The organism is Candidatus Pelagibacter sp. PS_06 (assembly GCF_059418045.1).
In genome coordinates, this window is record NZ_CM182078.1 from 745,957 (window position 1) to 803,080 (window position 57,124).

At 30.7% G+C, this 57,124-nt stretch carries 62 protein-coding genes and 1 tRNA gene (2 of these 63 running past the window's edge); 24 read left to right on the forward strand and 39 right to left on the reverse strand.

Annotation, left to right across the window (positions count from 1 at the left end):
• The 3 genes in view from AC5SLZ_RS03765 to AC5SLZ_RS03775 are tightly spaced (each overlapping or abutting the next) and all read left to right on the forward strand, a layout consistent with a single transcriptional unit that may run on beyond the window.
• On the forward strand, positions 1 to 974 hold the 3' portion of the coding sequence (locus tag AC5SLZ_RS03765; protein WP_494615002.1) for an MmgE/PrpD family protein. 529 nt of this gene lie to the left of the window's left edge; 974 of the gene's 1,503 nt are visible here — the last part of the coding sequence; its start codon lies off the left edge, out of view; its stop codon occupies positions 972 to 974.
• Positions 974 to 1,870, forward strand: coding sequence for a methylisocitrate lyase (gene prpB / locus AC5SLZ_RS03770; RefSeq protein WP_494615003.1), 897 nt, complete (start codon positions 974 to 976; stop codon positions 1,868 to 1,870). Before AC5SLZ_RS03765 ends, prpB begins: the two co-directional genes overlap by 1 nt.
• Positions 1,870 to 2,994 carry a bifunctional 2-methylcitrate synthase/citrate synthase gene (locus AC5SLZ_RS03775; RefSeq protein ID WP_494615004.1) on the forward strand — a complete coding sequence of 375 codons (1,125 nt, stop codon included), beginning with the start codon at positions 1,870 to 1,872 and terminating at the stop codon, positions 2,992 to 2,994. The genes prpB and AC5SLZ_RS03775 overlap by 1 nt, the downstream gene beginning before the upstream one ends.
• A gap of 2 nt (positions 2,995 to 2,996) precedes the next feature.
• On the opposite strand, the gene AC5SLZ_RS03780 is transcribed toward AC5SLZ_RS03775, so the two are convergent.
• Genes AC5SLZ_RS03780 through AC5SLZ_RS03790 form a run of 3 tightly spaced genes read right to left on the reverse strand, consistent with a single transcriptional unit; the run spans position 2,997 to position 6,576 of the window.
• On the reverse strand, positions 2,997 to 3,629 hold the full coding sequence (locus AC5SLZ_RS03780; RefSeq protein WP_494615005.1) for a class I SAM-dependent methyltransferase: 633 nt from the start codon (positions 3,627 to 3,629) through the stop codon (positions 2,997 to 2,999).
• 2 nt (positions 3,630 to 3,631) lie between these two features.
• Positions 3,632 to 4,648: a ribonucleotide-diphosphate reductase subunit beta gene (locus tag AC5SLZ_RS03785; RefSeq protein WP_271483897.1), complete on the reverse strand. Its 1,017-nt coding sequence runs from the start codon at positions 4,646 to 4,648 to the stop codon at positions 3,632 to 3,634.
• Positions 4,639 to 6,576 (reverse strand): ribonucleoside-diphosphate reductase subunit alpha, encoded by a 1,938-nt coding sequence (locus AC5SLZ_RS03790; RefSeq protein ID WP_494615007.1) that lies wholly within the window; start codon positions 6,574 to 6,576, stop codon positions 4,639 to 4,641. Before AC5SLZ_RS03790 ends, AC5SLZ_RS03785 begins: the two co-directional genes overlap by 10 nt.
• 157 nt (positions 6,577 to 6,733) lie before the next feature.
• Between AC5SLZ_RS03790 and AC5SLZ_RS03795 the strand changes: the two genes are divergently transcribed.
• Together AC5SLZ_RS03795 and AC5SLZ_RS03800 are read left to right on the forward strand one after the other, a co-directional pair.
• On the forward strand, positions 6,734 to 8,188 hold the full coding sequence (locus AC5SLZ_RS03795; RefSeq protein WP_494615008.1) for a phosphomannomutase/phosphoglucomutase: 1,455 nt from the start codon (positions 6,734 to 6,736) through the stop codon (positions 8,186 to 8,188).
• Complete coding sequence (locus AC5SLZ_RS03800; protein WP_494615010.1) at positions 8,172 to 8,459, forward strand: hypothetical protein; 288 nt, start codon at positions 8,172 to 8,174, stop codon at positions 8,457 to 8,459. The genes AC5SLZ_RS03795 and AC5SLZ_RS03800 overlap by 17 nt, the downstream gene beginning before the upstream one ends.
• Positions 8,460 to 8,565: 106 nt before the next feature.
• Here AC5SLZ_RS03800 and AC5SLZ_RS03805 read toward each other — a convergent pair whose 3' ends face one another.
• The 5 genes from AC5SLZ_RS03805 to AC5SLZ_RS03825 are packed head-to-tail and all read right to left on the reverse strand — an operon-like array spanning position 8,566 to position 12,596.
• The gene (locus tag AC5SLZ_RS03805; RefSeq protein WP_034412330.1) at positions 8,566 to 8,967 is read right to left on the reverse strand and encodes an HIT domain-containing protein; all 402 of its coding nucleotides are present in this window, start codon (positions 8,965 to 8,967) and stop codon (positions 8,566 to 8,568) included.
• A 2-nt stretch (positions 8,968 to 8,969) separates the two neighbouring features.
• Positions 8,970 to 9,755 carry a sulfite exporter TauE/SafE family protein gene (locus AC5SLZ_RS03810; RefSeq protein ID WP_028036849.1) on the reverse strand — a complete coding sequence of 262 codons (786 nt, stop codon included), beginning with the start codon at positions 9,753 to 9,755 and terminating at the stop codon, positions 8,970 to 8,972.
• A gap of 40 nt (positions 9,756 to 9,795) precedes the next feature.
• The gene (dusA, locus tag AC5SLZ_RS03815) at positions 9,796 to 10,788 is read right to left on the reverse strand and encodes a tRNA dihydrouridine(20/20a) synthase DusA (RefSeq protein WP_028036848.1); all 993 of its coding nucleotides are present in this window, start codon (positions 10,786 to 10,788) and stop codon (positions 9,796 to 9,798) included.
• Between the two features lie 22 nt (positions 10,789 to 10,810).
• Positions 10,811 to 11,347, reverse strand: a complete 537-nt coding sequence (rpoZ, locus tag AC5SLZ_RS03820) for a DNA-directed RNA polymerase subunit omega (RefSeq protein ID WP_028036847.1) — start codon at positions 11,345 to 11,347, stop codon at positions 10,811 to 10,813.
• Between the two features lie 43 nt (positions 11,348 to 11,390).
• Positions 11,391 to 12,596, reverse strand: coding sequence for an MFS transporter (locus AC5SLZ_RS03825; protein ID WP_494615011.1), 1,206 nt, complete (start codon positions 12,594 to 12,596; stop codon positions 11,391 to 11,393).
• A 14-nt stretch (positions 12,597 to 12,610) separates the two neighbouring features.
• Between AC5SLZ_RS03825 and AC5SLZ_RS03830 the strand changes: the two genes are divergently transcribed.
• Together AC5SLZ_RS03830 and AC5SLZ_RS03835 are read left to right on the forward strand one after the other, a co-directional pair.
• A complete protein-coding gene (locus AC5SLZ_RS03830; RefSeq protein WP_028036845.1) occupies positions 12,611 to 13,486 on the forward strand; it encodes an NAD(P)-dependent oxidoreductase in 876 nt (291 codons plus the stop codon).
• A 3-nt stretch (positions 13,487 to 13,489) separates the two neighbouring features.
• Positions 13,490 to 14,119, forward strand: a complete 630-nt coding sequence (locus tag AC5SLZ_RS03835; RefSeq protein ID WP_494615012.1) for a flavin-binding protein — start codon at positions 13,490 to 13,492, stop codon at positions 14,117 to 14,119.
• Here the strand turns inward: AC5SLZ_RS03835 and AC5SLZ_RS03840 are convergent.
• Positions 14,116 to 14,406: a DUF1330 domain-containing protein gene (locus tag AC5SLZ_RS03840; protein ID WP_028036843.1), complete on the reverse strand. Its 291-nt coding sequence runs from the start codon at positions 14,404 to 14,406 to the stop codon at positions 14,116 to 14,118. The two genes, AC5SLZ_RS03835 and AC5SLZ_RS03840, sit on opposite strands and share 4 nt — an antisense overlap.
• An 11-nt stretch (positions 14,407 to 14,417) precedes the next feature.
• On the reverse strand, positions 14,418 to 14,930 hold the full coding sequence (locus tag AC5SLZ_RS03845; protein WP_494615013.1) for a gamma carbonic anhydrase family protein: 513 nt from the start codon (positions 14,928 to 14,930) through the stop codon (positions 14,418 to 14,420).
• A 19-nt stretch (positions 14,931 to 14,949) separates the two neighbouring features.
• On the opposite strand from AC5SLZ_RS03845, the gene AC5SLZ_RS03850 reads away from it, so the two are divergent.
• From AC5SLZ_RS03850 to AC5SLZ_RS03865, 4 genes are read left to right on the forward strand one after another with little or no spacing between them, the layout of a single operon-like run.
• Entirely contained in the window at positions 14,950 to 15,504 is a 555-nt protein-coding gene (locus AC5SLZ_RS03850) for a thioredoxin family protein (protein WP_028036841.1), read from the forward strand.
• Entirely contained in the window at positions 15,504 to 16,586 is a 1,083-nt protein-coding gene (locus tag AC5SLZ_RS03855; protein WP_028036840.1) for a glycosyltransferase family 4 protein, read from the forward strand. Before AC5SLZ_RS03850 ends, AC5SLZ_RS03855 begins: the two co-directional genes overlap by 1 nt.
• Before the next feature lie 3 nt (positions 16,587 to 16,589).
• Positions 16,590 to 17,453, forward strand: coding sequence for a DMT family transporter (locus tag AC5SLZ_RS03860; RefSeq protein ID WP_028036839.1), 864 nt, complete (start codon positions 16,590 to 16,592; stop codon positions 17,451 to 17,453).
• Positions 17,454 to 17,502: 49 nt separating this feature from the next.
• Positions 17,503 to 18,390: a DMT family transporter gene (locus AC5SLZ_RS03865; RefSeq protein WP_028036838.1), complete on the forward strand. Its 888-nt coding sequence runs from the start codon at positions 17,503 to 17,505 to the stop codon at positions 18,388 to 18,390.
• Here AC5SLZ_RS03865 and AC5SLZ_RS03870 read toward each other — a convergent pair.
• Genes AC5SLZ_RS03870 through AC5SLZ_RS03880 form a run of 3 tightly spaced genes read right to left on the reverse strand, consistent with a single transcriptional unit; the run spans position 18,387 to position 21,361 of the window.
• Complete coding sequence (locus tag AC5SLZ_RS03870; protein ID WP_494615015.1) at positions 18,387 to 19,886, reverse strand: tripartite tricarboxylate transporter permease; 1,500 nt, start codon at positions 19,884 to 19,886, stop codon at positions 18,387 to 18,389. The two genes, AC5SLZ_RS03865 and AC5SLZ_RS03870, sit on opposite strands and share 4 nt — an antisense overlap.
• Positions 19,883 to 20,353 carry a tripartite tricarboxylate transporter TctB family protein gene (locus tag AC5SLZ_RS03875; protein WP_494615016.1) on the reverse strand — a complete coding sequence of 157 codons (471 nt, stop codon included), beginning with the start codon at positions 20,351 to 20,353 and terminating at the stop codon, positions 19,883 to 19,885. The genes AC5SLZ_RS03870 and AC5SLZ_RS03875 overlap by 4 nt, the downstream gene beginning before the upstream one ends.
• A 27-nt stretch (positions 20,354 to 20,380) precedes the next feature.
• Positions 20,381 to 21,361: a tripartite tricarboxylate transporter substrate binding protein gene (locus AC5SLZ_RS03880; protein ID WP_494615018.1), complete on the reverse strand. Its 981-nt coding sequence runs from the start codon at positions 21,359 to 21,361 to the stop codon at positions 20,381 to 20,383.
• 117 nt (positions 21,362 to 21,478) lie between these two features.
• Between AC5SLZ_RS03880 and AC5SLZ_RS03885 the strand changes: the two genes are divergently transcribed.
• Positions 21,479 to 22,177 carry an IclR family transcriptional regulator gene (locus AC5SLZ_RS03885; protein ID WP_494615019.1) on the forward strand — a complete coding sequence of 233 codons (699 nt, stop codon included), beginning with the start codon at positions 21,479 to 21,481 and terminating at the stop codon, positions 22,175 to 22,177.
• Positions 22,177 to 23,229 (forward strand): AbrB family transcriptional regulator, encoded by a 1,053-nt coding sequence (locus tag AC5SLZ_RS03890; protein ID WP_494615020.1) that lies wholly within the window; start codon positions 22,177 to 22,179, stop codon positions 23,227 to 23,229. Before AC5SLZ_RS03885 ends, AC5SLZ_RS03890 begins: the two co-directional genes overlap by 1 nt.
• Here AC5SLZ_RS03890 and AC5SLZ_RS03895 read toward each other — a convergent pair.
• Positions 23,219 to 24,160: a glycosyltransferase family 9 protein gene (locus tag AC5SLZ_RS03895; protein WP_494615021.1), complete on the reverse strand. Its 942-nt coding sequence runs from the start codon at positions 24,158 to 24,160 to the stop codon at positions 23,219 to 23,221. The two genes, AC5SLZ_RS03890 and AC5SLZ_RS03895, sit on opposite strands and share 11 nt — an antisense overlap.
• A 32-nt stretch (positions 24,161 to 24,192) precedes the next feature.
• Between AC5SLZ_RS03895 and AC5SLZ_RS03900 the strand changes: the two genes are divergently transcribed.
• Positions 24,193 to 24,582: a DUF6165 family protein gene (locus tag AC5SLZ_RS03900; RefSeq protein WP_494615023.1), complete on the forward strand. Its 390-nt coding sequence runs from the start codon at positions 24,193 to 24,195 to the stop codon at positions 24,580 to 24,582.
• On the opposite strand, the gene AC5SLZ_RS03905 is transcribed toward AC5SLZ_RS03900, so the two are convergent.
• The 6 genes from AC5SLZ_RS03905 to AC5SLZ_RS03930 form a co-directional block, all read right to left on the reverse strand.
• Positions 24,572 to 25,360, reverse strand: a complete 789-nt coding sequence (locus AC5SLZ_RS03905; protein ID WP_028036831.1) for a phytanoyl-CoA dioxygenase family protein — start codon at positions 25,358 to 25,360, stop codon at positions 24,572 to 24,574. The genes AC5SLZ_RS03900 and AC5SLZ_RS03905 overlap by 11 nt on opposite strands.
• Entirely contained in the window at positions 25,361 to 26,038 is a 678-nt protein-coding gene (locus tag AC5SLZ_RS03910; RefSeq protein ID WP_494615024.1) for an ABC transporter permease, read from the reverse strand. It abuts the gene before it with no gap.
• Positions 26,038 to 26,730 (reverse strand): ABC transporter permease, encoded by a 693-nt coding sequence (locus tag AC5SLZ_RS03915; RefSeq protein ID WP_494615025.1) that lies wholly within the window; start codon positions 26,728 to 26,730, stop codon positions 26,038 to 26,040. Before AC5SLZ_RS03915 ends, AC5SLZ_RS03910 begins: the two co-directional genes overlap by 1 nt.
• Positions 26,731 to 26,774: 44 nt before the next feature.
• The gene (locus AC5SLZ_RS03920; protein WP_494615026.1) at positions 26,775 to 27,626 is read right to left on the reverse strand and encodes a transporter substrate-binding domain-containing protein; all 852 of its coding nucleotides are present in this window, start codon (positions 27,624 to 27,626) and stop codon (positions 26,775 to 26,777) included.
• Between the two features lie 59 nt (positions 27,627 to 27,685).
• On the reverse strand, positions 27,686 to 28,726 hold the full coding sequence (speD, locus tag AC5SLZ_RS03925) for an adenosylmethionine decarboxylase (RefSeq protein ID WP_494615027.1): 1,041 nt from the start codon (positions 28,724 to 28,726) through the stop codon (positions 27,686 to 27,688).
• 72 nt (positions 28,727 to 28,798) lie between these two features.
• A complete protein-coding gene (locus tag AC5SLZ_RS03930) occupies positions 28,799 to 29,323 on the reverse strand; it encodes a 5'-methylthioadenosine nucleosidase (protein WP_028036826.1) in 525 nt (174 codons plus the stop codon).
• A gap of 6 nt (positions 29,324 to 29,329) precedes the next feature.
• On the opposite strand from AC5SLZ_RS03930, the gene AC5SLZ_RS03935 reads away from it, so the two are divergent.
• From AC5SLZ_RS03935 to AC5SLZ_RS03945, 3 genes are all read left to right on the forward strand, one after another.
• Complete coding sequence (locus AC5SLZ_RS03935) at positions 29,330 to 29,857, forward strand: adenine phosphoribosyltransferase (protein ID WP_494615029.1); 528 nt, start codon at positions 29,330 to 29,332, stop codon at positions 29,855 to 29,857.
• A gap of 318 nt (positions 29,858 to 30,175) precedes the next feature.
• Positions 30,176 to 30,535 (forward strand): group I truncated hemoglobin, encoded by a 360-nt coding sequence (locus AC5SLZ_RS03940; protein ID WP_028036824.1) that lies wholly within the window; start codon positions 30,176 to 30,178, stop codon positions 30,533 to 30,535.
• Positions 30,536 to 30,576: 41 nt separating this feature from the next.
• Positions 30,577 to 31,434: a PP2C family protein-serine/threonine phosphatase gene (locus AC5SLZ_RS03945; protein WP_494615030.1), complete on the forward strand. Its 858-nt coding sequence runs from the start codon at positions 30,577 to 30,579 to the stop codon at positions 31,432 to 31,434.
• Positions 31,435 to 31,612: 178 nt separating this feature from the next.
• Here the strand turns inward: AC5SLZ_RS03945 and AC5SLZ_RS03950 are convergent.
• The 5 genes from AC5SLZ_RS03950 to aptA form a co-directional block, all read right to left on the reverse strand.
• Positions 31,613 to 31,689, reverse strand: a tRNA-Met gene (locus tag AC5SLZ_RS03950).
• An 85-nt stretch (positions 31,690 to 31,774) separates the two neighbouring features.
• Positions 31,775 to 31,984, reverse strand: coding sequence for a hypothetical protein (locus AC5SLZ_RS03955; RefSeq protein ID WP_297682039.1), 210 nt, complete (start codon positions 31,982 to 31,984; stop codon positions 31,775 to 31,777).
• A gap of 46 nt (positions 31,985 to 32,030) precedes the next feature.
• On the reverse strand, positions 32,031 to 34,475 hold the full coding sequence (locus tag AC5SLZ_RS03960; RefSeq protein ID WP_494615031.1) for a GcvT family protein: 2,445 nt from the start codon (positions 34,473 to 34,475) through the stop codon (positions 32,031 to 32,033).
• Positions 34,476 to 34,479: 4 nt separating this feature from the next.
• Positions 34,480 to 35,598 (reverse strand): alanine dehydrogenase, encoded by a 1,119-nt coding sequence (gene ald, locus AC5SLZ_RS03965; protein WP_028036820.1) that lies wholly within the window; start codon positions 35,596 to 35,598, stop codon positions 34,480 to 34,482.
• Positions 35,599 to 35,632: 34 nt separating this feature from the next.
• Complete coding sequence (aptA, locus tag AC5SLZ_RS03970) at positions 35,633 to 36,979, reverse strand: omega-aminotransferase AptA (RefSeq protein ID WP_028036819.1); 1,347 nt, start codon at positions 36,977 to 36,979, stop codon at positions 35,633 to 35,635.
• 191 nt (positions 36,980 to 37,170) lie between these two features.
• On the opposite strand from aptA, the gene AC5SLZ_RS03975 reads away from it, so the two are divergent.
• The 4 genes from AC5SLZ_RS03975 (at position 37,171) to AC5SLZ_RS03990 (ending at position 41,917) form a co-directional block, all read left to right on the forward strand.
• A complete protein-coding gene (locus tag AC5SLZ_RS03975) occupies positions 37,171 to 38,112 on the forward strand; it encodes an ABC transporter substrate-binding protein (protein WP_028036818.1) in 942 nt (313 codons plus the stop codon).
• Positions 38,113 to 38,200: 88 nt separating this feature from the next.
• Positions 38,201 to 38,998 carry an ATP-binding cassette domain-containing protein gene (locus AC5SLZ_RS03980; RefSeq protein WP_494615033.1) on the forward strand — a complete coding sequence of 266 codons (798 nt, stop codon included), beginning with the start codon at positions 38,201 to 38,203 and terminating at the stop codon, positions 38,996 to 38,998.
• A 1-nt stretch (position 38,999) separates the two neighbouring features.
• Positions 39,000 to 40,910 carry an ABC transporter permease gene (locus tag AC5SLZ_RS03985; RefSeq protein WP_494615034.1) on the forward strand — a complete coding sequence of 637 codons (1,911 nt, stop codon included), beginning with the start codon at positions 39,000 to 39,002 and terminating at the stop codon, positions 40,908 to 40,910.
• A 2-nt stretch (positions 40,911 to 40,912) separates the two neighbouring features.
• The gene (locus AC5SLZ_RS03990) at positions 40,913 to 41,917 is read left to right on the forward strand and encodes an Ldh family oxidoreductase (protein ID WP_494615035.1); all 1,005 of its coding nucleotides are present in this window, start codon (positions 40,913 to 40,915) and stop codon (positions 41,915 to 41,917) included.
• On the opposite strand, the gene AC5SLZ_RS03995 is transcribed toward AC5SLZ_RS03990, so the two are convergent.
• Positions 41,914 to 42,237, reverse strand: a complete 324-nt coding sequence (locus AC5SLZ_RS03995; protein ID WP_494615037.1) for a hypothetical protein — start codon at positions 42,235 to 42,237, stop codon at positions 41,914 to 41,916. The genes AC5SLZ_RS03990 and AC5SLZ_RS03995 overlap by 4 nt on opposite strands.
• 102 nt (positions 42,238 to 42,339) lie before the next feature.
• On the opposite strand from AC5SLZ_RS03995, the gene AC5SLZ_RS04000 reads away from it, so the two are divergent.
• Complete coding sequence (locus AC5SLZ_RS04000; protein WP_494615038.1) at positions 42,340 to 43,305, forward strand: MarR family transcriptional regulator; 966 nt, start codon at positions 42,340 to 42,342, stop codon at positions 43,303 to 43,305.
• Between the two features lie 110 nt (positions 43,306 to 43,415).
• Here AC5SLZ_RS04000 and AC5SLZ_RS04005 read toward each other — a convergent pair whose 3' ends face one another.
• Positions 43,416 to 44,558 (reverse strand): epoxide hydrolase family protein, encoded by a 1,143-nt coding sequence (locus AC5SLZ_RS04005; protein WP_494615039.1) that lies wholly within the window; start codon positions 44,556 to 44,558, stop codon positions 43,416 to 43,418.
• A 73-nt stretch (positions 44,559 to 44,631) separates the two neighbouring features.
• On the opposite strand from AC5SLZ_RS04005, the gene AC5SLZ_RS04010 reads away from it, so the two are divergent.
• Together AC5SLZ_RS04010 and hisD are read left to right on the forward strand one after the other, a co-directional pair.
• On the forward strand, positions 44,632 to 45,543 hold the full coding sequence (locus AC5SLZ_RS04010) for a bifunctional enoyl-CoA hydratase/phosphate acetyltransferase (protein ID WP_494615041.1): 912 nt from the start codon (positions 44,632 to 44,634) through the stop codon (positions 45,541 to 45,543).
• A 165-nt stretch (positions 45,544 to 45,708) separates the two neighbouring features.
• The gene (hisD, locus tag AC5SLZ_RS04015; protein WP_028036810.1) at positions 45,709 to 46,995 is read left to right on the forward strand and encodes a histidinol dehydrogenase; all 1,287 of its coding nucleotides are present in this window, start codon (positions 45,709 to 45,711) and stop codon (positions 46,993 to 46,995) included.
• Here hisD and AC5SLZ_RS04020 read toward each other — a convergent pair.
• The 12 genes from AC5SLZ_RS04020 to AC5SLZ_RS04075 form a co-directional block, all read right to left on the reverse strand.
• Positions 46,992 to 47,759, reverse strand: coding sequence for an alpha/beta fold hydrolase (locus AC5SLZ_RS04020; RefSeq protein WP_494615042.1), 768 nt, complete (start codon positions 47,757 to 47,759; stop codon positions 46,992 to 46,994). The two genes, hisD and AC5SLZ_RS04020, sit on opposite strands and share 4 nt — an antisense overlap.
• 5 nt (positions 47,760 to 47,764) lie before the next feature.
• On the reverse strand, positions 47,765 to 48,373 hold the full coding sequence (locus AC5SLZ_RS04025) for a LysE/ArgO family amino acid transporter (protein ID WP_494615043.1): 609 nt from the start codon (positions 48,371 to 48,373) through the stop codon (positions 47,765 to 47,767).
• Between the two features lie 9 nt (positions 48,374 to 48,382).
• Positions 48,383 to 49,885, reverse strand: a complete 1,503-nt coding sequence (locus AC5SLZ_RS04030; protein WP_494615044.1) for an ABC transporter permease — start codon at positions 49,883 to 49,885, stop codon at positions 48,383 to 48,385.
• Positions 49,878 to 50,939: a quaternary amine ABC transporter ATP-binding protein gene (locus AC5SLZ_RS04035; RefSeq protein WP_494615045.1), complete on the reverse strand. Its 1,062-nt coding sequence runs from the start codon at positions 50,937 to 50,939 to the stop codon at positions 49,878 to 49,880. The genes AC5SLZ_RS04030 and AC5SLZ_RS04035 overlap by 8 nt, the downstream gene beginning before the upstream one ends.
• Positions 50,940 to 51,014: 75 nt before the next feature.
• Positions 51,015 to 51,977: an ABC transporter substrate-binding protein gene (locus AC5SLZ_RS04040; RefSeq protein WP_494615047.1), complete on the reverse strand. Its 963-nt coding sequence runs from the start codon at positions 51,975 to 51,977 to the stop codon at positions 51,015 to 51,017.
• 116 nt (positions 51,978 to 52,093) lie between these two features.
• Positions 52,094 to 53,575, reverse strand: coding sequence for an aldehyde dehydrogenase (locus AC5SLZ_RS04045; RefSeq protein ID WP_494615048.1), 1,482 nt, complete (start codon positions 53,573 to 53,575; stop codon positions 52,094 to 52,096).
• A 41-nt stretch (positions 53,576 to 53,616) separates the two neighbouring features.
• A complete protein-coding gene (locus AC5SLZ_RS04050) occupies positions 53,617 to 54,579 on the reverse strand; it encodes a hypothetical protein (protein ID WP_494615049.1) in 963 nt (320 codons plus the stop codon).
• A 7-nt stretch (positions 54,580 to 54,586) separates the two neighbouring features.
• Complete coding sequence (locus AC5SLZ_RS04055; protein ID WP_494615051.1) at positions 54,587 to 55,294, reverse strand: hypothetical protein; 708 nt, start codon at positions 55,292 to 55,294, stop codon at positions 54,587 to 54,589.
• The gene (locus tag AC5SLZ_RS04060; RefSeq protein ID WP_028036799.1) at positions 55,291 to 56,166 is read right to left on the reverse strand and encodes an inverse autotransporter beta domain-containing protein; all 876 of its coding nucleotides are present in this window, start codon (positions 56,164 to 56,166) and stop codon (positions 55,291 to 55,293) included. Before AC5SLZ_RS04060 ends, AC5SLZ_RS04055 begins: the two co-directional genes overlap by 4 nt.
• Positions 56,167 to 56,258: 92 nt before the next feature.
• Positions 56,259 to 56,387, reverse strand: coding sequence for a hypothetical protein (locus AC5SLZ_RS04065; RefSeq protein WP_494615052.1), 129 nt, complete (start codon positions 56,385 to 56,387; stop codon positions 56,259 to 56,261).
• A gap of 26 nt (positions 56,388 to 56,413) precedes the next feature.
• On the reverse strand, positions 56,414 to 56,734 hold the full coding sequence (locus AC5SLZ_RS04070; protein WP_494615053.1) for a hypothetical protein: 321 nt from the start codon (positions 56,732 to 56,734) through the stop codon (positions 56,414 to 56,416).
• A gap of 7 nt (positions 56,735 to 56,741) precedes the next feature.
• Positions 56,742 to 57,124: the 3' portion of a VOC family protein gene (locus AC5SLZ_RS04075; protein WP_028036797.1), read on the reverse strand. Its footprint extends 28 nt past the window's final position; 383 of the gene's 411 nt are visible here — the last part of the coding sequence; its start codon lies beyond the right edge, outside the window — the gene reads right to left on this strand; it ends in the stop codon at positions 56,742 to 56,744.

The following is a 57,124-nucleotide window of genomic DNA, read 5'->3' on the forward strand; positions in this document are numbered from 1 at the left end:
CTGCGGGTTTAGGTTCAATGCTTAAACTCAATACTGAAACAATTTATCAAGCAGTTCAACAAGCACTTCATACAACTGTATCAACAAGACAATCCAGAAAAGGTGAAATTTCAAGTTGGAAAGCTTACGCACCTGCTCATGCAGGTAAACTTGCAATTGAAGCTGTAGATAGAGTTATGCGTGGCGAAGGTGCACCTAGTCCAATATATGAGGGTGAAGATAGCGTTATAGCAAGAATATTAGATGGGAAAAAAGCTAATTATAAAGTGCCACTTCCTAAAAAAGGAGAAGTTAAAAGAGCTATCCTTGAGACTTATACAAAAGAGTATTCTGCTGAGTATCAATCACAAGCATTAATTGATTTAGCTAAAAAGCTTAAGACTAAAATTCCTAATCTTAACCAAATTAAAAAAATTGATATATTTACAAGTCACCATACTCATTACGTAATTGGAACTGGAGCAAATGATCCTCAAAAAATGGATCCAAATGCAAGCAGAGAAACACTTGATCACTCTATAATGTATATTTTTGCTGTTGCTCTAGAAGATGGAGACTGGCACCATGTAAGATCTTATACAAAAAATCGAGCTAATAAAAAAAGTACTATTAAAATTTGGAAATCGATTACAACTTATGAAGATAAGAAATGGACTAAAAAATATCATGATCCAAATCCTATGAAAAAGTCTTTTGGGGCCAAGGTAGTGGTCACTTTAAACAACGGTAAAAGAATTACCGAACAACTTGATAGAGCTGATGCTCATCCTTATGGTGCTAGACCGTTTAAAAGGCAAAATTATATTAATAAGTTCTTAACTTTAACAGATGGTATTCTTAACAAGAGAGAAAGTGATCGTTTCTTAAAAATAGTTCAAAATTTAAAAAATTTAAAATCAGGTCAATTAAATAAACTAAATTTAGAAATTAAGAAAAGTGATTTAAAAAGAAATTTAAAAAAAGGAATATTTTAGTGCATTTTGTTGACAAAGAGCCAAGCCAAAAAAGAATAGATTTTGTTGAAAAATTAAAATCAAATAAAATATTAAGAGTTCCAGGAGCCTATAATCCATTAACAGCAAAATTAATTGAAGAAATTGGGTATGACGCAGTTTATATATCGGGTGGTGTTATGGCTAATGACCTTGGCTTTCCCGATATTGGTTTAACAACATTGCAAGATGTTAGTACTAGATCTTATTTAATTTCAAGAGTTACTAATTTACCTACAATCGTAGATATAGATACAGGTTTTAAATCTTGTAAAGAAACTATTGAAACTTTTGAAGAATTTGGAATTACAGCTGTTCATTTAGAAGATCAAATCGAAAGAAAGAGATGTGGGCACCTTGATAATAAAGAATTGATCTCGACAGAAGCTATGGTTAATAAAATTAAAGAATGTGTGGCAGCTAAAAAAGATAGTAATTTTAAAATAATCGCAAGATCAGATGCTAAAGGTGTTGAGGGTATTGATAAAATGATTGATAGATGTAAGGCATATATTGATGCTGGTGCTGAAATCATATTTCCAGAAGCCTTACAGGATGAAAAAGACTTTGAAAAAGTAAGAAAGGAACTTTGTTGTTATTTATTAGCTAATATGACTGAATTTGGTAAATCAAAACTTTTTAATTACAAAGAACTAGAGAATTTTGGATATAATATTGTGATTTATCCAGTCACTACACAAAGGTTAGCAATGAAAAATGTGGAAGATGGATTAAGAGACATTTATGCGAATGGACATCAGAATAATATTATTGATAAAATGCAAACTAGAAAAAGACTATATGAGTTAGTTGAATATGAAAAATACAACTCTCTTGATGAAAAAATTTATAACTTTAGTACGGAAGGACATGAATAATGAGTGATGAAATAAAAAAAGGTTTATTGGGGATAGTGGTTGATGAAACGGAAGTTTCAAAAGTAATGCCTGAAATAAACTCTCTAACTTATAGAGGTTATGCTGCTCAAGATTTATGTGAATATTGTAGGTTTGAAGAAGTTGCTTATTTAATTTTAAATAAAGATCTTCCAAACTCAATTCAATTAAAACATTTTGAAAAAGATGAAAAAAATAACAGAGAGTTATCAAAAAACTTATATGAGATAATAAAGCATATGCCAAAAAAATCTCACCCTATGGATGTAGCAAGGACAGCTGTAAGTGTAATGGGTTTAGAGGATAAAGAAACTTCAGACTCTTCACCAGAAGCTAATATGAGAAAAGCTTTAAGAATTTTTGCAAAAACCCCAACTGCTTTAGCTGCATTTTATAGAATTAGAAGTGGAAAAAAAATTATTAAACCTAAAAAAGAGTTAACTTTTGCTGAAAACTTTTTCTACATGTGTTTTGGGAAAGTTCCTCAAAAAGAAATTGTAAAAGCTTTTGATGTATCTTTAATTTTATATGCTGAACATAGTTTTAATGTTTCAACTTTTACTGCAAGAACTATTACAAGTAGCTTATCAGATATTCATGGAGCAATAACAGGTGCTATCGCAAGTTTGAAAGGCCCATTACATGGTGGTGCCAATGAAGAAGTAATGCATATGATGAGAAAAATAAAAAAACCTGAAAATGCATTAAAATGGATCAATAATGCCCTTAAAAATAAAGATGTAGTAATGGGATTTGGTCACAGAGTTTATAAATCAGGAGATTCTAGAGTTCCAACTATGCGAGAATACTTTGGAAAAGTTGCTAAAATTAAAAAAGATAAAACTTTTGAAAAAATCTACGACATTGTTGAAAAAGTGATGATCAAGAAAAAGAATATTCATCCGAATGTGGACTACCCAACTGGTCCTACTTATCATTTGATGGGATTTGATACTGATTTCTTTACACCAATATTTGTAATTTCAAGAATTACAGGTTGGTCTGCCCATATAATGGAGCAGCATGCTGCTAACAAACTTATACGACCGCTTGCCAAGTATAAAGGTAGTAAGCATCGAAAAGTTATGGAATTAAATTATAGGTAATTTTAGCTTTTTTCTATTTTTGCAAATCTATCATCACATATAATAGAACAGTTAAAGTCATTTTTATTTACAAACTCATCAATTGCTTGTTTAACGCCGGGCGCTTGTTTTAAGTCATAATCATCACATAAAACTGTCCCATTATTAATTATTACTTCATAACAACAATTAAGATCATTGAGCACAGTGTTATATTCATGCCCACCATCTAAAAAGACATAATCAATTTTTGACATATCAATTTTTTTTAACACTTTATTTGAGTTACCTTTGATTAAATTAATATTATTTTTAAATTTAGCTAATAATTCCTCTACAGCTTCTAAACTATATGGGTTTTGTCTTTTTATATATTTGTAATAAAATTGTTTTACTGGATTTGATGAAAAGGTAGTATTAGGTATTACCTCATTTTTATTTTCATCACTCTCTTCAAATAAGTCCAAACCAATGTAATTAAAGTCATTTCTATGAATTTTAAATAAAAGTTCACAAACATTTCTAGCTGTTACTCCATGAAAAACACCAATTTCTAAAAAAGTTTTAGGTTTTTTTTCTAAGACTTCATCTAAAAAAAAAGAACCTACTCCTTTTTGCTTTAAACTAGTTTTTCGGTAGTATTTTTTATATTCCAAAATTAACTAAAAGCTTCCACCCAGGTACCTTGGGTTGATGCTTTAGAGTATTCTGTTGCACGACCTTCAAAGAAGTTCATGTGCTCAACAGCATTCAACATTGTATCTAGCCAAGTTAAAGGATTTTTTTGCACATCATAAATTGGCTCTAGACCTAATTGAGTAAGTCTTCTGTTAGCTATAAATCTAATGTAATCTTTAACTTCTTGAGCAGTTAAACCTTCCATTGGACCCATTTCAAAAGCAAGATCAATAAAAGCATCTTCATGTTCAATGATAGTTCTACACGCTTCATAAAGTTCTTTTTTTAGTTTTGGAGTCCATATTTCAGGGTTTTCATTTATGAATTCTTTGAAAACTCTAATCATAGAATTACAATGGAGAGTTTCATCTCTAACAGACCAAGTAACAATCTGACCCATTCCCTTCATCTTGTTGTGTCTTGGGAAATTTAAAAGGATTGCAAAGCTTGCAAACAATTGAAGACCTTCTGTAAATGCACTAAACACGGCAACTGTTTTTGCAATATCTTCTTTAGAATTTACATTAAAACCTTGCATGTAGTCATATTTATCTTTCATCTCTTTATATTTCATGAAAGCAGAATATTCTGACTCTGGCATTCCAATAGTGTCTAGTAAATGAGAGTATGCTGCTACATGGACAGTTTCCATTGAAGCAAAAGCTGTCATCATCATTAAAACTTCAGTTGGTTTAAATACCGTAGTATAATGTCTAAGATAACAATTACTAACCTCAACATCAGCTTGAGTAAAAAATCTAAATATTTGAGTTAATAAATTTTTTTCAGATTGAGTTAAATTTTTTTGCCAATCTCTAACATCATCCCCTAGTGGCACCTCTTCTGGTAACCAGTGAATTCTTTGTTGTGTTAACCACGCATCATAACACCATGGATATCTAAAAGGTTTGTAAACCGGATTCTCAACTAATAAACCCATTTTTTTTGGTTGGATTATTTCATTATTTGGTGTCTTAATTTTTTCTGCTACTGACATGATAGGCACTCCTCGTATTCTGGTTCTTCAGATTTAGTTTGTTTGCTTTTATAAACGTTGGCCAAAACATCTGTTGATTTTGCATCATTGATATTTTCTGCTCTTTGGATTGATTTTGATCTACAGTAATAAAGACTCTTTAAGCCTTTTTTCCAAGCATCAAAATGAATTTTGTGTAGCTCTTTTTTGTGAACATCGGCTGGTAAAAATAAGTTAACTGACTGAGCTTGAGATATAAATGGAGTTCTGTCTCCACTTAATTCAATAATCCATTGCTGATTTAGCTCAAATGCTGTTTTAAAAACATCCTTTTCTAAATCAGTTAAAAAACTTAAATGAGATACAGAGCCTTGATTAGTTGTAATTGTAGACCAAGTTTCATCATCATTTTTCCCATGACCTTCAAGGATTTCTTTCAAATACCTATTTCTAACATTGAAAGAGCCTGACAAAGTTTTATGAGTATAACTGTTAGCAGCAATCGGCTCTACCCCTGGTGATGCTCCACCACAAATAATTGAAATTGAAGCAGTTGGTGCAATAGCTGTTTTATTTGAAAATCTCTCTTGATATCCATACTCTGCAGCATCTGGACAGGCACCTCTTTCTTCTGCTAAATCTTTTGAAGCTTTATTAACTTGTTCATCAATTTGTTTAAATATTTTTTTATTCCAAGATTTTGCCATCACTGACTCAAGTGGAATTCTATTTTTTTGTAAAAAAGAATGAAAACCCATTACACCCAACCCAACACTTCTTTCTCTCTCTGCTGAGTATTTTGCATCCTTGAATTGGTCAGGAGCTTTTTTTATAAAATCAGTTAGAACATTATCCAAAAACCTCATAACATCGCTAATCATGTCTGGGTCATCTTTCCACTCTTCATACTTTTCTAAGTTTAATGAAGACAGACAACAAACTGCAGTTCTGTCTCTTCCATCTTTATCAATTCCTGTTGGCAATGTTATTTCACTACATAAGTTTGATGTTTTAACAGTTAGGTTAGCAAGTTTGTGATGCTGAGGAATTAATCTATTCACTGTATCAATGTAGATTATGTAAGGTTCACCTGTTTCAATTCTTGCAGTTAATAATCTTATCCATAAATTTCTAGCTGATATTGTTTGCTGAACAGTGCCATCTGCAGGACTTTTTAGTCCCCACTGCTCATCATTTTCAACGGCTCTCATAAATGCATCTGAAAGTAAAACACCGTGGTGTAAATTTAATGCTTTTCTATTTGGATCACCACCTGTAGGTCTTCTCATTTCAATAAATTCTTCAATTTCAGGATGATCGACTGGTAAATAACAAGCAGCAGATCCTCTTCTTAAAGAACCTTGGCTAATTGCCATCGTTAAAGAATCCATGACTTTAATAAAAGGAATTATTCCAGATGTTTTTCCAACTTTACCAATTTTTTCTCCAATAGATCTAAGGTTGCCCCAGTAACTTCCAATACCACCACCTTTTGCCGCTAACCAAACATTTTCACTCCAAAGATCAAGAATTCCTCCTAAGCTATCTGATGCTTCATTTAAAAAACATGAAATAGGCAAACCTCTTTTAGTTCCCCCATTTGATAAAACAGGTGTTGCAGGCATGAACCAAAGGTTGCTTATGTAATTATAAATTCTTTGTGCATGTAAATTGTCATCTGCATATGAGCTTGCAACACGCGCGAACAAATCTTGAAAAGATTCGTTATGACCAAGATATCTGTCTTTTAAAGTTGCTTTACCAAAATCAGTTAAGTTTGCATCTTTAGATCTATCGATCTTAATTATGATTCCTTTATCATTTTGAAAAAGTTCAGTTTCAGTACTTAAAGAAAATAGATCAGGTCTATTTCCTTTTGATACTTCTTTTACTTCTGGGCTGTATTCAGAGACAGCTTTCTTTAGGGCCTGTGATAGAATCTTATTCATAATTAATACTATATTTTGTTATTGTGACGAAAACAACTACATGTTGTATGCGTTTCTTGTTAATATACTATATAAACAACTATTCAATAGAACATTTATAGAACGCGACAAAAAATATTTCAATAAAAAAATATAAAAAAGGTTAAGTAATTAACAAATGAATAAAAATATAAAAATAGACCCCTATGGCTTTAGAGAATATGACGCTCGCTGGTTGTACGAAAAGGATATTAGTAAAGAGGGAATCACGAATCTTGGTAAGGGTTTGGGCTCTCAAATAAAAATTCATACTAAAAAAGATAATCCAAGGGTAATAGTTGGACACGATTATAGATCTTATAGTGAGGAAATTAAAAGTGCTCTTAAAAAAGGTTTGATCTCAACAGGCTGTCATATTGAGGATGTAGGTTTATCGTTGTCACCAATGGTTTACTTTGCTCAATTTAATTTAGATGCAGATGCAGTTGCCATGATTACAGCAAGTCATAATGAAAATGGTTGGACCGGTGTAAAAATGGGTATCAAAAAAGGTTTAACTCATGCACCAGAAGAGATGAAAGAATTAAAAGATATCACATTAAATGAAAAATTTTCAAACGGTGAGGGTAATGAGAAGCAAATAGAAAATTTTCAACAAGTTTATAAAGATGATTTAATAAATGGTAATAAGATCAAAAAAAAATTAAAGGCCGTTGTTGCTTGTGGAAATGGTACTGCAGGAGTTTTTGCTCCTGATATTTTAAGAGGAATTGGTTGTGAAGTTATCGAACTTGATTGTGAATTAGATTGGACTTTTCCCAAATACAATCCTAATCCAGAAGATTTAGAAATGCTTCATGCAATTGCAAAAGCTGTTAAAGATAATAAAGCAGACATAGGTTTTGGCTTTGATGGTGATGGAGATAGAGTTGGTGTTATAGATAACGAAGGAAATGAAATATTTTCAGATAAAATTGGTTTATTAATAGCAAGGAGCTTATCTACTAAACATAAAAATTCTAAGTTTGTGGTAGATGTAAAGTCAACAGGATTATACTCAAAAGATAAGGTTCTTTTAGAAAATAACTGCAAAACTATTTATTGGAAAACAGGTCACTCTCACATTAAAAGAAAAGTAAATACTGAAAAAGCTTTGGCTGGTTTTGAAAAAAGTGGCCATTTCTTTTTTAACCAACCTTTAGGTTATGGTTACGACGATGGAATTAATTCAGCTATACACGTATGTCATTTACTTGATGATCAAAATAAAAAAATGAGTGAAATAATAAATGAATTACCACCCACTTATCAAACTCCTACTATGGCTCCTTTCTGTAAAGATGAAGAAAAATACCAGGTTGTAGAAGATTTAGTTAAACAAGTTGAGGAAATTAAAAATAACAAAACTAAAATTGACGATCAAATAATAGCGGAAGTATTAACAGTTAATGGGATAAGATTTTCTTTTGACGATGGTTCTTGGGGACTGATTAGAGCATCTTCAAACAAACCATCACTAGTGATTGTAACGGAAAGTCCTACATCAAATATTAGAAAGAAAAAAATATTTGAATTTATTGATGATTTACTTCAAAAAACTGGAAAAGTTGGTGAATATGATCAAAAAATTTAGCCTAATTTTTCTACTATTCTTGCTAGTACCCTTAAAAAGTTATGCTTTTAGCGAGCAAAATGAGCAGCAAATGTATATTGGCTGCTATCAGAATTCAAAACAGTATTTAGGTGCAGACAAAGCAAAAGCTTATTGCGAATGCACTGTTAATAAATTAAGCGAAAAGTTTTCTGATGACGAATTAGATAGAGTATTCAAGCAAAAACCAGAGGATATTATTAAAGATACTGAATTTGCATCTAAATTTTGTGAAAATAAAATTCTTCAATAAAGTTATACAACAAATCAAAGATTCAATCAAAACGTGCTTAGTTATTTAGTGAGAATCAGATAATTATTTTAATGAGGTGATGGAGGGAGACTGAAGTCACCTCTTCTTATTTAAAAGCTTTATTAAACTTTTGCGTCATAATAGATAAGGCTGCTGTGGTATACTTTTTACCTTTTACAACCCATACAGATAGTGGCCATGAACTATCTTTTTTACTTCTTGCAATAATATGAATGTGTAACTGAGGAACCATATTACCAATTTTTTCGATATTTAGCTTTGAGGTTTTAAATAATTTTTTCATAATGTTGCTTACGTGAACAATTTCTTTCATAAGTAAAATTTGATCTTTAGAATTTAGATCACTCATATCAGTAATCTTATTTTTTTTGGGAATTAGAATAACCCATGGAAATTTAGAATTATCATGAAGCCTAATACTACATAATTCAAGTTCCGCTATATAATGTGAAGACTTTAAAAATTTCTTATCAATTTTAAAAGGCATATCTATAATTTTATGTACTCGTAGAAAAACTTAGCTGCAACTATTAATAAAAAAATACCAAGTAATTTACTAATCTTATTTTTATCTATTTTATGGGCTGTTCTTGCTCCTAGTCTTGCCATAAAAGTTGTAATAGGAATAAAGATTAAAAAAGCTGGAATATTTAAAAATCCAATACTAAAGGGTAAATTTGTTTTTAAATAACTTCCTGAAACAAAAAAACCTGTGGCACCAAATAATGCAATTAAAAAACCAATTGCTGCTGCGCTACCAATTGCTTTATTAATTGAATAACCAAAAAACTTGAGTATTGGTACATTCATGACAGCGCCACCAATACCCGTTATAGCTGAAATAAATCCAACAATAGAACCAAGTATAATTTTTAAATATAGCTTCATTTCAGATATTATATTTTTATCTTTCTCTTTGATTAAAAGTAAATAAATACCTAAAAACAATATTACGATTGAAAAGAAAAGCACTAGAGATTTTGTTTTAAAAGTTGCAGCAAATATTGTCCCAATAATTACTCCTATAACTACAAATATACCGTAATTTTTAACTACATTAAAATCTACTGCATTAAATTTATGATGAGTTAAAACTGAAACTATTGATGTTGGAATTATTATTGCAAAAGAAGTTCCTACTGCTAAGTGCATAATATATTGTTGATTAATTCCAAGTTGACCGAAAATATAATAAAGAAACGGAACTGTAATTAACCCACCACCTATACCAAATAAACCAGCAACAAAGCCAACAGGCACCGCTGTTAGTGCCATTAATAAAATAAAGTAACTATATTCGTTAGCTAGAATTGAATTAAGCAGATTGCCCTACACTTGTGTCGATATTATTGTATTTAATCTTATCCATGATGTGATCAATTTTTTTAACATCTGCATCTCTCACACACATATTTTCACTTAAATATCTTTTCCAATAACTGGCACCAGTTTGTCCATGAAATAAACCTATGGTGTGTCTCATTATTTGATTTAATCTTGTACCTTTCTTTATCTCATCTTTTACATATGGAATTAATTGTTCAATGACATCTTGTCTGCTTAAAACTTCTTCGGTACCAAAAATTTCTTTCTCAATATCTGCCAACATATAAGGCGTGTGGTACGCTGCCCTTCCAATCATGACACCATCTGTTTTTTGTAGAAGCGGCTTTATTTGATCAACAGATGTTATTCCACCATTTATAATTATTTCTTCATTTGGAAAGTCTTCCTTTAATTTGTAAACATAATCATACTTTAAAGGAGGAATATTTAAATTTTGTTTTGGAGTAAATTTTCCCAACATTGCTTTTCTAGCATGAATAATAAATGTTTTAACACCAGTTGATTTTAGAGTTGCAATAAAATTATTAAGATTTTCATAATCTTCAACATTATCGTATCCAATTCTAGTTTTTATGGTTACTGGTAAATTAGTTGATGCTTGCATTTTACTCAAGCAATCTGCAACTAAATTAGGTTCTTTCATCAAGCATGCACCAAATTTACTTTTTTCAACTTTTTTACTTGGGCAACCTAAATTTAAATTAATTTCATCATAACCAAAATCTTCCCCTATTTTAGAAGCTTCAGCTAATAGTTTTGGTGATGATCCTCCCAATTGAAGGGCGACAGGTTTTTCGTTGATATTAAATTGAAGTAATCTTTTTTTATCACCTCTATTGATCGCTTCATCAACGACCATCTCTGTATAGAGAAGTGTATTTTTTGAAATCAGCCTTAAAAAGTAACGCTCATGACGATCTGTGCAATCCATCATAGGAGCGACTGATACTTTCCTATTCATGTTTTGACTTTATATGATTTTATTATGAATTTGAAGCGTCTGAGTCTTCTGTAATTGCTTCTGCTTCTTGATTTTCTTGTTCTGAAACTTCGTCTAATGAAACTTCACCTTGTTCATTCATTGTCTCTTCACCAGCTGACACGTCTACATCTGGCTTAGCAGTTTCTGATAATTCAGCTAAATCTTCTTGAGAAACTTGAATTTTTTCTGGAGTTTTTCTCGCTCTTTTAGATGGCAAAATAGGTGTGCCACTTTTTGAAATTTCACCTTTGTACATGTTTTCAAAATCATCACCAACTTCTTCATCATCCTCGGAACCATCGTCAACTTGTTCAACATGTTTTCTAAGTTTATAAACTGCACTATCGGTTAAATCTGAAACTTTGATTTTTTCTTCTGCGATTTCTCTTAATGAAATAACTGTATTTTTGTCATTGTCTCTGTCTAAAGTTGGTTCAATTCCTGAATTTAATTGAGTGGCTCTTTCTTTAGCAACTAGTACTAGTTCGTAAGGGCTATCTACTTTATCTATACAATCTTCTACTGTAACTCTTGCCATGGGCGATTATTTATACCCCAGACTTTAAAAATGCAAGGATTTTTTAAATTATTACTGGATTAAGCTTTTTTCGAACAAAGAAAAGGAGAATTAAAGAAACAAATATATAAGAGCCTGACACAACAGCTATATCACCAACTGTAAAACCTGTATCTATCAAATGCCCGAATAAAGCAGTTCCAAAAGCTGTTGCAAATACCATTAAAGCAGTGGTTAAAGCTTTAATAGACCCAAGATACTTAACCCCATACAATTCAGCCCAAGTTGAAGATCCTAAAATATTAGCAAAACCATTGGATATTCCAACTAAACCTAAAAATATAAATGCTGCTATTGGAGTGTCAAAGAAAAATAAAACTACTACAGATAATAAAAGCGGAATATTCATATAAATCAGTAATTTTCTACTCGTAAACTTATCAATTAAAAAACCTGATAAAAATAAAGTAAGTACTGAAAAAATTGAATAAGACATAAATGATTGAGCAATTACATAAGGGCCCCATCCTTTTGAAGTTTGAACAAAAGATTGAAAAACTGCAAAGCCAGTAAATATCCAGGGCATTGCTAACATGTTAGAGCTAATGATGTAAAATCTATAATCTTTTATTACTTCTCTTCTCTTCCATTGTTTAATCTCAACTTCTTTTTTATTTTCATCATTAGTCTCTCTTGAGTCTAAATTTAAATTTTTTATTAATAAAAATGAAGTAACCGGTAGAACAATTAAAACAGTTAATGAAAAAATAAGCCAAAGATTTTTCCAATCAATAATCGTTAATAAATAAACCATTAAGACTGGCATGATAAATTCTGCAGACGAAAGGCCAAACCAACTTATACTTAAAGCTCTACCTCTGGTTCTGGTAAAGTATCTTGAAATAGTTGTTGAGGCTGTGTGAGACATCATTCCTTGTCCTGAAAATCTCATTAAAAAAATTGCCACAAATAATAAAAAAACTGATGATATTTTTGAAAAGAAGAAACATGCAAAAGATAAAAGAATAGTTACAAAAAAAGCAAATTTGAAAATATTTACATCGTCAATTTTTTTACCAACCCAAATTAATAGAAGACTACTGCATAAGGTTGCTGAGGCATAAATTGAGCCAAATTGTCCGTGGGTAATAGATAGTGCTTCTCTAATACTGGAATTAAATAACCCTAAAAAATAACTCTGTCCAAAGCTAGAAAAAAATGTAAAAATAAATCCAAATAAAATTACTTTAAACTTCAAACTATTAAACATAGGAAATAAAAATTATGTCTTTTAACGTTGCTTTCATAGGTCTTGGTGTCATGGGTTATCCGATGGCAGGTTATATATCAAAAGCTGGTCACAATGTAACTGTTTATAATAGAACGAGTGCTAAAGCTGATAAATGGATTGCAGAATATAAAGGCTCTAAAGCAGACACACCAGCAAAAGCAGCTGAGGGCGCTGACTTTATTTTTACCTGTGTTGGAAATGATAATGATTTAAGAGAAGTGTCTCTTGGGGAAAACGGACTGTTTAATACAGCTAAAGAAGGTTCAGTTTATGTCGACAACTCTACTGTATCTGCGGAGATATCAAGAGAACTATATCAAGCAGCTAAAGATAAAGGATTTGATTTTTTAGATGCGCCTATTTCAGGAGGTCAAGCTGGAGCTGAAGGTGGAATACTTACGGTAATGGTTGGTGGAGATGAAAATGTTTTTAAAAAAGCTGAACCAGTTATTGATTGCTATAGTAGAAAAGTAAAATTAATTGGTAAATCAGGAAGTGGTCAATTAACTAAAATGATGAACCAGATGTGTATTGCAGGTGCGGTTCAAGGTTTATCTGAAGCTATTAACTTTGGAATTAATGCGGGATTAGATATGGATATCGTTATGGAGACTATATCCAAAGGTGCTGCACAATCTTGGCAGATGGAAAATAGATATCGAACTATGACTGATGATAAGTTTGATTATGGTTTTGCAGTAGACTGGATGAGAAAAGATCTAGCAATTGTTATTGAGGAAGCAAAAAAAAATGGTTCGCCAGTTCCAATTACAGAACTTATTGATGGTTACTATGCAAAAGTTCAAGAGATGGGTGGAAACCGTTGGGATAGCTCAAGCTTGATTGCTCTATTAAAGAAGAAAAAATAATCTGTGACCGATACAGTTCTTTATTACGAGGACTTTACTGAGATCAAAAAGAAAATTTGGTCAATGTTAGCTAATGCAGTTAAAGATAGAGGCTCACCTTTTAGAATACCAGTATTCATTTGTGGAAACCAATCTGACTTTGATGGACGAATAGTAGTTCTTAGAAAAGCAGATGAAGCAAATAATCTTGTTCAATACCATAGTGATATAAGATCAGATAAAATAGCTAAATTAAAAGCCAACAAAAATGCTGCAATGTTATTTTATGATAAAGAAGAAAAGATACAGGTTAGACTTAAAGTTGAATGCACTGTTAATCATGAAAATGAAGTTACAAAAGAGTCTTGGTCTAAAACTCAACATATATCTAGAAAATGTTACTTAGTCGATAATGGACCAGGAACCGAAAGTGACATTCCAACTTCAGGATTAAAACCAGAACTTGATAACTTTGATTACACAAAAGAGCAAAGTGAAGAAGGTTATAAAAACTTTACTGTTATTCAGTGTAAAATTAAATCTATTGAGTGGCTTTATTTAGCTGCCAAAGGTCATCGAAGAGCAAGATTTGAATTTGCTGATAATCTTGGCTCTGAAAATACAATTAGCAGAGATTATTGGCTAATACCTTAAATTCCTTTTACAATTATATTACTTCCTTCAGAATTTTGTAAACGTATATCTTTAACAGGCTTATATTCGTCTGAATGATACCACTCTAAAGCTCTTTCATAACTTGGAAATCTAATAATTACTAATCTTGGAAAATTATCTTCTCCTTCTACAACTTGATACTCGCCATTTCTAACGAGATACTCTCCATCATATTTTTTAACAACCTCTGAAACTTTAGCTACATACTCTTTATAGTTTTCAGGATTTATTACTTTTAGTTGTGCAATTACATATCCAGCTGACATTTATTACTCCTTTAAAAAATTGATTTTGAATATTTTTTCCAATTATCTTGATAATGCTTATTATTCTCTAATACTGCTTTTTTTTCTTCCTCTGTTACTTCTCTAATAACCTTACCTGGAGAGCCAACTACTAATGAATTGTCTGGTATTTCTTTATTTTCAGTAATTAAAGCTTTTGCACCTATAATACAGTTTTTTCCAATTTTTGCGTTGTTAAGTATTACTGCTCCAATCCCGATTAAAGTATTATCCTCAATCATGCATCCATGTAACATTACTAAATGTCCAACAGTTACATTTTTTCCAACCTTTAACGGGAAACCAGGGTCTGTGTGCAAAACACTTCCATCTTGAATGTTTGACCCCTCACCTATATAGATATTTTCAATATCTCCTCGTAATACTGCATTAAACCATACGCTTGAGTTTTTTTCCAAAGTAACATCCCCAATAATAGTTGCATTTGGAGCAACCCAATTTTCGCCTGAGTTTTTTGGTTTTTTATCTTTTAAATCATAAAACATAATTTATATAGTTTACATTATGCCCATACAAACTCCAATATGTGATTTTGGTAAAAAAGCTATACCCTTTGAATTAAAGTCAACTGACAACAAAACTATTTCATTAAATGATATCAAAGGAGAAAACGGAACTTTGATAATGTTTATTTGTAATCATTGTCCATATGTTAAAGCTATTACAAAAGAACTTGTAGAAGACTGCAATGAATTAAAAAAGATTGGAATAAACTCAGTTGCTATATGTTCAAATGATTTTGTTAATTATCCAGAAGATTCTTTTGATAATATGATTAAATTTTCAAATGATAATCAATTTAATTTTCCTTATTTACATGATGATACACAAAAGATTGCAAAATCTTATGATGCTGTCTGTACACCAGATTTTTTTGGATATAACAAAGATTTAGAACTTCAATACAGAGGTCGATTAAGAGAGCTTAAAAATTTTGTGCCGGTAAAAGATGGGGAAAGTGATTTGTTTAAATCTATGAAGCAAATTGCTGAAACTGGCAAAGGACCTCAAAATCAAATCCCTAGTGCTGGCTGTGGTATCAAATGGAAGTATGATTAATGTATTTAATTGTTACTAGATCTTTCCCTCCTGAACTAGGCGGCATGCAAAGCTTAATGTGGGGGCTTGCAAAAGAACTATCAAAAAACTTTATGATTAAAGTTTTTGCTGATTACATTGAAAATCATAAGGAATTTGATGATCAAGCTTCCTTTTCTATTGAAAGAGTTGGGGGACCTAAGTTGCTCAGAAAATATCGAAAAGCATATCTCATTGATGAATTTGTTAAAAAAAGTAAAACAAATGGAATTATAGCTGATCATTGGAAAAGTTTGGAGCATTTAAAAACTAATAAAAAAAAATATTGTTTAATTCATGGTAAAGAAATTAACCATACTAAAGGATCAGGGATCAACAAACGTTTATTAAAAGTTTTAAATAATGTTGAAAAAGTAATTGCTAATTCAAAATATACTAAAAATTTAGCAATTGAAATTGGAGTAAAAGAAGAAAATATTATTGTTATTAATCCAGGGATAGATCCAATTAAAGATCTTGATAAAAAATCATTAGATAAAGTTGAAAGCTTACTTGCGGTTAAAACACCAAGATTAATTACAGTTTCAAGATTTGATAAAAGAAAAAATCATGAAAAAGTAATAATGGCTTTAAGAAATTTAAAGCAGATTTATCCAGATATTGTCTACGTTTGTATTGGTTATGGAGATGAAGAGGAAAATATTAAAAGTCTTGTAAAAGAATTGAACTTAGAGGGTCAGGTAATGTTTTTTAAAGATATAAGTGATGATTTAAAAAATGCCTTAGTGGCTAAATCAAATATATTTGTAATGCCATCTATTGTTCATAAATCTTCAGTTGAGGGTTTTGGAATAGCTTACACTGAGGCAGCACAATATAGTATACCCTCTATTGGTGGTGAAGTTGGAGGTGCATCTGATGCAATTGAACATGAAAAAACAGGTCTAATTTGTGATGGAACCAATTTAGACTCAATTTATTATTCAATAAACTCAATGCTAGAAAATAAAAAATATTTAGAGTATGGAAAAGGTGCCAAAGATAAAGTCTCAAAATTTTATTGGTCTAATATTATTGAAGAGTATAAAAAGATCCTAAGCTAATTTATGCTTATTTTTAAATCCAAAGAGTCTATTGGAATACTTTTTGGAATTTTTGCTTATTTATCTTTTTCTATTTTAGACACTATACAAAAAACTCTAATTATTCATCATTCAGTTTTTCAATTACTTCTCTTTAAATATTTTTTTGTTTTAATGTTAAGTTTATTCGAGTCAAAAAGGAAAAATAATTATTTATTTTATAAATCTAAAAATATTAAATCCCAAATATTTAGGAGCTTATTATCTGTAATGGAGTCTGGGTGTTTTGTTTTGTCATTTAAATATTTGTCTCTAGCTAATGCTCATAGTATTGGATCATTAGCGCCAGTAATAGTTGTTGCGTTATCTGCAATAATCTTGAAAGAAAAAGTGTCTGTTAAAACATGGATTGCAATTTTTATTGGCTTTGTTGGAGTTTTAATTATTCTAAGACCGACATCATCCATTTTTGATCCAAAAGCCCTATTACCATTGATTGGTGCATTTATATTGGGACTTTATCAAATCATTACTAAAAAAGTTTCCAAATATGACAAAAATGAAACATCCTTATTCTACACATCAATAGTTGGTATTATAGTTATGTCATTATTGGCTACTAATTTTTGGTCTCCAATTGATAAATCTTCATACTTAATGTTTTTGGGTATAGGTATATTTTTTTCTCTAGGTCTATATCTTCAAATAATTGCGTTGAGTAAAGCAAGAGCAAGTATTATCCAGCCATTTCATTACACATTGATTTTTTGGGCAATAATTTTTGGATATATATTTTATAATGATATTCCAGATATGTTCACAGTTATTGGAGCTATAATAATTACCTGTTCTGGTATCTTTGTTTTAAACCAATCTTCTAAAAATTAACCTAAACTAAGATTGTTTATAATTAGGTAATACTTATAGTCATTTATTAATGTCCAATAACAAATTAGCTATATCTTTAATAATCATTTCTGTTTTTTTTGGCACTGTAATGCTTTCTTTTTTAAAGATAGCTCAAGAAGATGTGAATGTTTACGTGGCTGGTTTTTTTAGATTTTTTCTAGGACTGGTAATTATTTTACCCTACATAATTAAAAAGAAAGGTGCCGTACTTAAAACAACTCATCTTAAACAACATTTCTTAAGAGCAATACTTGGCTTACCAGCAATGCTTTTATATTTTTCTGCTCTAGTACTGCTTCCTATTGAAAAACTTACAGCAATATCATTTGTAGTACCTTTAATTGTAACAATACTTGCAGTATTTTTTTTAGGAGAGAAAATTTATATTTACAGAACTTTAGCTCTATTACTAGGTTTTAGTGGAATGTTAGTTATTATTCGACCTGGTTTTGTGGATATATCAATTGGAGTATATATGGTTTTATTTTCAGCATTACTCTGGTCAATAAATATAATTATAACAAAGAAAATTTCTAAAGATGATAGTGCAATTACAATTTTAGCTTATCAATCTATTTTCATGAGCTTGTTAAGTTTCTTTATTGTTTTGTTTTTTTGGGAAATGCCAAACTTAAAAACATTTATCTATTTAATCTTAGCGGCTATGTGTGGGACAGTTTTACATTTAACATTAAACCATGCATTTAAACTAGTCGATGTAAGCATGACTCAGCCCTACTCATTTTTAAATTTAGTTTTTGCCTCAATTATTGGATATTTAGTATTTGATGAAATTCCGGATCTTTATACTTGGATTGGTGCTCTTATAATATTTACTGGTGTTCTTATAATTTCTTATAGAGAGATGAAATTAGATAAAGAAATAATTAGAAAAAGAATAGATATTAAATCTTAATTTTTTTTAGTAATTGTTTTGTAAATTTGCCATCCAACTATAAGAATTGTTGTAGCTAATATACAAGCTGTAAGCGTTCTATCCCATAAAAACGTCCAAGATCCATCACTTAATAACAATGATCTTCTTAAGTTTTCTTCCATTAATCCACCTAATACAAATGCTAAGATTAGTGGTGGCATTGGAAAATCATATAAGCGCATAAATGTTGCAACAACAGCTATTACAATCATTAAATAAATATCAAAATTGTTAAATGACATTACATAAATTCCTGTAATTGAAAAAAATAAAATAAGTGGAATTAAATAGTTTTTAGGTACCGCTAGAATTCTGGCAATATAAGGAATTAAGGGTAAGTTTAAAATAAGAAGTATTACCATTCCAATATACATCGACATTATAACAGACCAAAAAATTTCTGGATTAGTCATATAGAGTCTTGGACCTGGCTGAATACCAAAACCTAATAGAGCACCCAACATTACAGCAGTGGTACCACTACCGGGGATTCCTAAAGTTAATAGTGGAACAAATGCACCAGAACATGCTGCATTGTTTGCAGTTTCAGGCGCAGCTAATCCATGAACACTACCTTTACCAAATTTTTCTTTCTCTTCATCGCTTACTAAATTTCTTTCCATTCCATATGCTAAAAATGATGCAATCGTTGCACCAGCGCCAGGTAAAACTCCAATTATAAAGCCAATAATTGATGTTCGAGGAATGGTTTTAAACATCTTTTTTCTTTCCTCTTTATTAATTCTAATTGAACCAAGTTCTGTTAATGATACTTGTTTTGCTGCAGCTGTTGGATCATTTCGTTTTAAAATAATTGTAAGTGCCTCACTCATTGCAAAAGTTGCCATAACAACAAGTACGAAACTAATTCCATCTGTTAAATTCATATTGTTAAATGTAAATCTTGTAATATCAGACAAACTATCTTGACCAACTGATGCTAACATTAAACCAAGTACAACCATCATCATTGCTTTAATAAATTGACCTTTAGATGAAAATGCAGCGATAGCTGTTAACCCTAAAATCATTAGAGCAAAATAATCTGGTGATCTAAAAGATAAACTTACTTTTGATAAACTTGGGGCTAAAAATAATAAATAAATTGCAGCAAGTGTACCTCCTGCAAAAGAACTCCAAGCAGCAATTGCTAAAGCTTTTCCAGCTTTACCTTGTTGCGCCATTGGATAACCGTCAAATGAAGTTGCAACAGTTCCAGGAACACCTGGTGCGTTTAATAATATTGAAGAAGTAGAACCTCCAAATACTGCACCATAATAAACTCCAGCCATTAAGATTAAACCAGTTGCTGGATCAAATCCATAAGTTATGGGTATCATTAAAGCGATCGCTGTCATTGGTCCAAGGCCTGGCAACATTCCAATGATTGTTCCAAAAAAACAACCAATCATTACCATAAATATATTTTGAAAAGTCAGTGCGGTTGTTAAACCAATTAAAATTCCCTCTATCATCCCATCACTCCTATCATTTGAAGAAATGGATCTCTTAAATAAATATCAAGAACGCCGTGTAATAAGTACATAAATGCTGCAACAAATGGAAAAGATAACATAAACATTAACACCCATCTTCTCTCACCTAAAAAATAGTATGATCCCATTAAAAAGAGAGAAGTTGTTAAAAAATAACCAACTTTCAAAATAGTTGCTCCATATATAATCGCAATCAAGACTAAGATTGCAGTTTTTTTATATTCCAAAGTTTTGTGTTCAACTTTAATTGTATTTGGATCTGGTAAAATTAACTTTAATCCTGAAAAAAATAAGCCAGCATAGCCTAAATAAATTGGAAATGTTCTAGCATTGAATGGTGCATTTTCATCAAATGCAAAAACTTGAATTTGGTAAGCTGTATATAAATAAAATGCTGAAAAAATAAAAAAGAGCAGTGATATAATTTTTGTAGTATTTATATTCACTGCTCTAATTCTAAATAATCCTAAGGATTATATAACTCCTAGTTTTTTCATAAGAGCTGTCATTTCTTCTGTTTGTTTTTCTAAGAAAGAAACAAACTTGTCACCTGGATTGTAAATATTAACCCAAGCATTTCTTGCTCTTACATTTTCCCATTCAGAAGTTTTCTGTACATCGCCTAACATTTTAGCAATTGCATTTTTTTCTGCGCTGCTCATACCTGGAGGGCCAAAAAATCCTCTCCAGTTAACGAATTGTACATCGTACCCTTGTTCTTTTAGAGTTGGTGCGTCTGGAGCATCAGAAACTCTTGAAGGAGCAGTGATACCAATAATTCTTACTTGGTCTCTTGCACCCATCAATTCACCTAAACCTGTAGAGATAATTTGAGTCTCTCCAGATAAAAGTCCAGCTAACGCTTTTCCACCAGCATCATAAGGAATGTAAGCTACATCATTTGGATTAGCACCAGCAGCTTGGAAAGCTAAAGCACCAATTAAATGGTCCATACTTCCTCTTACTGATCCACCAGCCATTTTAATTGAGCTTGGATTCTTCTTATATGCATCAACTACATCTTTAAAGTTTTTATAAGGTGAGTTTTTTGCAACAGCGATCGCACCATAGTCACCAATTACACCCGCGATTGGCACAACATCTTTATAAGATAAAGTACCACTTCCACTCACGTAACCTTTGTGTCTAGTGATTGATCTTAAAACTAATGGTGTAGATTGAACTAAAACTGTATTTGCAGGTTTAGTATTAATCATGAAAGCTAACGCTTTACCACCACCACCACCTGACATATTTTCAAATGATGCACTTTTTAACATACCAGCTTTTGTTAAAGCTTCTCCAGTACCTCTAGCAGTTCCATCCCAACCACCACCAGCACCACCACCGATTACAAAGTGCAATTTTTCAATTGCTACTGAGCTAGTAGTTGTTGCTGAGAATAATAGGATTGCTGAAAATAATACTGAAAATAGTTTTTTTATATTGTTCATTATTTTCCCTCTCTATTTAATTAAATTAGATTTAATTTATTTTATTACCTAATGTCTAAATATATAATTACTATTGTTCTATAGAATAGAACATAGTATTCTAATAAGTAGAATTATATGAAATATATTAAAAATACGGTTGGTGTTGAAGCTGTAAACAAAGCTTTAGAAATATTAAATTGTTTTACAGAAAAAAATGAAGCTCTTACTGTAACAAAGATAGCTCAAATAACCGGCGATCATAAAAGTAGAATTTCAAGAATATCAAAATCACTTGAAAATTTTGGGTACATTAGAAAAATAAAAAGTGGAGAATTTAAAATAGGACACTCTATTCCTAGATTGTATGAAATTTACGATAATAGTTTTAATTTAAAAAATTCTATTAAATCAGAATTAGATTTCATCTCATCAAAAACTAAAGAAACAGCAAGTTTCTTTGTAAGACAAAATGATGTACGAGTTTGTATTCAAACTAGTACGCCAAATAAATCAATTATACACCTAGAAGAAATAGGAGGTAAAAAACCTTTAAATAAAGGATCAAGTGGTCACATTTTATCGGCTTATAATAATTTAGAAATTAATGATAAAGATAAAGTTTTAAAAAATGGATATGCTATGACTTTTGGAGAAAGAGATTCTGAAATGGCATCTGTATCAGTTCCAATATTTAGAAAAAAAAATCAAATTCTTGGAGCATTGACTATTGCGGGACATATTTCTAACTTTAACAAAAAAAACTGTCTCAATTTCTTAAATGTACTTAGGTCTTCTAAAGTAAAAATTGAAAAGAATTTAATTCAAATCCAATAATGTTAAAACAAATCAGTCAAATTTTTACAATAAAATTTATTTCTGTTTTAATAATTTCTTTTCCTAGTGCAATTATTGCTGATTATTTTAATATTCCTTTAGCTTGGTTTTTAGGACCAATGATTATTTCATCAATTGCTGCTTTATCAGGTCTAAAAATCATTATGCCTAAAATTGTATTAAGTTTTATCTTAATAATTTTAGGTTTGCATATTGGTAATTACATAGATCAAAATCTATTTAACCAAATATTTGATTGGATTTGGACTTCACTGATTATGTTAATCTACATAATAATTTGTATTTTAGTTGTTGCTAAATATCTTCAAAAATTTGCAAGTTATGGTGAAAAAGCCTCAATATTTTCAGCAGCGCCTGGTGCATTAGGTCCTTTAATGATTTTAGCTGAAAATGAAAAAACAGATTTATCGCAAGTTGCAACTTCTCATCTAATTAGATTAATCATAATAATAACTGTAATTCCATTTATTATAGTAAACAATACTGGCAACGATGTTTTATTAAATGATAACTTCAATTATTTAGCTCAAAATCATTTAAATTTAGTTTTACTTATTGCTGCATCTTTATTTTTTATTTTTATTTTTGATAAAATTAGAATTCCAGCAGCTTTATTATCTGGAACATTATTTGCGAGTGGTTTATTGCAAATTACAGATATAGCCTCATATAAATTACCTGATCAATCTATTAACTTTTGTCTTTTAATACTTGGTGCTTCTGTCGGATGTAGATTTGCTGAAAAAACAGTAAAAGAAATTGCTAATAACTCACTTCATAGTGTGGTTGCAACAACCATATTAGTGTTACTAGGTTTAGTTGCAGCTTATATAGCTACATTTTTTGTTGATACTAATATTTTAACTTTAATATTGTCTTTCAGTCCTGGTGGAATTTATGAGGTAGCAGTCATAGCAATTGCTTTTGATTTAGATCCAGATTTTGTCGCTTTTCATCATATAATAAGATTGCTCTTTATACTTTTCACTGTTCCCATATTTTTAAGAGTATTAGAAAAAATTAAGAAATAATTTCAGACAATTTTTCAAAAACTTTTTCTGGAGATAATTTTGATAACTCTGGTGCTTGTATCGCTTTAAAGTTTTCTCTTTCAATACTTACTTTAAATGGTGTTGTATGAGATCCAAATAAAGCAATTCCTTTAGATCCTAGATGAGCTGTCATATGAGCAGGACCTGTATCATTTGCAACAACAAATGAGCTATCTTTAATCAATGCAGCTAACTGGGAAATATCTAATGCTTTGCCATTATCTAAAACACAAAGTGCATTAATACTTAACGCATCTTTAATTTCTCCTGGTCCAGGTGCTATAACTACTTTAAATTTATTTTCTAATCTTTCATTAATCATAGAAATTAAATCATTATAATAAGGCCATTTCTTAGAAGTTAAATGAGGTGAGCAAAAAGGAAAAAGAACAATATATCTTTCTAATTGATGATAATTTTTTATTTGAGATATATCTGATGGGCTCCAAGAAAAATCAGGGTTTAATGTGTGAAGAGTTGTAATACCTGAGGTTTTTAATTGATGATCAAATCTTGATAAGACTGAATCTTTATCAAAATCTTCTTTTGTAGTCCCCTCGGGTAATGTCGTCTCAGTAGATGACCATGTATCTTTTGTAGCTTTAGGAAATAATATTTTTTTATAAAAAGCTGTTCTGCTAGAATTTTGTAAGTCATAAACTTTTGAAAAATTGTATTTTTTAATATTTTTCATTAATGAGTATAAATAGATCAGGTTTAGTCTTGATAGCCTCTTATCTAAAATAACATTTGAAATATGTGGATTTTTTTTAAATAAATCAAAGTATGGTTTTGTAGTTAATAAATGAATTTGATCATCTTTATGATTTTCAGAAATATCTTGAATTGCCCCACTTGCTTGAGCTATATCTCCTAAAGATCCATGTTTAATAACTAAAATATTAGACATATTTATAACAACTTAACATAGTATATTTTTTAATGAATAAAATTCTAGTCGAAGTATCAGTTGGTGAGTTATTGGATAAAATTTCTATCCTAGAAATTAAACAAGAAAAAATCAAAGATCCAGAAAAACTAAAATTTATTAATGAAGAACACTCAATTCTTAAAGATCAATTAAATAACAAAGTTAAACCTGATCAAAAACTAAATGAGCTATTTGAGTCATTAAAACAAATTAATGCTAAATTGTGGGTTATAGAAGACGATAAAAGACAGTGTGAAAAAGAAAAAGATTTTACAGAATCTTTTATTAAACTCTCAAGAGATGTTCATTTCCTAAATGATGATAGAGCCAAAATTAAATTAGAAATGAACAATCATACAGGTTCAAAGATTAAAGAAATTAAAGAGTATGCTAGCTATTAAAAATCTTAGGGAACCAGTCTTCCCTCATTAAATCTCCACTTTTTAAACTGATACCATCAAAAGGAGGTGAAGTTGGTCCATCCCTATCAATATACTTAACGTCATCACCAATAAATCTCATTGAAAAAGCTCTTCGAGATTTAGAAGTATTATTTCCAGTTGAGCCATGCACTGTTTTAAAGTTAAAAAGAACAGCATCGCCTAAATTTAACTCAGGTATTAAAATATTTTTTTCAAATTCTTCTAATGAAGGTAAATCCATAAAAGAACTATCGTCTTGATACCAAGATTGATTGTTAGACCATTTTGTAGGTCTAATTAACTTTGGCCATTTGTGAGAACCTAAAACTAATTTAAGATTATTTTTCTGATCAACTTCATCTAATGGTATCCAAAAACTTCCTGTATCATTACCATCGACACAATAATAAGGCATATCTTGATGCCACGGTGTTTCTTTGTGAGTACCAGGATCTTTTATAAAAATATGTTCGTGAAAAATCTGAGCTGATTTAGAATTGGTTGCCTCTGCTAATATTTGAGCACCAGATGAATTAAATATGCAATCTTTAAACTCTTTGATTCTCTCCCAATTACAATAATCCTCAAAAAATCTACCCTCATTGCCATCAACATTTTCTCTTCCATGTTGACTAGGATTTTTTAAAACTTTTTGAAATCCTTTTCTTAATGGTTCTATCCAATCTTTAAAAATTTCTTTAATAATTATCACCCCATCAGTTTGATAATCTTTAATTTGTTTATCCGATAAAAACATTTATTGTTGAAAACTGTATTTTTTTTCTAAGTATTTAATAACGTTATGAATTATAAAAGTCATAAACAAATAAATACCACCTGCAACAATGAATACTTCAATAGGTTTAAAGGTTGTTGAAATAATATATTTAGCAACACCAGTCAAATCCATTAAGGTGACTGTGCTAGCTAATGATGTTCCTTTCATCATTAGAATTATTTCATTACCATAAGCAGGAAGTGATTGTCTAATTGCAATAGGAATTTGAATTTTATAAAAGATAATTTTATTCGATATCCCTAAACTTTTACCAGCTTCAATAATACCTGGTTTTATTGTTTGAAATGCCGATCTTAATATCTCTGATGTATAAGCACCAGTATTTAAAGTAAAAGCTATAATTGCACACCAATAAGGTTCTTTTAAAATAACCCATAAAAAAGTTGATCTTAAATATTCAATTTGTCCTAATCCAAAATAAATAATAAATATCTGAACCAATAAAGGTGTTCCTCTAAAGATATAAGAGTATCCATAAGCAAATTTATTAATAAAGATATTTTTATTTAATCTTAAAATTGCAAACAATAATCCGATAAACAAACCAAAAAATAAAGAAACAGATAAAAGTTTTAAAGTAACAACAGTTGCTCCTAGTAATTTTGGGAAGCTGGTAAACATTAAATCAAAATCCATTAATACCCCCTACTATATCTAGCTTCTAATCTGTTAATTAGTTTCATGCTTAAATAAGTTAGCAACAAATATAAAACAGCAGCAAATGAGTAAAAGAATAATGGGTCTCTAGTAGAACCTGCTGCAATATATGATTGTCTCATTATCTCAACAAGTCCTGTGACTGAAATAAGAGAAGTATCTTTTAAAGTGATCTGCCAAACATTACTTAAATTTGGAATAGCTAGTCTTAACATTTGGGGTAATATTATTTTGTAAAATTGAGCAAATTTACTAATACCCAACACTTTAGCAGCTTCAAATTGACCTTTATCAATTGATTGAATTGCTCCACGAAATACTTCGGTTGAATAAGCACCTGAGATTATTCCAATTGCCATAGAGCCAGTTATAAAAGCATTAATCTCGATATATTCATAGTAGCCAAAGATTGACGCGACATACATAATTGCACCACTTCCACCAAAAAAGAAAAGGTAAATTACTAAAAGTTCAGGAACACCACGAATGACGGTTGTGTAAAAGTTTCCAATTAAATTTAAAGATTTATACTTAGATAATTTTAAAGGAGTGAATATAAGTGCAAAGAAAAATCCAATAAACATTGCTGTAACAGAGACAGCTATGGTCATTAGGGTTGCATAAAATAATTCATCACCCCAGCCTGTTTTACCAAATGCGAGAAGTTCCATATAGATTGGCGACTATATATTATAGTCGCCAAATCTGAAATTAATTACATAGAAGCGTCGAAACCAAAGTGCTTAATAGCAAGTTTACTAATAATTCCTTGTTTTCTAGCTTTATCAATTGCTTTGTTGAAGTCTTTTAGAAGTTTAGCGTCTCTTTTACCGATCGCATCATCTCCACCTTGTCTGATACCAACACCAACACCATTACCAAATGCACCACCTGAAAAAGTTGGTCCAACTAATGTAACTGGCTTACCTGATTTGTCAGCATAGTCTGTAAATGCAACAGCTGCAGCTAATGCAACATCACATCTTCCAGAAGTAAGATCTAAGTTAACTTCATCTTGAGTTTTGTAAGTTCTAACATTTACACTTCCAACATCACCAGACTCTAAAAAGTTTTGGTGAATAGTTCCTGTTTGAGTACAAACAGTTTTACCAGCAAGTGCACCTGTTATAGTTTTAAGCGCTTTTTTAACAGAAGATCCACCTAAAGTTAAGTTAACACCTTCTGGAGTATCCATGCCTTCTAAGCTTGAACCTTTCATTACTGCAAGTGATGCTACTTCATCCGCATAACCTTGTGAAAAAGTAATTGTTTTTTGTCTTTCAGCAGTAATTGACATTCCAGCCATAATCGCATCAAACTTTCTCATTAACAAAGCTGGAATCATTCCATCCCAATCTTGCTCAACGATAGTACACTCATGTTTCATGATTGCACAAAGTTCTTTTGCTAACTCAACCTCAAAACCAATAAGATTGCCTGAAGCATCTTTAGAGTTCCATGGAGGATAAGCACCTTCAGTTCCAATTTTTATTTTGTCAGCGTAAACATTTCCAATGACTAATAAAGAAGCTAGAACTGTTAAAATAGTTTTTTTGAATATATTCATTATTTTCTCCTTTAAATTAGAACAATTATTTCACAGATTTAATAATTTAAAAAGAAAAATTAATGATTGATTGACGATGAAAAATTCCAAGAACAATCAAAACTAGGGATATAAATTCTAGATAATTTAGTATTTCCAAAATGATGATTAAATACATTTAGCCAACTATCTACTTGTTTTGGTTTCTTATCTTGGCTTCCAACCTGAGCAGTAATTACGCCCTTAGGCTTTAAAATCCTAATCATAGAATCCATATTTTTAGCAGCAAGATCTATACAAAATTGATCATCATTAAGATCAACAAAAATATGATCATATGTATCATCTTCTACTGACTTTATACTTTCAAAAGCATCACCCCAAACACATTTTACAGAATTTTTCTCAGTTGCTTTTTTTCCAATATCCCCCAAATGTTTATTGCACACATCGACAACTTCAGGATCCAGTTCAAACCAGTCTACAAAATTAAAATCTTTAGAAATACATTCCCTTGCAACACCACCATCTCCACCACCAATAATTGCAGCTCTTTCATTATTTTTATTTAAATTAAGACCAGCACCAACAAATGTAGAACTATATAAATGCTCGTCTGTAGCAGCAACCTGTATTTCTCCATCAATAAATAAAGATTTGCCAAACTGTTCTAATTCTAAAATCTCAACATGTTGTCCAACTTTAGATTTAAAATCTTCAAGTACATCATTTACTACATAAGATTTTTGTAAACCTGGCGAACTATAAATGTCATGATAAAGAGATTTTGTATCTCTATTAAATTCTTTTTTTACAATTCTTTTATGTGCAAATTCTTTTTTTATAATATCAATTGCAATTGATGGATTTACTTTTCCACATGTAAAAAAATCAAAACTAATTATTCCTTTTTCAGGAAATGTATGAAAACTAATATGACTTTCAGCTAATAAAGCTAAAATAGTAAAACCTTGTGGTTCAAACTTATATTTTAAAATATTTAAGATTGTAACTTCTGCGGCTTTAGCAATATCGTGAATTACTTTTTCATAAACAGAAGGATCATATTCCTTGGTGGTTCCAATAATATCTAAGGTAATGTGCTCACCAACTTTAGTCATAAGTATTATAGTTTAAAAAAGCCTTAATATAGATATTAGCACTATTTTCAATTAAAATATATAATCGCTAAACTAGAAATCACTCACCTTAATATGAAATAATTTAGCTCCCTTTTTGCAATTTTCTATCCAATCTACGGGAGCATTATCATCTGCATTATCTGATATGAATTTAAAACATTTAAACTCTATACTCTCAAGTTTACACACTTTCGCTAAAGCATAAGCTTCCATATCAACAAGATCTACGTCCATCTCAATTTGTTTATTTACAAAACTATCTCCACTGCCACAAGAATATCCTTCATCAGAATTAATTATTTCATTAATATTATCAAATGGAGTTTCACCTAATTTAAGATCTAGCAAACCCCTGACATCCATGTCTCTTTGGTAAAATTTTGTGCATTCAATAATTCCAGATAATCCTTTTTTAACAGCCCCTGCTGTACCATAATTAATTATTTCTGATGGTTTGTGTTTATGAATTAATTTTGTTAAATTATAGGTAGCGTTAATTTTACCTACACCAATATGATAGAAATAATTAAGTCCTACAGTTTCTTCTTTCAAAGCTGCAACAAATAATTTATTCATAAAAAAATGGACTTAAAAAAATATATTAGATCAATACCAGATTATCCAAAAAAAGGAATTCTTTTTAGGGATATTACCACTCTAATTAAAGATGAAAATGCTTTTGCAGAAACTATTAATCAAATAGTTGAAAGATCAAAAAAATATAATTTTACAAAAATTGCAGCGATAGAGTCTCGTGGTTTTGTGTTCGCATCAGCAGTTTCCTATATCTTAAAAAAACCATTTATAATGCTTAGAAAAAAAAACAAATTACCTGCTGATGTTTATTCAATTGATTTTGAACTTGAATACGGAACAGCTACAATTGAGGTTCATAAAGACTCTTTAAATGAAAACGATAGTGTTTTAATTATTGATGACCTGATTGCAACTGGAGGTACAGCAGAAGCTGCTGCAAAACTTGTTGAAATGTCAAAAAGTAAAGTGTCAGCATTTGTATTCGTAATTAACTTATTCGACTTAGGCGGATCTGATAATTTGGTAAAAAAAAACTACCAAGTTGAAAATTTAATAGAATTTCCAGGACATTAATTGGTAGCGGGAAGTGGGATCGAACCACTGACCTCAGGCTTATGAGTCCTGCGCCATGACCCTTGGAGCCAACGCATCCAGCAAGAACATCTTCAAAACTCCTTTGTCTCTGCTCTTTTCTTTCTAGACTCAGATTTACATAAACTTAGACTCTAGTCAACTTCTATTGGAGCATTGGAGCATGAGTGGAGCAAAAAAAGTTAGTTCCAATCACTAACAGCTTTAACTTATCAAAATTATTAAAAGCTTTCAAATAAAACCCAAAATAAACATAATATGACTTTGATTACATTAAACATAAGTATATTTTTTAAAATTATGACTCAAACACTATTTGAAAAATATGGCGGAAAAAAAACAGTTGGTCAAATTGTTATTAATTTTTATCAAAAGCTTATGGCTGATGAAAATTTAAAAAAATTTTTTACAAATTCTGATATGAAAGTTTTGATTTCACACCAAACTAATTTCATTTCCCAAGCTTTAGGTGGGCCAAAAGAATATACTGGTCTTGATATGAAAACTGCTCATCAAGGAATGAAAATATCTCAAGAAGACTTTAATGGAGTTGCTGGACATCTTAAAAAAACCTTGGAAGAACTAAATGTTGAAAGCCAAGACGTTGACACAATTATTGGCGTTGTAGCTCCACTTTCAGAGCATATAGTATCAAAATAAAAGAATTCATAATCAATTAAATTGGCTAATATAAATTCTTAATGAAAATTAATAATTGGGAAGACTTAATAGCGTTAGCAAAAGAACAAGGGCTTACACCTAAGGAAGCATGGGAAAGAATTGAAAAAACAAATCTAAAATTTTTAAATAGAAAAAGTTCAGCAGAAAAAGAACTTAAAAAAGGAACAAGAGTACAAAGACTCATGTTTCCAAAGAATAATGAGGAAAATATTCTTTTAGCAAAAAATGTACCATCTTTAGATGTTTCTGGTGATTTTTATAATTTTAAAAATATAGGAGATAAAATCTATTTTACTCTTGGTGATGTTTCTGGCAAAGGAGTAGATGCAGGACTTATTATGGCAAGAGCTACCGCTTTGTTTGAAATCTTTGTTGAGGAAAAAAAGAGTCTCATTGAAATTGTGTCATTAATAAATGATAATTTATACAATTTACGTTCGGGAAAATTTATAACTGGAATATTTGCTGTATACGATAAAAAATCTAAAAATATTGAATTTATAAATGCTGGTCATTCAGAGTGTATAATTTCAGAAAATAAAGAAATTACTGAACATGTTTCTAATAAAATTCCACCGCTTGGAGTTCAGCCTATTAATTTTGACCTAAATAGTTTTTTAAATAAAATATCATTAAAGAAAAAAATTTTTTATATATACAGTGATGGCTTAAGCGAAAGTAAAGATTTTGAGGGAATTGAAATTGAAACTAAAGGTATAATAGACTTATTAAATAAAAACAAAAATCATAACATTCTAACCCAATTAGAAAATATTTTTATAGAAATTTCCGCATTTGGTGCATTGCAAAATATGTCAAATGAAGAGCAAAGTATAATTAAGGATGATCTTACTGTTTTAGTATTAAATGGTGAATAGTTGTAAATTACTAATTAACGCTAAACCTAAACACGCTTTTAATACATCGCTAACACAGTAGATGTTTTTTAAATGATGAAATTCATATTTTTAATGTTACCATTTAATTTACCTCATTGGACCATGAGTGGAGCAATTGATATTTGAAAATGTTCAACCTTAAATAAGGGTTGATTTATGGTAGCGGGAAGTGGGATCGAACCACTGACCTCAGGCTTATGAGTCCTGCGCTCTAACCAACTGAGCTACCCCGCCAAATAATTCAATATGGTTTATAATAGAATTCTTTTATGTTTCAATAAACAATTTTAAATTTGGTAATTAAAGAATTGAATTCCAGTTAAACTGAGGAAAAAATACCTGCAAAACCAACTACTAGAAATAACAAAAATAGATAGGTTATCTTTTTTTTAAACTCATTTTTTTTTGTGTGCCTAACTCTGTTTAGCAAAATATTTATGTCGGTAGTTTTAACTTTATCAGATCTAATACTTTTATGTTCAATCTTGGAGACATCCAATAAGTTGATTTGTCTACTAGTTTTTTTCATAACAAGAATAATTAACTACCTATAAAGCACAAAACCAAAATATCAATTAAATATCTTTAAAGCTTACCTGTTTTAAGGGTTTTAGAAGAATTTGAGCTTCATATTTTTTTTTTTCGATCTCAATATAAAGATCTCTATTAAGCAATTCTTCATTAGTAAGTTCTGAATTTATGTAACCAAACGATAAATTTTTATCATAGTTAAATGAATAGTTTCCCGATGTAGTTTTTCCAATAATTTCATTTTCTAAATATATTGGCTCCTCATGCAATAGAAGTGGTTGTCCTGGTGTGCTATCTTTTAAAATCAACATGACAAATCTTCTATTTAATTTTTGGTTTTTAAGTGCTAATAATTTTTCTTTTCCAATAAAATTGAATGGTTTCTTATAACTAATTGTAAAATTTAGTCCTGCTTCATATTGATTTTCTTCAGGAGAAATATCATGTCCCCAGTGTAAAAAACCACTTTCCATTCTCATTGTATCCATTGTGTGAGCACCACAATGAGTAAGACCAAAATTTTTTCCTGTTTCAACAATTAAATCATATATTTCTTTTCCATTATCTTTATTTATATAAAGTTCATAACCAAGCTCACCAACATAAGATAATCTTTGTGTCCAAACTTTCAAAGATCCAATATTTATATTTTTTGAAGTACCAAATTTAAACTTCTCATTTGATAAATTTTCATTAGTAATTTTTGATAATAACTCTCTACTTTTGGGTCCAAAAATTCCTAAACAAATTAAATCGTCTGTTACATCCTTAAACTCAACATCTTTAGATAAATGTTTTAATATATGAGCTTTATCATGAGTTCTAACAGCTGCTGAACTTATTATTCTAAAATGATTTTTGTTAATACATACAACGGTTAAGTCTGTTTCAATACCACCACCTTCATTAAGCATATGTGTATAGGTGCATTTTCCGATTTCATCTTTGATATTTGCAGTACACAGTCTTTGAAGCTCATCATAAGCACCCTCACCCTTAATTTCATATTTTGAAAAAGGAGAAAGCTCAAACAGACCAACATTTTCAATTGTATTTTTGCTTTCATGTTTAACTGATGGATACCAGTTTTGATAATTAAAGCTGTAATCGTATTCTGGCTTGATATCATCTAGCGCATACCACATGGGTCTTTCATATTCACCTGATTGACCAAAACATGCACCAGTTTTTTTTAAGTCTTCGTGATATGGAAGTAATTTTTGATCTCTTGATGTTTTATGTTGTTTATATGGCCAATGCATTCCATATAAATCTCCCAATGTTTCAGTTACTCTATTCATAATAAATTTCTTAGATGAATGAAACTTTTGAAATCTTTTAATATCTAATGAATATAAATCTTCATTCATATAACCATTGATCATCCACTCTGCTGTAACTCTGCCTGCACCTCCAGAGCTTGCAATACCGATGCTATTAAATCCGCAACAAGTATATAAATTACTAACTTCAGCAGTTTCTCCTAATAGATATTGAGTATCAGGTGTAAAAGACTCGGGTCCTGAAAAAAATTTTCTAATTCCAGCATTTTCTAATATTGGAAGTCTCTTAAATGATTTTTCTAAATAAGGTTCGAAATGATCAAAATCATCTGGGAATTCTCCAAAAGAAAAATCATTTGGAACTATCCCTTTTTCTTTAAATGCATTTTTTGCACCTGGCTCAAAGATACCAACTAACATTTTTCCAGCATCCTCTTTTAAATATAAACAATCATTATAATCTCTAAGAACAGGTAGATTTTTTGGAAGATCTTTCATCGGTTCAGTTATGATATAAAAATGTTCATTAGGGTATAATGGAACACTCACACCTATATCTTCCCCAATTTGTCTTGACCACATTCCAGTTGCTAGGACCACATATTCGCAATCAATTATACCTTCTGACGTCTCTACACCTGATACTTTGTTATTTTTTACTAATATTTTAGTAACAGGAGTTTTTTCAAATATTTGAGCTCCTTCCATTCTAGCTGCTTTTGCTAAAACATTTGTAACCCCTACTGGATCTGCCTGACCATCTTCAGGCATATAAACACCACCCAAAATATCTTGATCATTAATTACAGGATATAAATCTTTAACTTTTTGTTTATCTAAAACTTCAACATTTACACCAAAAAGCTGAGCAGAAGTTGCTTGTCTTAATAATTCTTGAAGTCTTTCTTTTGAACTGGCTACAGTAATAGCTCCATTTTGTTTTAGACCAGTTGAAAGCTCAGTTTTTTTTTCGAGTTCCTTGTATAAATTAAGTGAATACTTTCTAAGTTTTGTAATGGTAGCAGTTGCACCAAGCTGACCTACTAAACCTGCTGCATGCCATGTGGTTCCTGAAGTTAACTGATCTCTTTCAAGTAAAATAGTATCCTTCCATCCAAATTTTGCTAAATGGTAAGCTACAGAGCAACCCGCTACACCTCCACCAATTACAACAACTTTTGTGCTGCTTGGTAAAGCTTTTTCCATTTATTTAAATTTTGATTGCCTCTTCAGGTGCAACATAACTGTGCCCAAATACATCAGCAACTGCTTTGTAGGTAACATTGCCCTTATGAACATTTAGGCCTGCTAAAAAGTTTTTATCTTCACTTAGTGCTTTTTGATATCCTTTGTTAGCAAGTTTAACTAAAAAAGGTAAAGTTGCATTATTTAATGCAAGTGTTGAAGTTCTTGGAACTCCACCTGGCATATTTGCTACACAGTAATGAACCACATCATCAACTATATAAGTTGGATCACCATGTGTTGTTGGCTTACTTGTTTCAACACATCCACCCTGATCAATTGCAACATCAACAATAACTGATCCACGTTTCATTAATTTTATCATATCTTTGGTAACTAATTTTGGCGCTTCAGCACCAGGGATTAAAACACCACCCACTAAAAGATCTGCCTCTGAAACTAATTTATTTAAATCTATTTTATCACTTTGCTCAGGAATAATTTTATCTCCAAACATTTCAACAAGTTGCTTTAATCTTGCTTCAGATTTATCAACAATATGAACTTTAGCTTGCATACCTGTTGCAATTACTGCTGCATTTTCTCCGACAACTCCGCCACCTAAAATAACTACGGTACCTCCAGTTACTCCTGGTGCACCACCTAACAAAAGACCTCTTCCTTTTTGATTTTTTTCTAAACAATGAGCCCCTGCTTGAACAGACATTCTACCTGCAACCGCACTCATTGGTGCAAGTAATGGTAATCTACCATTGTCATCAGTTACAGTCTCATATGCAATATTAATACTTTTAGATTTTATTAACCCTTCAGTTAATTCTTTAGCCGCTGCTAAATGTAGATAAGTGTAGACGATTTGATTTTCTCTAATCATATCTACTTCTACTTTTTGAGGCTCTTTAACCTTAACTATAATTTCAGCATCATTAAAAATGTCAGCCGCAGTATTAGCAATTTTAGCACCTGCATTTGTGTATTGATCATTTTCAAAACCAGCTTCAAAACCACCATTGTTTTCAACAATAACTTCATGACCCTCTGATACCAAAGTTTTTACACTTTCAGGGGTAAGTCCTATTCTGTTTTCTTGTGGTTTGATTTCTTTAGGTACGCCTATCTTCATAACACTTTTCTTTTATTAATTATTTAAAAACTAATTAGTTTTTTTGGTTTTTTTGATAGTTAGTGATACCTGTTCTCAGTTTATCAATAATTTCATCAATATGTTTTTCTTCACAAACAAATTGTGGAGCAATAATTAAACAGTCACCTGTTGCTTTAAAGTTAACACCTGCTTCATAGCAAGATTTAAAACATTCAAAGCCAGCTTTACCTGGTTTAGTATTTAATTTCATATCAATACCACCCATCATTCCGTATCCTCTAATATTGTCTACTGACTCTAAATCTTGAAGAGAAAACAATCCTTTTTGGAAATAAGGTGCTAAATTTTTAGCCCTATTAAAAATATCATCTTTTTCAAAAATATCTTGAACCGCTAATGCAGCTGCTACTGCAACTGGAATTCCAGAATAAGTATATCCATGAAATAGTTCAACAGCACCTGTAGGTGAATCATCCATAACAGCATCATAAATATAATCATTACATGCAACAACACCCATAGGCACAACGCCATTGGTAGTTGCTTTTGCCATTGTCATAATATCTGGTGTTACACCAAACTCATCAGCACCAAACTTAGAACCCGTTCTTCCCCAACCAGTGATAACCTCATCAAAGATTAAAAGAATTCCATGTTTGTCACAAATTTCTCTAAGCTTTTGCAAATATCCTTTTGGTGGAACTAATGTTCCTGTTGATCCAGCAATAGGCTCAACAATGCAAGCAGCTATATTTTCGCCACCAAAGTTTTGACAAATAGTTTCTAAATCATTTGCCAAATAGTCACCTGTTTCTGGTTGACCACTTACAAATTTATGCTCTGGTAAATGAGTGTGTCTAATGTGTTGAACACCTGGCATTAGAATACTTGCAAATGTTTTTACATTATTAACCATTCCTCCTACTGAAACACAACCAATGTTCATTCCATGGTAACCACGCTCTCGTCCAACAAATCTAAATCTTTGTGCGTTTCCTTTTGCTCTATGATATGCAACAGCAATTTTAATTGCAGTTTCAACTGCAGTAGATCCACAAATTGTAAAAAACATTTTGTTTAAATCTCCTGGAGTATGTTTTGAAATTCTTGACGCTAATTCAAATGATCCACCAAATCCTTGTTGAAAAGGTTGAGCATAATCTAAAGTTTCTAACTGTTTAGTAACAGCTTCTGTAATTTCTTTTCTTCCATGACCTAATGGATTACAAAATAATCCTGAACTTGCATCAATTTGAGTTTTGCCGTGATGTGTCTTTAAATAAACTCCTTTAGCTTCAGTAATTAATCTTGGGTTTGCTTTAAAATCTTTATTAGATGTAAAAGGCATCCAATGTTCATTTAATGAATTTGGAACTGAAGTTCTGTTTTCTGAGCTCATAAAAGTTTCTCTCTTTATATTATTAATTTACTAATTTCTAATCTACGGCCTCTTTAGACTAAAATAAATACTTTAAAAGAATAATATTGACACAACCATAGATTGTAACTTAAGTATCTTTTTTTGTTTTACATCGCTCTAAATTTGAATTTTAATAAGACTAATTTAATTAAATTAACAAGAGGATAAAAATGAAAAAAATATTAAGTTTTATTCTTGGGTCTATCGTTGCTCTTAACCTTTCAATTTCAGTTGCAAATTCAGCTGCAAAAGAAGTAAGAGTTGCATTCTTTCTAGAATGGCCAACGCCAAACCAAGAAGACAAAGTAAAAGGTATTTACGAAAAAGCTCTAGGTGTTCCAGTTAAATGGACTAACTTTTCAAATGGTGGTGCAATGACTGACGCTATGTTAGCAGGAGATATTGATATTTCTTACTCACAAGGTTTAGTGCCTTTCATTAACGCTGTTAAATCAAAAGCTCCTTTAAAACTTGTAGACATTGCTATGGAATACGGAATGGGTGGAACAACTTGTGTTACATCTAATGCTTCTGGAATTACAAAAGCAAATGGTTCTGAGTTAGAAGGTAAAAAAGTTGCTGTTCCACTAGGAACAATGGCTGAATACGTTTTTGACGAAAGTATGAAAGTTGTTGGAGCTGACAGATCTAAAATGGATGTTATTCAAATGGACCCAGAAGAAGGTGCTGCTGCTTTAGTAAGTGGTGACGTTGTTATGGCTTGTCTATTTGGTGGTAACTCTATCAAAGCTGCAACTGCAGTTGGATCAAGACTTTTAACTGTTCAAGAAGCTAGAGATGCTGGTATCTTAGGTATTGATATTACATCTGTAACTGACAAGTTCATGAAAGAAAATCCAGGAATGTTAAGAACTTTCATCGAAGTAACTCATGAAGCTAACGCAAGATACGCGTCTGGTAAATCAGACATGAACGTGATTGCAAAAGATGCTGAAATGAAAGTTGCTGATATGAAAGAAACAATTGGTGGATTTAAATTTCTTTCACCTGCAGAAACTGAAAAATCTATGACTTCTGGAAACCTTGCTGGTTTCTTGAAAGGAATGGATACTCCTAACGGAGCAGTTGATACAAGCTTTTTACCTCTATAATTTTAGAGCGTAAAATAAATTTTAATAGGCGCCAATTAGAAATAGTTGGTGCCTATTTTTTTAAAACATTCTAATATAAAGTATTCTTATGAGTGATTTGATTTCACAAAATCTAAATATGATTTTTAAAACACCTAAAGGGGAGACGGTTCACGCATTAAAAGATGTAAATTTTACTTTAAAAAAAGGAGAACTTTTAACAGTTCTTGGTCCTTCTGGATGTGGGAAAACTACTTTACTTAATATTACAGCAGGGTTTCTTAGACCAACTTCTGGTCAAATAATTTTAGGTGGTAATGAAATTAATGGACCAGGTGTTGAAAGAGGAATGGTATTTCAGCAAGGAGCATTATTTGAATGGCTAACTGTTGCTGAAAATGTGAATTTTGGATTGAGAATGAAAAAAGAAGATCCAATTAAAACTGCAAAAAAAGTTGAAGAATGGTTAGGGATTGTTGGTCTTCAAGGATTTGGAAACACTCCCACTTATCAATTATCAGGTGGTATGCAGCAAAGAGTTGCTCTTGCAAGATGTTTGATCAATGATCCAGATTTAATTTTAATGGATGAGCCATTAGGAGCTCTGGATGCACTTACTAGAGAAAAAATGCAGTCTTTAGTTTTAAAAATTTGGAAAGAGACTGGAAAAACAATTATTTTAATTACTCACTCAGTAGAAGAAGCGTTATTACTTGGAGAAAGACTTTATGTAATGGCACCAAGACCTGGAAGAATTCACAAAGAATATAATCTTCCTTTTGCTTCTATGGGATTAAAAGAAGATTTAAGAGATATCAAAAATTTAAAAGATTTTACCAGTAAAAGAGAAGAGATTTTAACCATGATTTGGAACATGGAAGAAGAAATAATGGGTAAGGATATATAAAATGTTTACTCAATTTATTACCTTTGCAATTATTGTAGCCATTATTAGCTGCATTATGTATGGCCGAAAGCTTATTAGAACTGAAAAAGTTGATGCAGTTTTTGGAAACCCTGAAAGAGCCAAGGGAGGCACACACTGGATTATAGTTGGTAGTAGTGTCATATTATTAACCTGGCTTTATTATTCATGGGATATAGCTAAATCATTTTATCCTCAATCGGCTAATGAATTATGCCAAGTTGGTAAAGTAAATGACTCATTATTATCATTAAAATATCTATTCCCAATTGAAGAAAGGGAATTCAAAAGTACATCAATTATTAAGTCTGAAAATAAAAATATAGCTAAACTCAAAAATGAAATAATAAATTCAAAAGAAATTAGTGAACAACATAGATCTTTTTTAATTGGTTTAATCGATAAAACTAAATCAACTATTCCATTATTAACAAATGAGAATTTACTTGAAAATCAAACAAAGATTAAAATTTCAGAACTTGCTGGTAAAATTGAACTATTATCTAATGAATTTAAAAAGGAAGGTTATCCTTATGAAACTTCAGAACAACGAAATAAAAGATTAATCGATGCTAAAGCTGAAGGTGGCTGGGGTGCATCTGGAACTGCTGTAGAAAATACAGTTGAAGTTCCAACAATCCCTAAAACTAATAAAGGTTTAAAATTTGATGCTGCTGCTCAAGAATTAAAAGTAATTAGTGATGAGTTCTTCAAGTTAAGAAATCATAACTTTCAGTACAAATCAGTAATGAAAGAAATCAAAGATGATGTTAAGACATTTAGAAAAGCAGCAAGTGATAGTGAAGAAGTAGCTTCAACATTAGCTAAAGATGTCCTTAAAATTGCAAGACGAATTGAATATGCAAGTATTTTTCCTCCAGAGACATTGGATGTTATGCAAAATTCTATACTTACATTTGATGAGGTGCAAAAAAAAGAGCAAGGATCTTTAAGATTAGTTGATATACTTTTATTTCCAGCAGGAACTATTGTATCAAGTGGTCCAAATTGTTCTGAACAAGGTTCTGGTAGATGGTTACCTAAACCATCAGATACATTAAATAAATTTATTCTTCTATCAAAACCAAGTGTAGGATTTAAAAATATTCCATTGCTGTGGTTTGAAATGATGGATGTAAGTAAAATTGTTGGCTTTGTTTTACCTGATTGGATTGCAGATATAATGCCAGGCAAATACCCTGTTCATAACGAATTTGGTGTTGTTGAACCTAACTTTAAAAGTAAAGTTTTAAGTGTAGTATCTGGTGAGTTCAGTTTATTTAAAATTCCAATTCCAATGGGTCACATATGGGACTCTTTTTTAAGAGTATTATTGGGTTTGGTAATTGGAATTATCTTGGGAGTTCCTCTTGGATTGTTTATGGGCTTAAATAGATTTGCTAAAGGCTTTTTTGATCCATTAATTGAATTATATAGACCTGTGCCACCACTTGCTTGGGCTCCACTTATTATATCAGTACTTGGAATTGATAACGTTGGAAAAGTATTTTTACTATTTATGGTATCATTCTCTATCATGATTATTTCAGCTAGAGCTGGTGCATCAGGAACTCAATTATCAAAAATTCACGCATCACACTCTTTAGGTGCTTCTAGATGGCAAATTTTAAGATATGTGATATTTCCAAATTCATTACCTGAAATTTTAACTGGTGTTAGGGTTGCAATTGGTATGTGTTGGGGAACTCTTGTTGCAGCTGAGTTTTTAGCAGGAACTACAGGTATCGGTTTTGTTGAAAATGTTGCTAAAAAATACTTCCAATATGAAGTTATCTGGATCACTATTTTTGTTATGGGGATGCTTGGTTTACTATTCGATGTAACTTTAAGAAAACTTATAGACAAATATATTCCATGGCGTGGTAAAGGCTAATAGTGAAAACGCCAATTCTTAAAAAAGAAATCATCAAGATTTTTCAAAAATTTGGTCTAAGTAAAGATCATGCCTCAATCTCAGCTAATGCTTTAATAAATGCAGAATTAGTTGGTGCATATGGTCATGGTTTATCAAGGCTTAAAATGTACTGTGATCGTATTTCAAAAAAAGTAATTAATCCAAAACCTAAAATCAAAATTAAAAAAATTTCACAATCTATTTCTCATATAGATGCAAATAACAGTATTGGTTTTGTTGCAGCAGATATTGGAATTAAAACTGCAATCAAACATGCTCAAAAAACTGGAATTGGAATGGTTGCTGTTAAGAATAGTGGTCACTATGGATTGTCAGGTTATTATGCTGAACAAGCTGTTAAGAAAAATTTAATAGCAATGATTTATACCAATGCACCACCTGCTGTTGCTCCACATGGTGCTTTAAAAACTTTATTTGGAACAAATCCTGTTTGCTTTGGAACTCCTACAGGGTCTAAAATTCCATTTATTTTAGATACTTCAATCTCAATGATAAATAGAGGAAAAATTAGAGTTGCTGCAAGAAATAATCAAAAGATACCTGAGGGTGTTGCATTGGATAAATTTGGAAAACCAACAACAGATGCTAAAAAAGCTTTAGAGGGTGTTCAACTTCCGATTGCAGGATTTAGAGGCTCGGGTCTTGCTTGGATGGTGGATATTTTAAGTGGAGTGTTAACGGGTGGTAATCATGCAGGAAGAGTTAAAGATCCATTTGATGACTTTTCTGGCCCCCAAAACATTGGACACTTATTTATAACATTTAAAGTAAATTTATTTCAAAGAAATTATAATCAAAGAATTAAAGACAATATTAAAATAATTAAAAAACTTCCTAAAATTAAAGGAGTTAAAGAAATAATGTATCCTGGGCAAAATAAATTTAATAGATATAAACAAAATATTAAAAAAGAAATTTCAATTTCTAATGTTATTAAAAAAGATTTAGAAATATTAAATTCTTAACCTGCGATAAAACCAATAATTCCAACCGAGAAGAAAATAGTAAAAATTATAGCTCTATTTTTAAATTTATCTTTTTTTTGTGAATTATAAAGTCTTTGGTTAAGGGCATTAACACATGTTCTTTTAGTTTTATTAACTAAGTTAGTTCTTTTAATAAAATTAGTTTCATTTACTAAGTTAGTTCTATTAACTAAATTAGTTTCATTTACTAAATTAATTCTATTAACTAAATTTGGTTCATGACTTAGAGCACCTTCATTAATTATTGGGGTCTTGTATTCGTTCGTTTCGGGTAATTTAATTAAATTTTCAGTGCTCATATTTAACAATAAACCACATAAAATCTAACCTTGAACTAGAACAAATGCTCAAAATGGGTTGACATTAATATTTTAATGGTCAAATTGGGTTTTTTAATAATTATGAATGCTCTACCAAGTATATCCGCACAAATTGATGAAAAAAATATCTTAAAAGTAATAAGAAATAACTACTCTTCTCTAGGTCCTTTTTTTATATCGATGACAAGTAATTGGTTTGTTGGAGCTTACAAGAATTACAATGATATCGATAAATATGTCATAATTATTTATCTAATTAATAAAGACCTTTTATTTTATAGAAGAAATGGAATTAATATTGATTACGACACCTTCTATAAAGATAGAGTTTTAGAAATAGAAAAGATTAATATTTCAGACATCTCTAAAGACCTTGAGATACCTAAAGAAAGTGTAAGACGTAAAGTTGCAGAATTAGAAAAAATGGGAGAGATTAAAAAAATTGGAAAAAAAATATTTTTGAATAGAACTGCAATCCATACTGCCCAAGCTAAAAATACTCTTTCAGAACTTTGTATTCTGTTACATGAGTTTAATAAGTTATTAAAAAAAGACAAACTATCAAATAATATTTTTGACTTAAATGAAATCAATAAATCCATCAAAAATAATTTTACTTTTTGTTGGTATCAGTTTTACAAATTCATGTTTATTTATCTAAATAGATGGAAAAAAGAAGTAAATGATCTTGAAACTTTTTGTATTGGTCAGGTTGTGGTGGTGAATGCTGCTCAAAATAAAGAATTCAAACCTTCTAAATCAACTATGAAATCATGGAGAGAAGAGATTATGGGATCTGACCCTAGGGGTGTTAATGCAATGTCAATCTCAGAAATCACAGGAATCCCAAGACCAACAGTTGTAAGAAAACTAAAATGGTTAATAGAAAATAAATTTTTATATATAAATGAAAAAAAATTAATTTCTTTAGATATGAAAGATAGCACATTTAAAAGAACAGCTAAGTTACAAGAAATGAATATGTTAAGTTTAAGTCATTTGGTTTATAGATTGTTTAATCAAATTAAAGTAATTAATTCTCAATAATCTTTCAAAAACATTTAACGAAACTATTAGAGCTAATCTTAGTATAATTAACTATTAACAAATAGGTGTTATCTTAGATAAAAATTCTATTAATTATTATTTTTAATTTATTACCGAAGCTTTGCAAAAAACTTTCTAATATCATCGATTAGCAGTCTAGGTTTTTCTAATGCTGCAAAATGACCACCCTCAATTATATTACTCATTTGTTTAATATTAAAAATTCTTTCAATATAAGATTTTGGCGGCCATTCAGACATTTCTTTTGGAAAAATTGCAATTCCAGTTGGGATAGCGATTTGCTTAAAATCTTTTGGAAAATAACGTCCACCTTCTTCACGTCTTCCGAAGTATATCCAAGATGCAGTATTGAAAGTATTTGTTAAAACATAAGTCATAATATTTGCTAACAACACATCTTTAGAGAAAGTACTTTCAATTTTATTGTCTTTTAGATCAGACCATCCATGCATCTTTTCAATAATCCAAGCAGCTATTCCAACTGGACTATCAATCATAGCATAACTTAGTGTTTGAGGTTTTGTTGCTTGCTGAGTTCTATACCCATCTTGAATAATTTGATCTTTATCAAATTTTTTTTGCCATTTTTTCTCTTCATCTGTTTGAGGACCATCAGGATGTCTCATGGTTAAACAATTAATATGAATAGCTTTACAGTTATTAGAGTGATCATATCCTAACCAGTTAGCAATAGTTGCGCCCCAATCACCTCCCTGAGCTACATACTGTTTGTAATTTAAATTTTCAGTCATTAATTTATTCAAAAATTCTGCTATTTTTCTTGGACCAATAGGTTTTTTTGATGCTCCTGAAAAACCAAAGCCAGGTAAAGATGGAGCTATAACGGTAAATGCATCATCAATATTACCTCCAAAATCTTCTGGATGTGCCAAGGGTTTTATAACATCTAAAAATTCAACAATTGATCCTGGCCATCCGTGCATTAATAGTAAAGGTCTTGGGTTCTTTCCACTTCCCTTTTCTTCTATAAAATGAATATCAATATCATCAATAATAGTTTTAAAATTTGAAAAACTATTTATTAATTTTTCATGTTTTTTCCATTTAAAATCTGTAACCCAATACTCACATAGTTCTTTTAGATATTGTTTGTTAGTCCCATGAGTCCATTCATCCATGTCTTCAATTGAAGACCATGGGTAACTCTTTATTTTTGAATTAATATTAAAAATCTGCTCATCAGATACATTAATTTTAAAATCTTTAATCATTTTGTCTTAATTTGTTATCAATAACTATAAAAACAACTATATACATTTTAAAAATTATTTATAATCATTATTCATGCTTTCAAATAAAGAAATAGTCTGCCCAAATAACCTTTTAGATGAGGCTCATAAAAAAAAAGGTGTGAAAGTTGCTGTTGTAAATGCTGGAAAACCTTTACCTATGCTTTCTGTTCAAGATGCGGTCAATGAAAATTTAATCGAGCCTATTTTTATTGGTGATAAAAAAGAAATTCTAAAATGTGCTGAAGATTTAAAATGGGATATTTCAGATTACGAAATAATTGATGAGCCTGTTGAAAATAATACTGCAAAAATAGCTGCTAAGCTTGCAAGTGCAGATAAGGTTAAGATCATAGTCAAAGGTCATATACATACCGATATACTAATGAAAGAAATTCTTAAAAGAGAATATAATTTACTGGGTAAAACTAGATTAAGTCATATCTGGCATATGACTGTAAAAAAAGATGATAAACCTCTAATCATAACAGATGGTGCTTTAAATGTGTTACCGAATGTAAAAACTAAGATGCATATACTTAAAAATGTAATAAATTTTTCAAATAGAATAGGAATATCAAGACCAAAAGTTGCAGTTTTATCTGCTACAGAGGAAGTTCTTGATAGTGTGCCGAGTTCTTTGGATGCAGCTGAATTAACTAAATTAGCTAAAGAAGAAAATTTAGAAGCAGATGTTTTTGGGCCGCTTGCATTTGACAACTGTGTTTCAAAAAAATCAGCTGTAATAAAAGGAATTAAAAATTCTGTTGCAGGTGTAGCTGACGTTTTGTTGGTTCCAAGTGTTGAAACTGGAAATAGTTTAGTTAAATTGATGATATATTTTATGGGAGCTTGTGCCGCAGGAGTTGTTGTAGGTGGAAAAGTTCCAGTTGTAATTACTAGTAGATCAGATGAGGCTCAAGCAAGATTAGCATCTATTGCTGCAGCTGTGGTTGCCCTAGATTAATACATGGTATTAAAATGAGACCAATTGATTATATAAGTCTTTATTTGTTGGTCATAATCTTATGTGTTGTGAGTGTAAATATTGGTTATAGATTATATTTTTAAAATATTGAATTGAAGCACTTTATACTTTATTAAGATCCTTTCAAAACAAAGGAAACATTCAATGGCAATACAATACTTAAAAAAATCACCCAAAACATCCTCTACTGACGACACAAAAACAACTGGAATAGTTCAAGATCTTTTAAAAGATATTGAAAACACAAAAGAACAAGGTTGTATCGATTTAACAAAAAAATTTGATAAGTACGACGGTGACATTATTGTTTCTAAAGAAAGAATTGAAGAGATTAAAAAAACACTTGATCAAAAAACTAAAGATGATGTTCAGTTTTCATATGACAGAGTTAGAAAATTTGCAGAAGCACAATTAAAAAATTATGGTCAAGATTTTGAAGTAGAATTATCAGATGGTTTATTTGCAGGTCAAAAACTTATTCCTGTAAACACTGCTGGTTGTTATGTGCCTGGTGGAAGGTATGCTCATATAGCTTCGGCTGTAATGAGTGTAACAACTGCAAAAGTTGCTGGTGTTAAAAATGTAATAGCTTGTAGCCCTCCAAAAGAAGGTGTGGGTGCTCATCCTACAATTATATATACGGCTGATTTATGTGGAGCCGATGTAATTTTAAACTTAGGTGGTGTTCCTGCTATTGCTGCTATGACAAATGGTTTATTTAATAACCCTCCAGCTGACATTATAGTTGGTCCTGGTAATCAATTTGTTGCTGAAGCGAAAAGAATTTTATTTGGTAAAGTTGGAATTGACTTGTTTGCAGGTCCTACTGAAATTGGAATTATTGCTGATGCTAAAGCAGATCCAGAAATTGTAGCTGTTGATTTAGTTGGTCAAGCTGAACATGGTTATAATTCACCTTGCTGGTTATACACAACAAGCAAAGATCTCGCTGAAAAAGTAATGAAAAGAGTTCCTGAATTAATTGCTGAACTGCCAGAAGTTCCAAGAACGAATGCTGATGCTGCTTGGAGAGATTATGGTGAAGTTGTTCTTTGTGATACAGATGAAGAAATGGTTAAAATTAGTGATGAATACGCACCTGAACATTTAGAGGTACAAACAGAAAATCTACAATGGTTTCATGACAGATTAACAAACTATGGTTCATTATTTATTGGTGAAGAAACTACAGTGGCTTATGGTGACAAATGTTCTGGAACAAACCATATTTTACCCACTAAAGGTGCCGGAAGATATACTGGTGGTTTATTTGTTGGAAAATTTGTTAAAACATTAAGTTTCCAAAGAATGACTAAAGAGTCTACTGAATTAGTTGGAGCTGCAGCTGCTAGAATTTCTAGATACGAAGGAATGGAAGCTCACGCTAGAACGGGTGATGTCAGGTTAAAAAAATATGGTTATTCAAACTAATAACTAGTTTTTTGATTAACAAAACTCTTAATTAAATCATTAAATTTATCTGGTACTTCAAGATGAACATTGTGACTACAATCTTTAAAGATTTCTAATCTACTATTAGTAATATTTTTATTAAGTGTATCAACTTGATCAAAATTATAAGCCGTATCTTTATCACCCCAAATAATTAATGTTTCATTTTTAATATTTTTTAAATTTTCAATACCTGACCAATTTTTCATCGCTTTAAGCGCGTTTTCAGCAGTCTCTAGAGAAACATTTTGAACAGCATTCTCACATAAATAATAATTTCTATCTTGATCTCCTTTTACAAACCATTTCTTTGGAACTCTTGAGAATGATATGGTTGTACCTTCTTCTTTTAATCTTTTTCTCGTTTCATCAATTGTTTCAAATCTTCCGGGTATTTCGCCAATAGATCCTGTTGCAAAACAAATTAATTTATTAACTCTGTTACCTCTTATTTTAATTATCTCTTGAACTATCATTCCACCCATTGAGTGACCAAGTAAATTAAATTTATCTATTTTTTTTTCATCAATTATATCAATTACAAATTTAGCCATTTTGCTAATTGAGTCTAATGATTGAACACCACTACTCTCACCAAATCCTGGTAAAGCTGGTGATATAACTCTACAAAATTTTGAAAAAAAATTTCTTTGATTACACCACATTTCAGATGAGCCTAAATAACCATGAACTAATACTAAGGGATATCCCTCACCTACATCATCTATATAAATTTTACTCATGATATTTAATTAATCATTTTTGTTATAATAAACAATGTTAAAAAACTCATAAAAATAATTATTGAGATATTAATTGTATTCCAAATTTTTTTACTTTTTGCATATTTAGACAGATATTTTGAAAGATATCCAATTAAGAAAAAAAATAAAAAAGATGCAATTGAAGCACCTACTCCAAAAAATATTTTTTGACTAATTATGAAATTTTTTGAAAAATTTCCTAAAAAGAATACTGTATCAGAATAAACATGTGGATTTAAATATGTAAATCCTAGAGTTTTTAAAAAAATATTAATTACTGTAATACTGGTTAAATCTGTATCAAAATTAACTGCTGTATTATAATTCTTTATTTTTGCATAAATAAAATGTATTAGAAAAATGACTAAAGCTATATTGAATATTAATTCAACAATTGAATTAAAATGCTGATTAAAAAATTGAAAAATAAATATCCCAAGAAAAATTAAAATTAAGTCTGAAACAGAGCAAACTATACAAACAAGAAATACATGTTGTTTTTTTAACCCTTGTTCAATTACAAAAATATTTTGAGCACCTATTGCTAAAATAAGACTTAGGCCAGTAAAGAAACCTAATAATAAAAATTCCATTAGGGTTTATTAAACTCTTTTCTTACCTTGAACAACCCTATCTAAAATTAATGCCACGAATAATATTGCAACACCTGCAAGAATACCTTGACCAACATTAGCGTATTGTAAAGCTTCTAATACATCTTGTCCTAAACCTTTTGCTCCAATTAGTGATGCAACTACAACCATTGCTAAACTTAACATTACAGTTTGGTTTACACCTGCTAAAATTGATGGAGTAGCTAAAGGTAAATCCACCTTTCTAAGTAAATACCATTTACTTGCACCGTAAGCTATTGCAGCTTCCCTGATTGTCTCAGGAACTCCTCTTAATCCAAGCACTGTTAATCTAACAACAGGAGTTCCACCAAATATCATCGTAATAATTACCGCTGCAACTTTTCCAGTTCCAAAGAATGCGATAACTGGAATCATAAATACAAACGCTGGCATTGTTTGCATAAAATCCATTATTGGTCTTATCATTGAATAAAATCTTTGTCGTCTTGCACAAAAAATCCCAAGCGGTATTCCAATTGCGATACTTAAAATTGCTGCAGTTCCAAGTAAAGCTAGTGTTGTCATTGCTTTAACCCAAAAACCTAAAAAACCCATGTAACATAAAAAACCAGCTGAATAGATTGCGGCTCTAGGGCCAGCAGATAACCCCGTTAATGTAACTATTGCTGTAATAATTACTATCCAAGGTGTTTTAACAAACAATAATTCTAAAAAATCTAAAACAGATCTAATACCAATTGTAATTGCAGTAAATAACGCATCTCCTTTTAATACAGCATAATTAAAAATTTTTTCTACCCAGGCAATTGAGATTAATCTGATATCTGGGTGGGTTGGAAATTCATTCATAATTACAATTAAACCTGGAAAACTGTAGTGCACTACTGAAAAAAACATAATTACAGAAGCAAAAACTGTACTTAAAATATAGTTTTTAGTTTGCATACCAGGGCTTATTGATTTGTCAGATAACCATTCAGAATATCTTTTTTCTAATTGAGAGTTTGCAAGAACACCTTGGACAATCTTAATTGAAATCAAAAGTACTATTCCAAAAATTGTTATCCAAATGGCTGATGCTTCAATTCTACTAACTTCATCAATATAGCCTTGCATGGCGTCTTCTAATGATTTGATATTTCTTTTATAGACATCAACTTTATCAGGATTATTGGTAATAGCTGCTTCTAATTGCTTATTTCTAAACGCAATTGTTGATTGGACCTGTTCTATTTTTTGAATAGCATCTTTTGTGATATTCCCAAATAAACCTCTTATTATTTGAACAACAGAAAAAGTTTCAATAATTAGAAAAGTTAAAGCCCAATTCCAAATGTTTCTCATTCCAAACCAAATTGGTCCAAGAATTGCTGCATATAGATTAAATGAAAAAGAAAAAGTAGGTTTACTACCTATTTGTTGAAATTTCTCAATATAATATTCTGGATTTGTTTTGACAAAATCAGTTATTAACTGAGACCTTGAAGGGTTGTTTAGTTCTTTACTCACTATCTTCTCCTTCAATAACTGCTTTTAAAAGATCTGACTGCGATATAACACCAACAATTTTATTTTGATTATTATTTACAATTATTGGCTTATCTTTAGATGCCGAGGTTTCAATAAGTTTACTTAGCAAATCACTCTCGTTAACAATTTCTAAATCATTTGTAATTTTTCCATTTTTATTTTCAAAATTTTCAACCGTTTGCATTATTGATTTTGCCTGAACAACTTTTAGTCTAGAAATACCTTTAACAAAATCAGCAACGTAGTCATCTGCTGGGCTTACTACGATTTCTTCTGGAGTTCCAATTTGAATTACCTTCCCATCTCTCATAATTGCAATACGATGACCTACTCTTACAGCTTCATCTAAATCATGAGTAATAAAAACAGTTGTTTTTTTCATTTGTTTTGAAAGTTTAATAAACTCAGATTGAAGTTGTCTTCTTATTAAAGGATCTAATGCACTAAAAGGTTCATCCATTAATAAAAAATCTGGATCAGCAGCTAATGCTCTTGCAAGCCCTACTCTTTGTTGCATACCACCTGATAATTCATGTGCAAATTTATTTCCCCAACCTTGCAATTCTACGATATCTAAAATTTTATTAGCTGCATCCAATCTATCATTTTTACTTACCCCTCTTATTTCAAGAGGCATCGCTATATTATCTACAACAGATCTATGAGGCATTAGTGCAAAGTTTTGAAATACCATGCCAATTTTTTTATTTCTTAATTCTTGTAAATTATCTCTATCAAGCGTCATTACATCCTGACCGTTGATTAAAATCTTGCCAGATGTTGGTTCTAAAAGTCTATTAATATGCCTAACTAATGTTGATTTTCCACTACCTGAAAGGCCCATTACACAAAATATTTCACCTTGCTTAACATCAAAAGAAACATCAGATACACCTATAACTGAGTTATATTTCTCCAAGGCTTCATTCTTAGAAATTTTTTTATTTTGGATAGCATCTAATGCTTCGCTCGAAGTGTTGCCAAACACTTTCCAAACATTTTCAATTTTAATTGCTGATCCAGAAGAATCCATTTAACTCTCTTTTATTTAGGAAAATATACCCAGCAATATAAAATTGCCGGGTATAAATAATTTATTTTATTTAGATTAAAGACCTAACCAACCATCAACTGTTGATTTGTTAGCTTTCATCCAAGCTCTTGCTACATCAGCTGGTTGTTTTTTCTCAACTGAAATTGCATAAGCCATAGCCGATACATCGTCTGCAGTTAATTGAAAGTTCTTAAAAAACTCAACAATAGCTGGAGATTTACCTTCTAAAGAAGTACCCCAACCTATTTGAATTTGTTTAAGCGCATCTTTCGAAGCAACATAAGATTTTTTGTACCAGTCAGCATCCTCTTTAGGTTGTACCATTTTGTATTTAGCTGGATCAAATTTTGGCTCTTCCAACATAACTACATCAGCCATTCCCCAAATTGCATGTGGCTTGTAACAATAAAATGCATAACCTTCGTCTTTTTTAATAGAGTCAAGCACTCTTGCATTTTTAACAGCTTCTGCTGCTCTGATTGGCTCAATTCCTGCATCATATAAACCATAATCTCTTAGTTTAACTTGATTAACATTAGCTGACGCCCAACCATCTGCACCAATCCAAAATTCACCTTTACCATTGCCATCACTATCCATAGCTTTAACAACTTCAGGTCTTCCTAAATCTTCAATTGCAGTGATGTTAAATTTTTTCGCAAATTTTTGAGAAACACAATAACCTTGGTTTCCTTCATATGGTTTGCTACTTAATTTTAAAGTTCCTTTTGGAACTAAATCATTTGTATAAGCTTGTTGGTTTGGTAGCCAGATATCAGGGTGAACTTCGATTTCACCTTTACTTCTGTCGATTGCACCGTAGATTGCAGTATTGTTACCAGGAACAAGTTCTGCTTCTCCACCCATTTTATCATTAACAACTGCAGCTAATAAGTTTGCAATAGCTGTTGCGCCTGTCCAACCTGGATCTCCGATTTTAACTTTTTCAGCAAATGTTGAAAAAGTTGCAAATATAGAAATAAGTCCAGCTACAAGTGTAGTTTTAATTATTCTCATTATCTCTCTCCTATTAATTTAAAAAATAAGTTTAACGCGAATGAATAAAGCGAGTCAAAGGAAATAAAGTTATAAAAGATATATATCTATACTTTTTAACTCAATGGTTGCAGCAATTATTGATGACTAATCCAGATAGTTTTTGTTTGAAGAAACGAATTAAGAGCTTCGGTACCTTGATCTCTACTTAATGAACCTGATTGTTTATACCCTCCAAATGGAGTTTTGATATCACCTTCAGAAAAAGTATTAACTGATACTGTTCCACATGGTAAGCTTTTAGCTAGATGGAATGCTCTATTAATATCTTGAGTAAATACACTTGCATGTAATCCATATTTTGAATTACTTGCAACTTTTAAAGCTTCTTCATCACTTTTAACTGTTAAAACACCAAGAACAGGTCCAAAAATTTCTTCTTGGGCTATTGTCATGTTTTCTTTTAATCCATCAAATAAAGTTGGTTTTGCATAAAAGCCTTTTTGTTTATTGTTCGATACTCCACCAGATAAAAGTTTTGCTCCTTCATCTATTCCTTTTTGAATATACCCATCAACTGTTTGTAAATGATTTTTTGATATCATTGATCCCATATTTGATTTTAAATCTAATGGATCGCCTACTTTTAATTTTTTTACTCTCTTAATAACTTTATCTAAAAACTCATCTTTAACTTTTTTATGAACTATCTGTCTCATATTTGCAGAACAGTTTTGCCCACCATTCCAAAAAGCAGAATTTATTGCATTATCAATTAGATCATCATTAATTTTAGCATCTTCTAAAACTATAAATGGACTTTTACCACCCATTTCAAGTGCTACAGGTTTTAAATTACTTTCACTCGAATACTTTAAAAAATATCCACCTACTTCAGTTGAACCTGTAAATGAAACTGCATCAACATCTTTATGTCGACCAAGTGCTTCTCCAACATCTCCATATCCTGGAAGAACATTTAATACACCATCTGGAATTCCAGCCTCTTTACCAATTTGAGCAACTCTAATTGCGGTAAGAGGGGTATCTTCTGCTGGCTTAATTATTACTGAGCAACCTGCAGCTAATGCTGGTGCCATTTTCCAAACAGCCATCATTAAAGGAAAGTTCCAAGGAACAATTCCTGCAACAACACCTATTGGTTCTTTAACTATTAAACTTGTAATTGATGGTTCAGTTGGACCAACTTTTCCAAACACTTTATCAATAAGTTCTCCATACCACTGAAAGTGCATTGGAGCATCATTAGCAACTTCATTAATACAATCTGTAACTAGTTTTCCAGTATCAACACATTCTAAAACTGAATTTTCATCTCCATGTTTTCGAAGTAATTCTGCAAATTTTAATAAAACTTCTTTTCTATGCTCTGGTGAACTTCTCGACCAAACACCGCTATTAAAAGCTTTTCTTGAAACTTTAACTGCTAGATCAACATCTTTGTGATTGCATTTTGCAACAGTACAAAGTTTTTCACCAGTTGCAGGATTTATTGTCTCAAATTTTTTACCATCAATAGCGTTAACATATTTGCCATTGATAAAAGCTCTTCCTTCAAACTTTAATTTTTTAGCGATTGCTTTGTAGTTAACAGCCATAATATTTATAGGCTATTACTTAAAAGATTAATTATCAATATTTAATTCATTGGTCCAAACCAGTCAAACTTATTAGTCCAGTTTCTCCAATTACAAGTTGGTCCAATTCTATTCTTGTACCACTTGTTTGATTTTTCAGCTTTAGCCATAATCTTAACTAGCTTTGGATGTGTGTACTTTCCAAGATTTCTTTCACACATAATTTCATACGGATTGTAAGGATCTTTTGATGTTGGAGTTAGATAAACACTATCAATTAACTGAGGGCACCCTTCAATATCATGAGTATACAAATTTCTATTTAATTTAAAGCCGACACTTAGCATATGATCAGTGCCACCGTTATAATGATCTGAATAGTGAATTTTTTTCATACCTTTAATACATCTTATTCCCATTAGCTGAGTATGAAACAATTCATGTATATTAATCTGTGTTAATCTTTCTTCATTGTTATGACCATTGCTTCTGACAAAAATGCCACCTATTCCAACGCCAGCATCTCCACCATGATTTCCAGCATTAACGTCGGTCCATAAAAAATATGTTTTCTTCTTATTTGTGAAACCACCAAATTGGTGAAAATAATGACCCATTTGAGTATTAACGCTGTTATCTTTTAATGCTTTCCAGTTCTTACTCGTTCTAATAAAAGTGATATCTAGTTTTCCATCTTCTCTATAATCATATCTAAATTTTTTACCCTCACCACCTGAACCTTTGTTTGCTTTAGTAGCCTCAAACATTGCATCATTAGCTTTTTCCAAAATATCCTGCATTTTACCATTGATATCTAGCTCTCTGTCTTCAGCATCTGCAGGTAATAAATATATAAAATGAATTTGATGTTCGTCAGTTACATCAGGTTGATCTTCAAAAAATCTTCCAGGCTTTTGATCTTTAGATAAATCTATTTTTTCAAAATCTTTAATACTCTTAGCTGATAAAGAGTTTGATATAGAAAATAAAAAAATTATTAGAATTAATGATAAAAATTTAAACAAAATATTTTTATTGACCTTGGATTGTGATAGTTTGTGACGGTGGTGCTGCAGATAGAGTAGGCGCACTACCACATGTTCCAGTTGTATCCATAATTCCTGCACTTGTATCATAGGCCAAAAACACAGTTGGGGCAATTCCAGCTTTTGCAGTATAAGGTGCTGTTAATGGTTGTCTTGCTCTAATATGAGTGTCACCTTCAGTAACTGTACCAGGAATTTGTACAGAGGACCCTGTTGAATTTGAACCCTCTAATGCTGAGTAAAGAGTAGGATTAACAAATTCAGGTACTAATAATGTTACTTCTGCCTCATCACTCGCAGTTTGAGTACCAATTGCAAAACCATTTGCCGTACCTGCTACTCCATTATTTTTTGTATAACAACTACCAACTGATCCTTTTATTTTCATTGATCTACTAATTACAGCTTGTAAATAGGTATAAGTTTTACCTGAACTAGCTTTAGAAAAATCTGCAACAGTTCCCGCTGAGGCTCCAGCAGTTACTGCAGCTATATCCACATCTGCAACTCCTCCACCAATTGTAATATCAATAGGATTTAAACAATTGGATATTGTGCTACCTGTCTCACACAATTCAACTTTTGAAATTGTAATTTTATAAACACTCGCAGCACCTGTTGCTGCATAAACATTTAATGAAAATCCTATAATAAATGTAATACTGAAAATTAATTTTAAAATTCTATTTATCATTTTTTTGTTACCACCACTGAACCTTGAATTTCCATAACTAGTTTATTTCTTCTTTTAACTTTTTCTTTTAATTTCTCTTCCATGTTTCTTTTTTCAAACATTTCATTTGATAAGCCATCAGACATCACCATTATTTTATCTTTTGGAGGATAAACAAAATTTATGTTTATTGAGGTCTCGTCATCTATTCCATTTAGATCTGATTGGTCTAAGCTTGCAACAATTTCTACAGAATTTGTTACGTCTAATTCTAATGAATAAATATTACCTTTTTGATTTTGAGAACCTTTTTCAGTTTCCCATTCATAACCATTAAGGTTTATTCTTGCCCATGGAGCTCTTGGAATTTGTGATGTTAAATTATAATCCCATCCAGATAAAACTTGTTCTCTGTCTCCATCTACTATCTCTGAATTTGAAATTTTTTGATATCTGTTTGCATTGAAATCTAAAATAGAACCTCTGGCTTCAATACCAAGGCCTAATCTGTCTTGACCATCTGTCAAATCTCTATCATAGAAAGTATTTGCGCCAAACATAAAATTTTTATCTTCAGATAGTTTTCTATAACCTAGGCCTATGTTTCCAATAATTCTTCCAGAACTGTTTATTTCCTGGTTCATCAAACTAAATTGAGTAAAAAAATTAGAATTATCTGTGGCTTCAATATCTCTCACCCCTAATATTGAGAAATTAAACTGGTCCTCATCACCATCATTATAATCTAAAGATACTTCAGTAATTCCTTCACCAGGTATCAAATTTGATATTTTTTCAGATACTTTATTTAAAGCTTGAGATGCTACATCTGCATTAGCTACAGTTGTGATTATTAAACAGAGTGATGTTAAAAATATTTTTATAAATTTCATTTCATATAAAAATACAGAAAAAGAAAAATAATCCTATTAAAATAAAACCCAATTTAGGTCATATAAACCCAAAATAGGTTTTAAAATTATTATTAATCCTTAAAATTTAGAACTGCGTCTAATGTACCATTTTTTTTTAGATTTTTTAGAAATTTTGAAAGAGTTTTCAATTCAATTCCAGCAAAAGGTTTCATTAGTTCTTCAGTTTTATTTGTTGGCAACAGACCTTGTTTAGTTGAATGATTTATTAATTTTTTTTTTTTAAAAGCTCAATTTTTCTTCTAACGGTTTCTTTTGGTAAATTTAAAATGTTTGCTACAGCATAAATTGTTAACTTTTGTTCACTATAAAGCTCATCTATTTTTGATGATCTTATATCTTCCCATACAGTGTCCCAATCTTCTCCTAATTTATTATTATGTTTTAAATAATGAGACCCCATAACAGATAGTATCATGAAGGAATCGTAATCAATTCCTATCATTTTTTTTAATTGTTGGAATTGTTCAGTTCGAAAGTTTATCAAATGATATAAAATTTCACTATAAGCAGCTACTTTTTTTATCATTTAATAGTTATTCAGGATTACTTGTAAGAGTTTTAATTTCTAAAATATTTTCGTTAGGATCTTTTACAAAAAAAGTTTCTTGCTCATATTTTGTACCTTTAAATCTTAAATAAGGTTCGTCATAATATTTTGTACCATTATCTTTTAATCTTTGCTTAAGAGCATCAAAATCTTTTCTTGATAAATGAACACCAAAGTGTGGGACAGAAACATTTCCCATATCAACATCATGTCTTTCACTGTCTAATTTATGATCACTTGCATGAAGAGTAAGTTCATTTCCCCAAAAATCAACATCAGCCCACTCTTGAGCGGAATTATCTAGTCTACATCCTAGTGCTTCATTATAAAATTTTTTTGCAGTTTCTAAATCCCCACATGGCACAGCCA

Coding starts and splice junctions, on each gene's coding strand:
- AC5SLZ_RS03775 (WP_494615004.1), top strand. CDS start 1,870: ATGAGTGATGAAATAAAAAAAGGTTTATTGGGGATAGTGGTTGATGAA.
- AC5SLZ_RS03785 (WP_271483897.1), bottom strand. CDS start 4,648: ATGTCAGTAGCAGAAAAAATTAAGACACCAAATAATGAAATAATCCAA.
- AC5SLZ_RS03790 (WP_494615007.1), bottom strand. CDS start 6,576: ATGAATAAGATTCTATCACAGGCCCTAAAGAAAGCTGTCTCTGAATAC.
- AC5SLZ_RS03795 (WP_494615008.1), top strand. CDS start 6,734: ATGAATAAAAATATAAAAATAGACCCCTATGGCTTTAGAGAATATGAC.
- AC5SLZ_RS03800 (WP_494615010.1), top strand. CDS start 8,172: ATGATCAAAAAATTTAGCCTAATTTTTCTACTATTCTTGCTAGTACCC.
- AC5SLZ_RS03805 (WP_034412330.1), bottom strand. CDS start 8,967: ATGCCTTTTAAAATTGATAAGAAATTTTTAAAGTCTTCACATTATATA.
- AC5SLZ_RS03810 (WP_028036849.1), bottom strand. CDS start 9,755: ATGGCACTAACAGCGGTGCCTGTTGGCTTTGTTGCTGGTTTATTTGGT.
- dusA (WP_028036848.1), bottom strand. CDS start 10,788: ATGAATAGGAAAGTATCAGTCGCTCCTATGATGGATTGCACAGATCGT.
- rpoZ (WP_028036847.1), bottom strand. CDS start 11,347: ATGGCAAGAGTTACAGTAGAAGATTGTATAGATAAAGTAGATAGCCCT.
- AC5SLZ_RS03825 (WP_494615011.1), bottom strand. CDS start 12,596: ATGTTTAATAGTTTGAAGTTTAAAGTAATTTTATTTGGATTTATTTTT.
- AC5SLZ_RS03830 (WP_028036845.1), top strand. CDS start 12,611: ATGTCTTTTAACGTTGCTTTCATAGGTCTTGGTGTCATGGGTTATCCG.
- AC5SLZ_RS03840 (WP_028036843.1), bottom strand. CDS start 14,406: ATGTCAGCTGGATATGTAATTGCACAACTAAAAGTAATAAATCCTGAA.
- AC5SLZ_RS03845 (WP_494615013.1), bottom strand. CDS start 14,930: ATGTTTTATGATTTAAAAGATAAAAAACCAAAAAACTCAGGCGAAAAT.
- AC5SLZ_RS03850 (WP_028036841.1), top strand. CDS start 14,950: ATGCCCATACAAACTCCAATATGTGATTTTGGTAAAAAAGCTATACCC.
- AC5SLZ_RS03855 (WP_028036840.1), top strand. CDS start 15,504: ATGTATTTAATTGTTACTAGATCTTTCCCTCCTGAACTAGGCGGCATG.
- AC5SLZ_RS03860 (WP_028036839.1), top strand. CDS start 16,590: ATGCTTATTTTTAAATCCAAAGAGTCTATTGGAATACTTTTTGGAATT.
- AC5SLZ_RS03865 (WP_028036838.1), top strand. CDS start 17,503: ATGTCCAATAACAAATTAGCTATATCTTTAATAATCATTTCTGTTTTT.
- AC5SLZ_RS03870 (WP_494615015.1), bottom strand. CDS start 19,886: ATGATAGAGGGAATTTTAATTGGTTTAACAACCGCACTGACTTTTCAA.
- AC5SLZ_RS03880 (WP_494615018.1), bottom strand. CDS start 21,361: ATGAACAATATAAAAAAACTATTTTCAGTATTATTTTCAGCAATCCTA.
- AC5SLZ_RS03885 (WP_494615019.1), top strand. CDS start 21,479: ATGAAATATATTAAAAATACGGTTGGTGTTGAAGCTGTAAACAAAGCT.
- AC5SLZ_RS03890 (WP_494615020.1), top strand. CDS start 22,177: ATGTTAAAACAAATCAGTCAAATTTTTACAATAAAATTTATTTCTGTT.
- AC5SLZ_RS03895 (WP_494615021.1), bottom strand. CDS start 24,160: ATGTCTAATATTTTAGTTATTAAACATGGATCTTTAGGAGATATAGCT.
- AC5SLZ_RS03900 (WP_494615023.1), top strand. CDS start 24,193: ATGAATAAAATTCTAGTCGAAGTATCAGTTGGTGAGTTATTGGATAAA.
- AC5SLZ_RS03905 (WP_028036831.1), bottom strand. CDS start 25,360: ATGTTTTTATCGGATAAACAAATTAAAGATTATCAAACTGATGGGGTG.
- AC5SLZ_RS03910 (WP_494615024.1), bottom strand. CDS start 26,038: ATGGATTTTGATTTAATGTTTACCAGCTTCCCAAAATTACTAGGAGCA.
- AC5SLZ_RS03915 (WP_494615025.1), bottom strand. CDS start 26,730: ATGGAACTTCTCGCATTTGGTAAAACAGGCTGGGGTGATGAATTATTT.
- AC5SLZ_RS03920 (WP_494615026.1), bottom strand. CDS start 27,626: ATGAATATATTCAAAAAAACTATTTTAACAGTTCTAGCTTCTTTATTA.
- speD (WP_494615027.1), bottom strand. CDS start 28,726: ATGACTAAAGTTGGTGAGCACATTACCTTAGATATTATTGGAACCACC.
- AC5SLZ_RS03930 (WP_028036826.1), bottom strand. CDS start 29,323: ATGAATAAATTATTTGTTGCAGCTTTGAAAGAAGAAACTGTAGGACTT.
- AC5SLZ_RS03935 (WP_494615029.1), top strand. CDS start 29,330: ATGGACTTAAAAAAATATATTAGATCAATACCAGATTATCCAAAAAAA.
- AC5SLZ_RS03940 (WP_028036824.1), top strand. CDS start 30,176: ATGACTCAAACACTATTTGAAAAATATGGCGGAAAAAAAACAGTTGGT.
- AC5SLZ_RS03945 (WP_494615030.1), top strand. CDS start 30,577: ATGAAAATTAATAATTGGGAAGACTTAATAGCGTTAGCAAAAGAACAA.
- AC5SLZ_RS03955 (WP_297682039.1), bottom strand. CDS start 31,984: ATGAAAAAAACTAGTAGACAAATCAACTTATTGGATGTCTCCAAGATT.
- AC5SLZ_RS03960 (WP_494615031.1), bottom strand. CDS start 34,475: ATGGAAAAAGCTTTACCAAGCAGCACAAAAGTTGTTGTAATTGGTGGA.
- ald (WP_028036820.1), bottom strand. CDS start 35,598: ATGAAGATAGGCGTACCTAAAGAAATCAAACCACAAGAAAACAGAATA.
- aptA (WP_028036819.1), bottom strand. CDS start 36,979: ATGAGCTCAGAAAACAGAACTTCAGTTCCAAATTCATTAAATGAACAT.
- AC5SLZ_RS03975 (WP_028036818.1), top strand. CDS start 37,171: ATGAAAAAAATATTAAGTTTTATTCTTGGGTCTATCGTTGCTCTTAAC.
- AC5SLZ_RS03980 (WP_494615033.1), top strand. CDS start 38,201: ATGAGTGATTTGATTTCACAAAATCTAAATATGATTTTTAAAACACCT.
- AC5SLZ_RS03985 (WP_494615034.1), top strand. CDS start 39,000: ATGTTTACTCAATTTATTACCTTTGCAATTATTGTAGCCATTATTAGC.
- AC5SLZ_RS03995 (WP_494615037.1), bottom strand. CDS start 42,237: ATGAGCACTGAAAATTTAATTAAATTACCCGAAACGAACGAATACAAG.
- AC5SLZ_RS04000 (WP_494615038.1), top strand. CDS start 42,340: ATGAATGCTCTACCAAGTATATCCGCACAAATTGATGAAAAAAATATC.
- AC5SLZ_RS04005 (WP_494615039.1), bottom strand. CDS start 44,558: ATGATTAAAGATTTTAAAATTAATGTATCTGATGAGCAGATTTTTAAT.
- AC5SLZ_RS04010 (WP_494615041.1), top strand. CDS start 44,632: ATGCTTTCAAATAAAGAAATAGTCTGCCCAAATAACCTTTTAGATGAG.
- hisD (WP_028036810.1), top strand. CDS start 45,709: ATGGCAATACAATACTTAAAAAAATCACCCAAAACATCCTCTACTGAC.
- AC5SLZ_RS04020 (WP_494615042.1), bottom strand. CDS start 47,759: ATGAGTAAAATTTATATAGATGATGTAGGTGAGGGATATCCCTTAGTA.
- AC5SLZ_RS04025 (WP_494615043.1), bottom strand. CDS start 48,373: ATGGAATTTTTATTATTAGGTTTCTTTACTGGCCTAAGTCTTATTTTA.
- AC5SLZ_RS04035 (WP_494615045.1), bottom strand. CDS start 50,939: ATGGATTCTTCTGGATCAGCAATTAAAATTGAAAATGTTTGGAAAGTG.
- AC5SLZ_RS04040 (WP_494615047.1), bottom strand. CDS start 51,977: ATGAGAATAATTAAAACTACACTTGTAGCTGGACTTATTTCTATATTT.
- AC5SLZ_RS04045 (WP_494615048.1), bottom strand. CDS start 53,575: ATGGCTGTTAACTACAAAGCAATCGCTAAAAAATTAAAGTTTGAAGGA.
- AC5SLZ_RS04055 (WP_494615051.1), bottom strand. CDS start 55,294: ATGATAAATAGAATTTTAAAATTAATTTTCAGTATTACATTTATTATA.
- AC5SLZ_RS04060 (WP_028036799.1), bottom strand. CDS start 56,166: ATGAAATTTATAAAAATATTTTTAACATCACTCTGTTTAATAATCACA.
- AC5SLZ_RS04070 (WP_494615053.1), bottom strand. CDS start 56,734: ATGATAAAAAAAGTAGCTGCTTATAGTGAAATTTTATATCATTTGATA.